The 56,634-nt window shown below is 62.1% G+C and carries 55 protein-coding genes and 1 tRNA gene (1 of these 56 only partly in view); 17 read left to right on the top strand and 39 right to left on the bottom strand.

The genetic code is table 11. The annotated features are described in order from the left end of the window. Window positions 1-260: hypothetical protein (locus tag ACFX4T_RS21960; RefSeq protein ID WP_377654119.1), on the top strand; the 260-nt coding region annotated here is incomplete at its 5' end. A gap of 236 nt (window positions 261-496) precedes the next feature. On the opposite strand, the gene ACFX4T_RS21965 is transcribed toward ACFX4T_RS21960, so the two are convergent. From ACFX4T_RS21965 to ACFX4T_RS21975, 3 genes are read right to left on the bottom strand one after another with little or no spacing between them, the layout of a single operon-like run. Beyond that, a complete protein-coding gene (locus ACFX4T_RS21965) occupies window positions 497-4,153 on the bottom strand; it encodes a 1,4-alpha-glucan branching enzyme (RefSeq protein ID WP_377654121.1) in 3,657 nt (1,218 codons plus the stop codon). A 1-nt stretch (window position 4,154) separates the two neighbouring features. Further along, a complete protein-coding gene (gene treS / locus ACFX4T_RS21970; RefSeq protein ID WP_377654124.1) occupies window positions 4,155-5,951 on the bottom strand; it encodes a maltose alpha-D-glucosyltransferase in 1,797 nt (598 codons plus the stop codon). Further along, entirely contained in the window at window positions 5,951-8,011 is a 2,061-nt protein-coding gene (locus tag ACFX4T_RS21975) for an alpha-1,4-glucan--maltose-1-phosphate maltosyltransferase (protein ID WP_377654126.1), read from the bottom strand. Before ACFX4T_RS21975 ends, treS begins: the two co-directional genes overlap by 1 nt. Before the next feature lie 152 nt (window positions 8,012-8,163). Between ACFX4T_RS21975 and glgP the strand changes: the two genes are divergently transcribed. Next, a complete protein-coding gene (gene glgP / locus ACFX4T_RS21980) occupies window positions 8,164-10,788 on the top strand; it encodes an alpha-glucan family phosphorylase (protein ID WP_223948004.1) in 2,625 nt (874 codons plus the stop codon). A gap of 131 nt (window positions 10,789-10,919) precedes the next feature. On the opposite strand, the gene ACFX4T_RS21985 is transcribed toward glgP, so the two are convergent. Genes ACFX4T_RS21985 through glgX form a run of 3 tightly spaced genes read right to left on the bottom strand, consistent with a single transcriptional unit; the run spans window position 10,920 to window position 13,872 of the window. After that, entirely contained in the window at window positions 10,920-11,279 is a 360-nt protein-coding gene (locus ACFX4T_RS21985) for a barstar family protein (protein WP_216921185.1), read from the bottom strand. A gap of 6 nt (window positions 11,280-11,285) precedes the next feature. Next, the gene (locus tag ACFX4T_RS21990; protein WP_377654129.1) at window positions 11,286-11,747 is read right to left on the bottom strand and encodes a ribonuclease domain-containing protein; all 462 of its coding nucleotides are present in this window, start codon (window positions 11,745-11,747) and stop codon (window positions 11,286-11,288) included. Window positions 11,748-11,757: 10 nt separating this feature from the next. Then, entirely contained in the window at window positions 11,758-13,872 is a 2,115-nt protein-coding gene (gene glgX, locus ACFX4T_RS21995; protein ID WP_377654131.1) for a glycogen debranching protein GlgX, read from the bottom strand. 239 nt (window positions 13,873-14,111) lie between these two features. On the opposite strand from glgX, the gene ACFX4T_RS22000 reads away from it, so the two are divergent. Continuing rightward, the gene (locus tag ACFX4T_RS22000) at window positions 14,112-14,921 is read left to right on the top strand and encodes a carbon-nitrogen hydrolase family protein (RefSeq protein ID WP_377654133.1); all 810 of its coding nucleotides are present in this window, start codon (window positions 14,112-14,114) and stop codon (window positions 14,919-14,921) included. A 333-nt stretch (window positions 14,922-15,254) separates the two neighbouring features. Here ACFX4T_RS22000 and rlmB read toward each other — a convergent pair whose 3' ends face one another. From rlmB to ACFX4T_RS22030, 6 genes are all read right to left on the bottom strand, one after another. Beyond that, window positions 15,255-16,244, bottom strand: a complete 990-nt coding sequence (gene rlmB, locus ACFX4T_RS22005) for a 23S rRNA (guanosine(2251)-2'-O)-methyltransferase RlmB (protein ID WP_216921202.1) — start codon at window positions 16,242-16,244, stop codon at window positions 15,255-15,257. A gap of 79 nt (window positions 16,245-16,323) precedes the next feature. Further along, complete coding sequence (gene cysS / locus ACFX4T_RS22010; protein WP_377654135.1) at window positions 16,324-17,793, bottom strand: cysteine--tRNA ligase; 1,470 nt, start codon at window positions 17,791-17,793, stop codon at window positions 16,324-16,326. A gap of 35 nt (window positions 17,794-17,828) precedes the next feature. Further along, on the bottom strand, window positions 17,829-18,185 hold the full coding sequence (locus ACFX4T_RS22015) for a hypothetical protein (protein WP_216921207.1): 357 nt from the start codon (window positions 18,183-18,185) through the stop codon (window positions 17,829-17,831). Then, window positions 18,178-18,741 carry a 2-C-methyl-D-erythritol 2,4-cyclodiphosphate synthase gene (gene ispF / locus ACFX4T_RS22020; RefSeq protein WP_377654137.1) on the bottom strand — a complete coding sequence of 188 codons (564 nt, stop codon included), beginning with the start codon at window positions 18,739-18,741 and terminating at the stop codon, window positions 18,178-18,180. Before ispF ends, ACFX4T_RS22015 begins: the two co-directional genes overlap by 8 nt. Next, complete coding sequence (gene ispD, locus ACFX4T_RS22025) at window positions 18,741-19,523, bottom strand: 2-C-methyl-D-erythritol 4-phosphate cytidylyltransferase (RefSeq protein WP_216921229.1); 783 nt, start codon at window positions 19,521-19,523, stop codon at window positions 18,741-18,743. Before ispD ends, ispF begins: the two co-directional genes overlap by 1 nt. 66 nt (window positions 19,524-19,589) lie before the next feature. Next, window positions 19,590-20,072 (bottom strand): CarD family transcriptional regulator, encoded by a 483-nt coding sequence (locus ACFX4T_RS22030; RefSeq protein WP_011690592.1) that lies wholly within the window; start codon window positions 20,070-20,072, stop codon window positions 19,590-19,592. 292 nt (window positions 20,073-20,364) lie between these two features. Here ACFX4T_RS22030 and ACFX4T_RS22035 point away from each other — a divergent pair, with 292 nt between their 5' ends. Beyond that, window positions 20,365-20,910, top strand: a complete 546-nt coding sequence (locus tag ACFX4T_RS22035; protein WP_223949232.1) for a hypothetical protein — start codon at window positions 20,365-20,367, stop codon at window positions 20,908-20,910. 81 nt (window positions 20,911-20,991) lie between these two features. Here ACFX4T_RS22035 and ACFX4T_RS22040 read toward each other — a convergent pair whose 3' ends face one another. Both ACFX4T_RS22040 and ACFX4T_RS22045 read right to left on the bottom strand, forming a co-directional pair. Beyond that, complete coding sequence (locus tag ACFX4T_RS22040) at window positions 20,992-21,672, bottom strand: response regulator transcription factor (RefSeq protein ID WP_216921232.1); 681 nt, start codon at window positions 21,670-21,672, stop codon at window positions 20,992-20,994. 59 nt (window positions 21,673-21,731) lie between these two features. Beyond that, the gene (locus ACFX4T_RS22045; RefSeq protein ID WP_377654204.1) at window positions 21,732-22,973 is read right to left on the bottom strand and encodes a sensor histidine kinase; all 1,242 of its coding nucleotides are present in this window, start codon (window positions 22,971-22,973) and stop codon (window positions 21,732-21,734) included. 198 nt (window positions 22,974-23,171) lie between these two features. On the opposite strand from ACFX4T_RS22045, the gene phoU reads away from it, so the two are divergent. Then, a complete protein-coding gene (gene phoU / locus ACFX4T_RS22050) occupies window positions 23,172-23,825 on the top strand; it encodes a phosphate signaling complex protein PhoU (RefSeq protein WP_223947998.1) in 654 nt (217 codons plus the stop codon). A 146-nt stretch (window positions 23,826-23,971) separates the two neighbouring features. Here the strand turns inward: phoU and ACFX4T_RS22055 are convergent, their stop codons facing one another. Continuing rightward, a complete protein-coding gene (locus ACFX4T_RS22055) occupies window positions 23,972-24,718 on the bottom strand; it encodes a phosphoglyceromutase (RefSeq protein ID WP_377654140.1) in 747 nt (248 codons plus the stop codon). Between the two features lie 132 nt (window positions 24,719-24,850). On the opposite strand from ACFX4T_RS22055, the gene ACFX4T_RS22060 reads away from it, so the two are divergent. After that, window positions 24,851-25,672 (top strand): class I SAM-dependent methyltransferase, encoded by an 822-nt coding sequence (locus ACFX4T_RS22060; protein ID WP_377654142.1) that lies wholly within the window; start codon window positions 24,851-24,853, stop codon window positions 25,670-25,672. 22 nt (window positions 25,673-25,694) lie between these two features. Here ACFX4T_RS22060 and ACFX4T_RS22065 read toward each other — a convergent pair whose 3' ends face one another. Both ACFX4T_RS22065 and ACFX4T_RS22070 read right to left on the bottom strand, forming a co-directional pair. Next, window positions 25,695-26,036, bottom strand: coding sequence for a DUF2516 family protein (locus ACFX4T_RS22065; RefSeq protein WP_216921243.1), 342 nt, complete (start codon window positions 26,034-26,036; stop codon window positions 25,695-25,697). 10 nt (window positions 26,037-26,046) lie between these two features. Beyond that, the gene (locus tag ACFX4T_RS22070) at window positions 26,047-27,231 is read right to left on the bottom strand and encodes a PLP-dependent aspartate aminotransferase family protein (RefSeq protein WP_216921246.1); all 1,185 of its coding nucleotides are present in this window, start codon (window positions 27,229-27,231) and stop codon (window positions 26,047-26,049) included. 74 nt (window positions 27,232-27,305) lie between these two features. On the opposite strand from ACFX4T_RS22070, the gene tmk reads away from it, so the two are divergent. Genes tmk through ACFX4T_RS22085 form a run of 3 tightly spaced genes read left to right on the top strand, consistent with a single transcriptional unit; the run spans window position 27,306 to window position 30,747 of the window. Beyond that, window positions 27,306-27,980 (top strand): dTMP kinase, encoded by a 675-nt coding sequence (tmk, locus tag ACFX4T_RS22075; RefSeq protein ID WP_223947994.1) that lies wholly within the window; start codon window positions 27,306-27,308, stop codon window positions 27,978-27,980. Further along, a complete protein-coding gene (locus tag ACFX4T_RS22080) occupies window positions 27,977-29,128 on the top strand; it encodes a DNA polymerase III subunit delta' (protein ID WP_216921252.1) in 1,152 nt (383 codons plus the stop codon). The genes tmk and ACFX4T_RS22080 overlap by 4 nt, the downstream gene beginning before the upstream one ends. Before the next feature lie 8 nt (window positions 29,129-29,136). Continuing rightward, window positions 29,137-30,747 (top strand): alpha/beta hydrolase, encoded by a 1,611-nt coding sequence (locus ACFX4T_RS22085; RefSeq protein WP_216921256.1) that lies wholly within the window; start codon window positions 29,137-29,139, stop codon window positions 30,745-30,747. Here ACFX4T_RS22085 and ACFX4T_RS22090 read toward each other — a convergent pair. Continuing rightward, window positions 30,744-31,490: an HAD family hydrolase gene (locus tag ACFX4T_RS22090; RefSeq protein ID WP_377654146.1), complete on the bottom strand. Its 747-nt coding sequence runs from the start codon at window positions 31,488-31,490 to the stop codon at window positions 30,744-30,746. The genes ACFX4T_RS22085 and ACFX4T_RS22090 overlap by 4 nt on opposite strands. 216 nt (window positions 31,491-31,706) lie before the next feature. Between ACFX4T_RS22090 and ACFX4T_RS22095 the strand changes: the two genes are divergently transcribed. Beyond that, a tRNA-Thr gene (locus ACFX4T_RS22095) sits at window positions 31,707-31,779 on the top strand. Between the two features lie 92 nt (window positions 31,780-31,871). Here the strand turns inward: ACFX4T_RS22095 and ACFX4T_RS22100 are convergent. Beyond that, window positions 31,872-32,477, bottom strand: coding sequence for a helix-turn-helix domain-containing protein (locus tag ACFX4T_RS22100; RefSeq protein ID WP_377654148.1), 606 nt, complete (start codon window positions 32,475-32,477; stop codon window positions 31,872-31,874). A 93-nt stretch (window positions 32,478-32,570) separates the two neighbouring features. Here ACFX4T_RS22100 and ACFX4T_RS22105 point away from each other — a divergent pair, with 93 nt between their 5' ends. The 3 genes from ACFX4T_RS22105 (at window position 32,571) to ACFX4T_RS22115 (ending at window position 34,400) form a co-directional block, all read left to right on the top strand. Further along, window positions 32,571-33,500, top strand: a complete 930-nt coding sequence (locus ACFX4T_RS22105; RefSeq protein WP_377654150.1) for an NAD(P)/FAD-dependent oxidoreductase — start codon at window positions 32,571-32,573, stop codon at window positions 33,498-33,500. A 46-nt stretch (window positions 33,501-33,546) separates the two neighbouring features. Beyond that, window positions 33,547-33,807 (top strand): hypothetical protein, encoded by a 261-nt coding sequence (locus ACFX4T_RS22110; protein WP_216921266.1) that lies wholly within the window; start codon window positions 33,547-33,549, stop codon window positions 33,805-33,807. Between the two features lie 221 nt (window positions 33,808-34,028). Then, window positions 34,029-34,400, top strand: coding sequence for a hypothetical protein (locus ACFX4T_RS22115; RefSeq protein WP_377654152.1), 372 nt, complete (start codon window positions 34,029-34,031; stop codon window positions 34,398-34,400). A gap of 382 nt (window positions 34,401-34,782) precedes the next feature. Here ACFX4T_RS22115 and ACFX4T_RS22120 read toward each other — a convergent pair whose 3' ends face one another. Genes ACFX4T_RS22120 through ACFX4T_RS22130 form a run of 3 tightly spaced genes read right to left on the bottom strand, consistent with a single transcriptional unit; the run spans window position 34,783 to window position 37,810 of the window. Next, window positions 34,783-36,207 (bottom strand): amidase, encoded by a 1,425-nt coding sequence (locus ACFX4T_RS22120; RefSeq protein WP_377654154.1) that lies wholly within the window; start codon window positions 36,205-36,207, stop codon window positions 34,783-34,785. After that, on the bottom strand, window positions 36,204-36,392 hold the full coding sequence (locus tag ACFX4T_RS22125) for a hypothetical protein (protein WP_377654156.1): 189 nt from the start codon (window positions 36,390-36,392) through the stop codon (window positions 36,204-36,206). The genes ACFX4T_RS22120 and ACFX4T_RS22125 overlap by 4 nt, the downstream gene beginning before the upstream one ends. A gap of 44 nt (window positions 36,393-36,436) precedes the next feature. After that, on the bottom strand, window positions 36,437-37,810 hold the full coding sequence (locus tag ACFX4T_RS22130; protein WP_377654158.1) for an amidohydrolase family protein: 1,374 nt from the start codon (window positions 37,808-37,810) through the stop codon (window positions 36,437-36,439). A gap of 89 nt (window positions 37,811-37,899) precedes the next feature. Here ACFX4T_RS22130 and ACFX4T_RS22135 point away from each other — a divergent pair, with 89 nt between their 5' ends. Beyond that, a complete protein-coding gene (locus ACFX4T_RS22135) occupies window positions 37,900-38,832 on the top strand; it encodes a polysaccharide deacetylase family protein (protein ID WP_377654160.1) in 933 nt (310 codons plus the stop codon). Between the two features lie 69 nt (window positions 38,833-38,901). On the opposite strand, the gene ACFX4T_RS22140 is transcribed toward ACFX4T_RS22135, so the two are convergent. The 16 genes from ACFX4T_RS22140 to ACFX4T_RS22215 all read right to left on the bottom strand — a co-directional run bounded on the left by ACFX4T_RS22140 (window position 38,902) and on the right by ACFX4T_RS22215 (window position 52,193). After that, a complete protein-coding gene (locus ACFX4T_RS22140; protein ID WP_377654163.1) occupies window positions 38,902-39,621 on the bottom strand; it encodes an aspartate/glutamate racemase family protein in 720 nt (239 codons plus the stop codon). Between the two features lie 2 nt (window positions 39,622-39,623). Continuing rightward, complete coding sequence (locus ACFX4T_RS22145; protein WP_216921277.1) at window positions 39,624-40,241, bottom strand: cupin domain-containing protein; 618 nt, start codon at window positions 40,239-40,241, stop codon at window positions 39,624-39,626. 113 nt (window positions 40,242-40,354) lie between these two features. Further along, entirely contained in the window at window positions 40,355-41,077 is a 723-nt protein-coding gene (locus tag ACFX4T_RS22150; RefSeq protein ID WP_377654165.1) for an aldolase/citrate lyase family protein, read from the bottom strand. 61 nt (window positions 41,078-41,138) lie between these two features. Then, window positions 41,139-41,516: a cupin domain-containing protein gene (locus tag ACFX4T_RS22155; RefSeq protein WP_377654167.1), complete on the bottom strand. Its 378-nt coding sequence runs from the start codon at window positions 41,514-41,516 to the stop codon at window positions 41,139-41,141. A 47-nt stretch (window positions 41,517-41,563) separates the two neighbouring features. After that, window positions 41,564-42,496, bottom strand: a complete 933-nt coding sequence (locus ACFX4T_RS22160; protein ID WP_216921282.1) for a polysaccharide deacetylase family protein — start codon at window positions 42,494-42,496, stop codon at window positions 41,564-41,566. 138 nt (window positions 42,497-42,634) lie between these two features. Further along, window positions 42,635-43,459 carry an MBL fold metallo-hydrolase gene (locus ACFX4T_RS22165; protein WP_377654170.1) on the bottom strand — a complete coding sequence of 275 codons (825 nt, stop codon included), beginning with the start codon at window positions 43,457-43,459 and terminating at the stop codon, window positions 42,635-42,637. After that, on the bottom strand, window positions 43,456-44,223 hold the full coding sequence (locus ACFX4T_RS22170) for an MBL fold metallo-hydrolase (RefSeq protein WP_377654172.1): 768 nt from the start codon (window positions 44,221-44,223) through the stop codon (window positions 43,456-43,458). The genes ACFX4T_RS22165 and ACFX4T_RS22170 overlap by 4 nt, the downstream gene beginning before the upstream one ends. Before the next feature lie 33 nt (window positions 44,224-44,256). Beyond that, window positions 44,257-44,931 carry a cysteine hydrolase family protein gene (locus ACFX4T_RS22175; protein WP_216921287.1) on the bottom strand — a complete coding sequence of 225 codons (675 nt, stop codon included), beginning with the start codon at window positions 44,929-44,931 and terminating at the stop codon, window positions 44,257-44,259. Between the two features lie 77 nt (window positions 44,932-45,008). After that, window positions 45,009-46,604 carry an ABC transporter substrate-binding protein gene (locus ACFX4T_RS22180; protein WP_377654174.1) on the bottom strand — a complete coding sequence of 532 codons (1,596 nt, stop codon included), beginning with the start codon at window positions 46,602-46,604 and terminating at the stop codon, window positions 45,009-45,011. A gap of 26 nt (window positions 46,605-46,630) precedes the next feature. Next, window positions 46,631-47,461, bottom strand: coding sequence for an MBL fold metallo-hydrolase (locus tag ACFX4T_RS22185; RefSeq protein ID WP_377654176.1), 831 nt, complete (start codon window positions 47,459-47,461; stop codon window positions 46,631-46,633). Between the two features lie 9 nt (window positions 47,462-47,470). Then, the gene (locus ACFX4T_RS22190) at window positions 47,471-48,298 is read right to left on the bottom strand and encodes a hypothetical protein (protein ID WP_216921290.1); all 828 of its coding nucleotides are present in this window, start codon (window positions 48,296-48,298) and stop codon (window positions 47,471-47,473) included. Window positions 48,299-48,354: 56 nt separating this feature from the next. Continuing rightward, entirely contained in the window at window positions 48,355-49,428 is a 1,074-nt protein-coding gene (locus ACFX4T_RS22195) for an ABC transporter permease (protein ID WP_377654178.1), read from the bottom strand. Beyond that, the gene (locus ACFX4T_RS22200) at window positions 49,425-50,228 is read right to left on the bottom strand and encodes an ATP-binding cassette domain-containing protein (protein ID WP_216921292.1); all 804 of its coding nucleotides are present in this window, start codon (window positions 50,226-50,228) and stop codon (window positions 49,425-49,427) included. Before ACFX4T_RS22200 ends, ACFX4T_RS22195 begins: the two co-directional genes overlap by 4 nt. Before the next feature lie 2 nt (window positions 50,229-50,230). Then, window positions 50,231-51,187 carry an ABC transporter ATP-binding protein gene (locus ACFX4T_RS22205; RefSeq protein ID WP_377654180.1) on the bottom strand — a complete coding sequence of 319 codons (957 nt, stop codon included), beginning with the start codon at window positions 51,185-51,187 and terminating at the stop codon, window positions 50,231-50,233. Beyond that, the gene (locus tag ACFX4T_RS22210) at window positions 51,184-52,071 is read right to left on the bottom strand and encodes an ABC transporter permease (RefSeq protein WP_377654182.1); all 888 of its coding nucleotides are present in this window, start codon (window positions 52,069-52,071) and stop codon (window positions 51,184-51,186) included. Before ACFX4T_RS22210 ends, ACFX4T_RS22205 begins: the two co-directional genes overlap by 4 nt. Further along, window positions 52,068-52,193: a hypothetical protein gene (locus ACFX4T_RS22215; RefSeq protein WP_256449671.1), complete on the bottom strand. Its 126-nt coding sequence runs from the start codon at window positions 52,191-52,193 to the stop codon at window positions 52,068-52,070. The genes ACFX4T_RS22210 and ACFX4T_RS22215 overlap by 4 nt, the downstream gene beginning before the upstream one ends. 325 nt (window positions 52,194-52,518) lie before the next feature. On the opposite strand from ACFX4T_RS22215, the gene ACFX4T_RS22220 reads away from it, so the two are divergent. The 3 genes from ACFX4T_RS22220 to ACFX4T_RS22230 are packed head-to-tail and all read left to right on the top strand — an operon-like array spanning window position 52,519 to window position 55,880. Beyond that, window positions 52,519-53,487, top strand: coding sequence for a branched-chain amino acid transaminase (locus tag ACFX4T_RS22220; protein ID WP_216921295.1), 969 nt, complete (start codon window positions 52,519-52,521; stop codon window positions 53,485-53,487). 13 nt (window positions 53,488-53,500) lie between these two features. Beyond that, window positions 53,501-54,463 (top strand): acetamidase/formamidase family protein, encoded by a 963-nt coding sequence (locus ACFX4T_RS22225; protein ID WP_377654185.1) that lies wholly within the window; start codon window positions 53,501-53,503, stop codon window positions 54,461-54,463. After that, entirely contained in the window at window positions 54,456-55,880 is a 1,425-nt protein-coding gene (locus ACFX4T_RS22230; RefSeq protein WP_377654187.1) for an amidohydrolase family protein, read from the top strand. The genes ACFX4T_RS22225 and ACFX4T_RS22230 overlap by 8 nt, the downstream gene beginning before the upstream one ends. 135 nt (window positions 55,881-56,015) lie before the next feature. On the opposite strand, the gene ACFX4T_RS22235 is transcribed toward ACFX4T_RS22230, so the two are convergent. Then, window positions 56,016-56,634, bottom strand: the 3' portion of a protein-coding gene (locus ACFX4T_RS22235) for an aldo/keto reductase (RefSeq protein WP_377654189.1). Its footprint extends 221 nt past the window's final position; the window shows 619 of its 840 coding nt (coding positions 222-840); its start codon lies off the right edge, out of view — the gene reads right to left on this strand; its stop codon occupies window positions 56,016-56,018.

Consider the following 56,634-nt stretch of genomic DNA (forward strand, 5'->3'; position numbering starts at 1 on the left):
GCAAGAACGCGGCTGCACAAAATTCGAAACCAGCTGAAAACCAGACCACCACACACGGGGGTGCGCAACGGCCCGGCAAAATTTCAACCAATCAAAAAACAATCGGCATCAACAAACTTGGCACACTATTGAGTTCTCAAACAACAGGTCACTATTCCAGAGCAGTACCAACCAAAACCCCTACAGGGCCTCAGAATCGCTCCGGAGCAACTTTTCAAACTTACCGGCTGGATCTCTCGGAGTCAAATCGGCAAGCTTGACTTGATTTTTCCTTGCGGTTTCTTGTCAGCTTGGCGATCTCCACTCGGGGACCAGCGCGGGTACTAACTATACCCCTACTCCGCCGAGATGGCAAAGCCACTCAGAGAGGGCTCCGTGGGTATCTCAACGACACACCCAGACGGAGTCAGGGAGGGCCCGGAGCACTCCGCTCCGGCCCCTCCCTGCTCTTGAAGAAGTACTCGGGTCTTCAGTCACAACCCGGCTCGTTGAAGAACTACTCGGCCAACGTGAACCAGGACGCGCCAAGCGGCGGCAGTGTCACCGTCAATGCCGCCGGCTGGCCATCAGTCCCCGGCGAGGCAGCCTTCAGTGTTCCAGCGTTGATGACGCCTGAGCCACCGTAGGTCTCGGCATCGGTGTTGAGGACCTCAACCCACTCCCCTGCTTCCGGTACGCCCAGAATGTAATCGTTGTGCGGGCCACCGGAGAAGTTGACTGCGCACACCAACGGCTTGCCATCGTGGTCCCAGCGAATAAAGGTCAGCACGTTGTGGTCGGCGTCTCCACCGTTGATCCACTGGAAGCCGCCGGGTTCGTTGTCGCGTACATGCAGTGCAGGCGTTGACGCGTAGAGGCCGTTAAGGTCCCGGACCAGGAGCTGGAGTCCACGGTGGGCCGGGATGTCCGCCAGGAACCAGTCGAGTCCGTACTGCTCCGACCATTCGGCTTCCTGACCGAATTCGGTACCCATGAAAATGAGCTGCTTACCGGGGTGTGCCCACTGGTAGGCGAAGAAGGCGCGGAGGTTGGCCAGTTGCTGCCAACGGTCACCGGGCATCTTGCGAAGCATTGATCCCTTGCCGTGCACTACTTCGTCATGGCTGATGGGCAGGAGGAAGTTCTCCGAGAAGGCGTAGACCATGGAGAACGTGATGGTGCCATGGTGCCAGCGGCGGTTGATGGGGTCTTCGGAGATGTATTTCAGGGAGTCGTGCATCCACCCCATGTTCCATTTGAGGCCAAAGCCGAGCCCGCCATGATTGGTGGGTGCCGTGACACCTGGGAACGCGGTGGATTCCTCAGCGATGGTGACGGCCCCGGGGTGCGTCTTGTAGACGGTCGCGTTGACCTCCTGCATGAAGGAAATTGCTTCGAGGTTCTCGCGGCCGCCGAACTTATTGGGTTGCCACTGTCCTTCCTCGCGGGAGTAGTCCAGGTAGATCATGGAGGCCACGGCGTCCACGCGGAGTCCGTCAATGTGGAATTCTTCGAGCCAATACAGTGCGTTGGCCACCAGGAAGTTCCGCACCTCGGTACGTCCGAAGTCGAAGATCAGGGTGCCCCAGTCCGGGTGCTCGCCCAGGTTGGGATCTGAGTGCTCGTACAGGGCTTCGCCGTCAAAACGGGCCAGTGCCCAGGAGTCCTTGGGGAAGTGCGCCGGGACCCAGTCCAGCAGGACACCGATGCCTGCCTGGTGCAGGGAGTCCACGAGGAAACGGAACTCGTCCGGGTGCCCGAACCTGGACGTCGGCGCAAAGTAGGACGTGACCTGGTAGCCCCAGGAACCACCGAAGGGGTGTTCTGCCACGGGCATGAATTCCACGTGGGTGAAACCAAGCCATTTGACGTAGTCAACAAGTTCCTTGGCCAGTTCCTTATATCCCAGGCCAAGGCGCCAGGACCCAAGGTGGACTTCATAGACGCTCATGGGCGAGTTGTGCGGGTCCTTCTGGGCACGCGCGGCCATCCAGTCGGCATCCTTGAACCGGTAGCTGGAGTCGACCACACGCGAGGCCGTGAGCGGCGGAACTTCCGTACCAAAGGCCAACGGGTCCGCCTTCTCAACCCAGTGGCCGCCGCGGGTGAGGATCTCAAATTTGTAGCACGCCCCTGCTACAACCCCAGGAATGAAGACTTCCCAGACACCGGACGAGCCGAGGGAACGCATCGCGTGGCTACGGCCGTCCCAGCCGTTGAAATCCCCCTTGACCCGCACCGCTTGGGCATTCGGGGCCCAGACAGCAAAGGAAACACCGTCTACTTCACTCAGCGAAGAGCGGTAATGCTGGACGTGGGCGCCAAGGACGTCCCAGAGACGCTCGTGCCGGCCTTCGCCGATCAGGTGCAGATCCACCTCACCCACGGTAGGCAGGTAGTGGTAGGGGTCATCAATGGTGACGGGTTCGGCGTCGTACACCACTTCCAAACGGTAGTCCGGCACGTGGCCGTGTTGCAGCGGATCCAGGACAGCGGCCCAAATGCCGTTGGCCTCGTGTTCCATGGCAGTGCGTCCGGCCTCCGTCACCACCGTTACCGATTTGGCGAGGTGCTTCACGGTCCGGATAGTGACGTGGCCGTGATCGTCCAGGTGGGCGCCGAGCACGGAGTGTGGTGCGTGGTGGGCTCCAGCTGCCACGCGGGCCAAGGTCTCGGAGTCCACATGCAGGGGAACTCGGGGCCGTTCGGTGCGTGCAGAGCCTGTCATTTCATTACCTTCCGCTGTAGCTGCGGCGTGCTTGCCGCGGCTCGTGTTGTCGAGGATTTGCCGTGATGCGTTGACCGGAATGGACAGCCAGTCCGGCCGGTTCCGCAACTCATAGACCACCTCATATAAGGCCTTGTCCAGCCACAATGCCACAAACAGCGGCGAGCGGCGGTCAATGGTTCCCGGCATGACTTCGCTGTACCCCGCCAGGAACGCGGTGGAGCAGTCATCCGCCCATGTCGCGGGGACCTTGGCTTCCGCGTTCTCACGGACTGCGGCTCCGGCCGCGTAGTCGAAGGAGCGGAGCATTCCCACAACGTCCCGCAAGGGGAGATCGGGAGTGTTGCGCTCACTAATGGTCCGGAGGGGCTCGCCTTCGAAGTCCAGGATGGCCCACCGGCCCGGCGCCCCATTCTTTCCGGGAACCTTGAGGATCTGGCCAAGATGGAGGTCGCCGTGGACGCGCTGCAGCTGGCCCACATCGCGGGGATGGAGCGTGGCTAGCAGTTCTTCGAGGTTGCCCTCATAGGGCCCGACGGCGGAAGCCGCTTCTGCCCATGACTGGCGGACACGCCGGGCCAGGGTCCCAATGATGTCGGCGCCCTGCGTCTGGCCATCCAGCGTGCCGAAAGTTTCCGCGAGCCTTGCGTGGACCGTCGCGGTTGCAGCACCGAGTTCGTAGGCCTCTTGGGTGAAATCGGCACCGGCTGCAGCGGCCTCGACAGCCAGCCTCCATGCATCCAGTCCCCCCAGGAGGAATTCATGGGCCACCGTGAGCTCGCCAGTGGCCGAGCCGCCTGGGCCCTGACCATCCCAGGAGCCGGTGATCCAACCCAACGTTGCGGGGACCTCGGTTGTCCCTGCTGCCGTCAGCGCAGCGCCCAACTCCACCTCGGGGTTCCTGCCGGCTGCCAACACACGGAAGATCTTCACGATTGCCGTTGAACCGCCGTCGTCAATGATGACGGACGTGTTGGACTGCTCGCCGGACAGTACGCGGACTGAGGTGGGTCCTTCCGGAAGGGCCACACGGCCCCTGGTGAGGTGTCCCGCGGCGAGGCCGTCATCCACGGTGTCCTCCCGGCGCATGAGATCCAGCCACGCCGTGATGAACTCGGTGTCGTACACGGCGTCGTAAACCAGTCGCAGTCCCAGTTCCGGATCCGTGATCTCCCCGAGCAAGGCTGCGGGAGCGTCCGGCAACGGCTGGCTTCTGAAGCTCAACGGCACCTGGACGACGTCGGTCCGCGGACCGCCGTCGGCCGTCCGGTACGTCACGGCGAGCAGTTCAACCTGCAATCCGGCGATACCTTCCGGGTATGGGAGTTTAAAACCGCCGACACGCTCCAGCGTAAAGTCGGGGCTCTTCACCGGGAACCAGCGTTTGGTGGGAAGCCAGCTCCGGAGAAGACTTTCGATCGAGGGGTTAAGTGTTCCCTTTTTCATCTCATCCTTTGGTCGACACCACGGGAATCGCCTGGGTAAATGGCGATGAGGGGTTGGAAAACGCCGAGCGCAGCCGCAGCCAGTAGAAGTTGTGGCTACCCAGCATGACTGTCAGTTGGCCGTTGTCCCCAACGGCCGGAAATGTTTGGCCACCGAAAATGTCCCGGAAGCCCCTGCCGGCATATTCCGGCAGATCCAGGATTGCGGCCACCGGGTGCTGCGAAAGGTTGAAGACGCACAGTATGGTTTCCGCGTCCTCGCCTTCAGGGTTGCCCGCCGGCAGTTCCCGGACATAGGCCAGAACTACCTCGTTGTCCGCTTCGATGTGGCGGAAACTTCCCAGGCCGAACACGGGGTGGTTCTTGCGCACGCTGAGGATCTGCCGGGTCCATCGCAGCAGGGAGCCTGAGTGCGCGGCCTCTGCTTCAACGTTGGCCATGCTGTAGTTGTAGACCAGAGACTGGATCACCGGCAGGTACAGCTTGCCGGGGTCCGCGCCTGAGAAACCCGCGTTCCTGTCCGGGTTCCATTGCATGGGGGTGCGGACGGCATCGCGGTCATCAAGCCAAATGTTGTCCCCCATGCCGATTTCGTCCCCGTAATAGAGGAAAGGGCTACCTGGCAGGGAGAGCAACAGCGCATTAATGAGCTCAATCTCGGCGCGGGAATTGTCCAGCAGCGGAGCCAGCCTCCGCCGGATACCAATGTTGGCGCGCATCCTGGGGTCCGGTGCGTACCAGCCAAGCATGGCGGCGCGGTCGTCCGCGCTGACCATCTCCAGCGTGAGTTCGTCGTGATTCCTCAGGAAGGTCCCCCACTGGGCACCCTTGGGAATCGCCGGAGTCTCCCGCAGGGTCTGGATGATCGGAGCTGCCTTCTGGTCCCGCAGGGCATAGTAGAGCCGGGGCATGATCGGGAAGTGGAAGGCCATGTGGCATTCCGGGGCTTCCTCGGTGCCGAAGTACTCCACCACCTCATGAGGTGGCTGGTTCGCCTCGGCGATGATCACGCGTCCGGGGTAGTTGGCATCCACCATCCGGCGCAGGTCTTGCAGGAAGGCGTGGGTCGCGGGCAGGTTCTCGCAGTTGGTGCCTTCCTCCTCGAAGAGGTACGGAACGGCGTCGGCGCGGAAGCCATCGATTCCCTGGTCGAGCCAGAACCGGATGACGTCATAGAGTGCCTCAATGACTTTGGGATTCTCGAAGTTCAGGTCCGGTTGGTGGCTGAAGAAGCGATGCCAGAAGAATTGGCGCCGGATGGGATCGAAGGTCCAGTTGGATTCCTCCGTGTCCACAAAGATGATGCGCGCATCCTGGTATTTCTCGTCCGTATCGCTCCAGACATAAAAATCGCCGTAGGGGCCCGTGGGGTCCTTCCGTGATTCCTGGAACCATGGGTGCTGGTCCGAGGTGTGGTTTAGCGGGAGGTCGATGATCACCCGGACGCCGCGGGCGTGCGCCTCCGCCACGAGGCGCTTGAAGTCGCTGATGGTGCCAAACTCGTCCAGCACCGAGGTGTAGTCGGCGATGTCATAGCCGCCATCACGCAACGGGGAATGGAAGAACGGCGGCAACCAGAGGCAGTCAACGCCCAGCCATTGAAGGTAGTCCAGTTTCTCGATCAAGCCGTGGAAGTCACCGGAGCCATCCCCGTTGGCATCCGCAAAGGCCCGCACCAGTACTTCGTAGAAGACTGCCTTGCGGTACCAGTGCGGATCATGCTGGAGACCGGGGGCATTCAGCTCGAAGGTGTTCTTCGGAGTGAAGTACTGGCTCGGGTTTTGCGGAGAAAAACTCACTAAGGCTGCCTCCGGATGCTCAGGATGTGTGCTGGCTCCACGTGTGCGTCGAGCCTGACGTAGTTGTGTTCACCCCACCACCAGCTTTGCCCGCTGATCAGGTCATCCACCAGGAACCGGCCGTCCTCGTTGAAGTCCGCAGGGTCCAGCTGCAGTGCCGCCAGGTCCAGGGAAACCGTGCTTTCGCGGGCGCTGTGCGGATCCACGTTAACAACGATGATCAACGTGTCCTTGGTGCCGTCCGGCAACGTCTTGTGCTTGGAGTAGACGATCGTTGCGTCATCGGTGCTGCTGTGCAGCGTAAGGTTCTGCAGGTCGCCCAGGGCAAGGTGGTCCTTGCGGATGGTGTTCAACCGAGTGATGTACGGAGCCAACGTACGGCCGGACGCGGCAGCGCCTTCCCAGTCCCTGGCCTTGTACTCGTACTTTTCGTTGTCGATGTACTCTTCTGCCCCCGGCCGTGCCACGTGTTCGTACAGCTCGTAACCGGCGTACATGCCCCAGACCGGGCTTGCCGTAGCGGCAAGGACAGCCCGGATGCGGAAGGCCGCGGGACCGCCGTACTGGAGGTACTCCGTGAGGATGTCAGGGGTATTCACAAAGAAGTTGGGCCGGAAGAAAGCCGCGCTCTCGTGGCTGACCTCATGGAAATACTGCTCCAGTTCGGACTTGGTGTTCCGCCACGTGAAGTACGTGTACGACTGCTGGAACCCTGCCCTGCCCAATGCATGCATCATGGGTGGACGAGTGAAAGCCTCCGCCAGGAAAACTACCTCGGGATTCTTTTTGTTGATCTTTCCAATCAACCATTCCCAGAACCACACGGGCTTTGTATGCGGATTGTCCACGCGGAATATCTTCACGCCATGGCTGATCCACAACTGCACCACCCTGAGGATTTCCTTGGAAAGGCCCGCAGGATCGTTATCGAAGTTCAGGGGATATATATCCTGGTATTTCTTTGGCGGATTTTCGGCATAGGCGATGGACCCGTCCACACGGGTGGTAAACCATTCCGGGTTGGACGTTACCCACGGGTGGTCAGGGGCTGCCTGCAACGCCAGGTCCAGTGCAACTTCGAGCCCCAACTCCCGGGCGTGGGCAACAAAAGCGTCAAAATCTTCAAAAGTGCCCAAATCCGGGTGGATGGCATCGTGGCCACCGTCCTTGGAACCAATAGCCCACGGCGAGCCCGGATCCTGCGGGCCTGGTGTCAGCGTGTTGTTGCGGCCTTTGCGGTGCTGGAAACCAATCGGGTGGATCGGCGGCAGGTAAATGACATCGAAGCCCATCTCCGCAACCGCCTCCAGGCGCTTGGCTGCGGTGCGGAAGTTGCCCGAAGTCCAGATACCCGTGGCGTGATCCAAAACCGCGCCCTCGGAGCGGGGGAAAAACTCGTACCAGGAACCGCGGCCGGCGAGGTCCCGTTCCACCTGGAGCGGGAACGGCTCGGAAACGGTCACCAGCTCACGGATCGGGACGCGTCCGACGGCGGCCAGCACCTCCGGGCTGAAACCGGCACCAAGGCGCTCCTCGGCAGATTTGGTGGTGTCGGCAAGGACAACAGACGCAGCACGCAGGGTGCGCTTCTCCGCAGCGGTGCGACCGGCGTCGTCCTCGGCTGCCTCAGAAAGCAGGGCGGCGCCTTCGGCGAGCATCAACTCGACGTCAATGCCGGCGCCCACTTTCACTTCAGCGTTGTGGTGCCATGTTCCGTAGCGGTCATGCCAAGCCTCAATGACGAACGACCACGCGCCTGTGCCGGAGGGAGACAGCAAACCCTCCCAGCGGTCCAAGCCTTTCCAGCGCTCATCCTTGGCCGGTGCCATGCGGACCCGCTGGCGCTCCTTGCCCTTGGGATCGAGCAGGACGGCAGAGACGCCGAGCTGATCATGTCCTTCACGAAAGACGGTCGCGCCGATGGCGAGATCCTCACCCGGAAGGGCCTTCGCGGGGAACCGGCCACCCTCAACCACCGGCTGGACAGCCGTGATGGGGAACCGGCCGAAGCGAAGTCCGGCGGTGATGTCCGTTTTCGTCTTGGATTTCAAAGCGGTCATGGTTCGCGAGGTATTCGTCACAACCACGACGTTAGCGACAAAAATCCAAGAATGCTAAGCACACGAGCCATCTTCGCGACTCAAGATGACTTTTACCTAAAAGAAACCCAAACCAGTTCCGACTGCCATGTGAGTCCGTTAGTGTGGCGCTCGTGAAGGCAATTCGAAGATTTACAGTCCGTACCGTCCTCCCTGAGCCCATCCGGCCGTTGGCCCGTTTGGCGACCAACTTGCGCTGGTCCTGGCACCGGCCCACCAGGGAACTTTTTGCGAGCCTTAACCCGGCTCTTTGGGAGGCCGCGCAGCATGACCCCATCGCCCTCCTGGGGTCCATCAGCAGGGAGCAGCTGCAGGACCTGGCCAACAACGGCGAAGTCGTTAACCGGGTACAGGAAGCAGCAGCCGATCTGGACCGCTACCTCAGTGAGCCGCGCTGGTACCAGGGCCTGGGTGAAGAAGCCCCGGCTTGCATCGCCTACTTCTCGCCGGAATTCGGCATTACCGAGGTTCTTCCCCAGTACTCCGGTGGCCTGGGCATCCTTGCCGGTGACCACCTCAAAGCCGCATCGGACCTCGGTGTCCCGTTGATCGGCGTCGGGCTCCTTTACCAGGCCGGCTACTTCAAGCAGTCCCTGTCCCGTGACGCCTGGCAGCAGGAAACGTATCCGGTGCTGGACCCGGACGGGCTGCCGTTGACGCTTCTGCGCCAGCCCTCCAAGGACGGCGTTCCCGGCAAACCGGTGCACATTTCGCTTCCGCTTCCCAACGGCCGCGAGCTTCACGCGCATGTGTGGCGTGCCGACGTCGGACGCGTTCCGCTGCTGCTGCTGGACTCCAACGTCCCCTCCAACGACGAAGCCGCGCGCGGCATCACCGACCGCCTGTACGGCGGTGGCGGCGATCACCGCCTCCAGCAGGAACTGCTGCTGGGCATGGGCGGCGTCAAAGCCCTGCGCGTCTACCAGGAACTGACGGGTACGCCCGCGCCGGAGGTCTTCCACACGAACGAAGGCCATGCAGGATTCCTGGGAATCGAACGCATCCAGGAAGCGATGTCTGACCCCAATGATCCACTCACCTGGGACGAAGCCCTCGCAGCTGGACGTGCATCCACCGTCTTCACCACCCACACCCCCGTACCGGCAGGCATCGACCGTTTCGAGGCCCTCCAGATCAAGCACTTCTTCGAAGCCGGGCTCGCCCCTGCGGTGCCCGTGGACCGCATCCTGGAACTCGGCCGGGAAAACTACGACGGCGGTAACCCCTCCGTCTTCAACATGGCAGTCATGGGCCTGCGCCTCGCGCAGCGTGCCAACGGGGTAGCCAAGCTGCACGGCGTGGTTTCGCGGGAAATGTTCTCCGGTCTCTGGCCAGGATTCGACCACTCCGAAATCCCCATCACGTCCGTGACCAACGGCGTGCACGTTCCAACCTGGGTGGACCCAAAGATATCCTCCTTGGCACGGCAGCAGTTCGGTGCAGAAGCCGAAGCCCTGGGCCGTTGGGACCTCGCCTACAACGTCAGTGACGAGGACGTCTGGGGGCTCCGCAGGGAACTGCGCACCCAGCTCGTGGACGACGTCCGCCGCCGCTTGCGCGCCTCCTGGAAAACACGAGGTGCCGCCGACGCTGAGCTTGGCTGGACGGACAGCGTACTGGATCCGGACGTGCTGACCATCGGCTTCGCCCGAAGGGTGCCCACGTACAAGCGGCTCACGCTCATGCTGCGCGACCCCGCGCGTCTGAAGGCCCTCCTGCTGAACCCCAAACACCCTATCCAGCTGGTCATCGCAGGCAAATCGCACCCGGCAGATGACGCGGGCAAGAAAATGATCCAGGACCTGGTCCGGTTCACCGACGACCCCGAGGTACGCCACCGGATCGTGTTCCTCCCGAACTACGACATCGCCATGGCCCGCACCCTTTTCCCCGGCTGCGACGTCTGGCTCAACAACCCCCTGCGGCCACTGGAAGCCTGCGGCACATCCGGGATGAAGGCAGCCATCAACGGCTCGCTCAACCTCTCCGTCCTGGACGGCTGGTGGGACGAAATGTACGACGGCGAAAACGGGTGGGCGATCCCCACAGCCAACAACGGCGCATCCGCCGATGAACGCGACGACATTGAAGCTTCCGCGCTCTACGAGCTGCTGGAAACCCAGGTGGCACCGCGCTTCTACGGGACCACCGTGGCCCAAGGTGCCGGCGCAGCAGGACCCTCCGAATCCAGCCGCGAGACCGTGCCCACCCACTGGGTGTCCATGATCAAGCACACCTTGGCAAACCTGGGCCCGGCAGTCTCAGCCGAACGCATGCTCCACGACTACGTCAACAACCTGTACTGCCCCGCAGCAGTAGCCGGGCGCCGGGCCACCGCTGAATCGTTCAAGGAAGCCAAGGAACTCGCGGCCTGGACCTCCAAGGTCCGCAGCGCCTGGCCTGAGGTCGTAGTGGAACACGTCGACTCGGTTGGCGTGTCCGAAGAACCCCAGGTCGGCGACACCCTGCAGGTCAACGCGTACGTGGCCCTTCACAACCTGACCCCCGACGACGTCTCCGTGGAGGTCGCGTTCGGTCGTGCCGAGGAATCCGATGAGCTTGAGGACATCGTCGTAGCGGAGCTGGACTCCCTGGAGAACCTCGGCGGCGGGCGCCACCTCTTCCACGGCGACCTCGTCATCAACCGCTCAGGATCCTTCGGCTACACCGTCCGCGTGTTCCCGAAGCACTCGGCGCTGGCTTCCAAAGCTGAACTGGGATTGATCGCGAACGCGTAAACCCAACCACACGACATCCGCCGGATGTCAGTCATCCTCCGCGTGCTGCTCCTTCGTCGCTTTGACGCACGCTTCCGGATAACTGACATCCGGCGTTTTGTTTGGACTCCTTAGCGGATGGCTTATGCAGTTCAGTTTTCGAAAACCGCGATCACTGCGAGGTCGCGGCCTGCGTAGCGCTCGGCGTCTTGGAGGATTTCGCAGACCACGCCGAAGGAGCGGTCGGTTCGGTAGGCCGCTGGGACTTGCCAGATCATCGTGACAGGAGTGCCGTCGTCGTCGGACAGGGCATCAGCGAAGTCATGCAGGGAGTCATTGAGGGCGTCCAGATTCACGCCGTAGTACTCAGGGAAGTCCAGGACCTGGCCAAAGACCTCCAGGACGCCCGATTTCGTTGTTGCCGGCGGGACGAGGACGGTCCTGCGCCCGGCGTCTGCCACCTGGTCCTGAAGTTCTTCGATGGTCCAGGTGTCTGCGGAATAGATCTTCATGGGCTCCTACTTGCCTTCGACGATGAACTTGAACGAATCGTAATGGTCAGCGGTGTAGTACTTGGCCGTGTCCTTGCCAACAATGATCCGGCGGGCGCCGCGGTCCGACTCGCCAGGCGTAGGGACCGTGTATTCCTTGTAGAATCCGCTGGACTTCTTGGGCAGGAGTCCCTCGAAGTTACCGAAGTTCACGCCGTCCCTGTCATAGGGATAGGGCCCGCCCTTCGCAATCAGGGCAAGCGTCTGTTGCGCTTCCCTGGGAAGCTGCGAGGCGTTGATCGTGGGCAGCGCAGAGGGGTTTGCCACGGACGGCGGGGTTAACGCGGAGCCAGGCTCCGCCGTCGTGGTTTGGGTGCTTGACGTTTCCTGGGTGGCGGTCAGCGGGCCGCCCACCATTGCGACCACAAGCGCGACGACGGCAATCACCAGGGCTGCGAAGGCCAGCAGCCTGCTGCTGCTCCGTTTCATGCGGGAACTCCTAGGTGCGGTAAATGTTGATGGTGTTGGCCTGCAGGATATCCCGCTCGCCCGACGCCACCAGCGCACCTTTCCGGCGTTCATGCAGCACCGAGGTTGTGAACCGGAGTTCGAACATACGCTTGCCGATGCCCGTTTCACTGAGGATCTCGGGGAGCACCATCTTCACGTCCTGGTTGCTGCCGTTAACCACGATCAAGCCACGGATTTCGCTGTCCTCATGACCCATCAGGAGCTGAATGGAGCGCGCGTTGGGATCATTCCAACGCGCGGGCGTCATGCGCTTTCCCTTGTCGTCGAACCATTGCAGGCTGGAATCATTCGCGTGGGCGGGGAAGCTCTCGGGCTGATGGCGCAGGAACCACCGGCGAAGCCTGACAAGCTCCCTGGTGGTTTGGAACATTGCGTTGGCTTCCTGGGTCCTGCTCCAGTCCAGCCACGCCGTCGGGTTGTCCTGGCAATAGGCGTTGTTGTTGCCCTGCTGGGTCCGGCCCAGCTCATCGCCGGCGGTGATCATGGGGACGCCGAAGGACAACAATAGAGTGGCCATGAGGTTCCGAATGGACAGCGCGCGGGCCGCCACGATTTCCTCGTTCTCGCTGCGGCCTTCAAAACCATGGTTGTAGCTACGGTTATCTCCATGGCCATCGCGGTTCTGCTCACCGTTGGCCTCGTTGTGCTTTCGGTCGTAGCTCACCAGGTCCTTGAGCGTGAAGCCGTCGTGCGCCGTGATGAAATTGACCGAGGCCAAGCGCGTGCGGCCGGACGGCGCGAACAGGCTCGCCGAACCCGCCATCAGCTCAGCCAGCGACGCGACTGAGCCGCCTTGGCCGCCGGCCTCAATCGCGGCACGGTCTGACAGCCAGAAGCGCCGGACGCCGTCGCGGAAATGATCGTTCCAATCAGACCATCCCTGCGGGAACCGCCCTGTCTGCCAACCGCCGTAACCCACGTCCCAAGGCTCGGCTATGAGCTTGACCTCTGACAGGACCGGATCCTCGGCAATGGCCCGCAGGAAGGGATGGTTGGGATCAAATTGGTTGCCGGCGTCCCGGCATAATGTCACGGCGAGGTCGAAGCGGAAGCCGTCCACGTGGAAGTCATTCACCCAACACCTCAGGGAATCCAAGGCAAGGTCCACCACCACGGGATCACTGAAATCCAGGGTGTTTCCGCACCCGGTGGTATCCAGATACCTTCCATGCGCATCGTGCCGGTAGTAGCGCTTCTCCGCGAGGCCGCGGAAACTCAGCGCAGGCCCGTCCGGTCCCGCTTCCGCGGTGTGGTTGTAGACCACGTCCAGGATGACCTCGATGCCAGCGGCGTGGAGCAGCTTGATCATGCCCTTGAGCTCGTCCTGCACAGCGTGGGGACCGGCGTTCCGCGCAGCCTCAGTGGCGTAGTCGGAGTGCGGGGCAAAGAAGGCCGCGGTGTTGTATCCCCAGTAGTTCGTCATGCCCAGATCCTGGAGGTGTGACTCGTCCAGGTGGAAGTGGATGGGCAGGAGTTCCACCGCAGTGATTCCAAGCTCAGTTAGATGCTGGATCATCACTGGGTGTGCCATCCCGGCATAGGTGCCGCGGAGGTGTTCCGGAATGTCCGGGTGAAGCATCGTCTGACCACGCACGTGGGCTTCGTAGATTACGGACGTACGCATCGGAGTCCGCGGCGGCGCGTCATCGCCCCAGTCGAAATCCGTTGCCATGTGGACGCTCGTTAGGAATTCGCCCCGCTGATCCACTGCGCGAGCATAGGGATCCAGCAACAGAGACTGTTCGCCGTCGTCCTCAATATCCACTGCCGGTACTGACATCGGTAGCCCGCCCTCAGGTGGAGCAGCGCGGAAACCGTACCGTGTGCCTGGCGGCATGCCGCTGACGATGCCAAAGTGCACACCATCCTCCAGATTTGGAAGGGTGTGAACCCGCCAACCATCCCCCGGTGCCTGGTAGGCGATTTCAACGCGTTCCAAGTCCGGAGCAAACACTGCAACGTTGACGTTGTCTGTCTGCTGGGTGACGTCATCACACAAGTCGGGCTGGGGCTTGCTCAGTCCGATGGGCTTGGGGCGCGAAGCATCCAGGGCGGCTGCTGGGTCCAAAATAGGCATAACCATTGCTTGCAAGTTTAGTTCCATACCTGATCAGTGCTGAGTCGACCGCCCGTGTGACGGCGCGCACCACGTCAAATTTCTGGCAAGCACCGGCCGCGGCCGTCGTTCCGGGCCGCTCACGTGCTGGAACGCTTCAGCCCGGGCAGCAGCACACTTGTATCGGCTCCCCCGAATGTGTCGCTGCGGCTGTGTGTTGGCGACAGCCTTGCCATACTGGGACTGACAGAACTGGAGGTTCAATCGTGCGCGTTGCACTCGCTCAAGTCATCACTGGCCGGGACCTGGCTGACAATCTGCGGCTTCTGGAAGAGTACGCCCGCCGTGCCAAGGAGGGCGGCGCGGAGCTTGTCGTTTTTCCCGAAGCAATGATGCGCGCGTTCGGTAACTCCCTCCTGGACATCGCTGAACCCCTCGATGGCCCTTGGGCGGGCCGGGTGCGCGAGCTCGCCGAGGAACTTCAGTTGGTGATCGTGGCCGGCATGTTCACGCCTGGCGCTGCTTCGGATTCCGGCGGGGGCCGCGTGCGCAACACTCTACTTGCCACCGGACCCGGCGTGGAGACCAGCTACGACAAAATACATCTCTTTGACGCGTTCGGCTTCGCGGAGTCGGACACGGTTGAGGCGGGAACAGACCCAGTGACGTTCGACGTCGGCGGCGTCACCTTTGGCTTGGCCACCTGCTACGACATCCGTTTCCCCGCATTGTTCACAGCCAACGCGTTGCGCGGAGCCGTGGTAAATATCGTGGCTGCATCGTGGGGAGCCGGACCGGGCAAGGCCGATCAATGGCAGCTCCTTTCCCGCGCCCGCGCGGTGGATACCACCACGTTCGTGCTTGCCTGCGGCCAAGGAGATCCTGCTACCCAGGGCATCGAAGCGAAAGGCACCGCGCCCACGGGCGTCGGGTACTCCGCCGTCGTGTCCCCCTTCGGGCAGGTCCTGGAAGCCCTCGACGGCGAACCCGGCCTCCTCTTTGCCGACCTCGACCTCGCCGTGGTGGAAGAAGCCCGCCAAAAGCTCCCGGTCCTGGCCAACCGCCGCGACTTCTGATCTTCTCTCACATCCTGCGGGTTTCGGGCCGATCTTCTCTCACATCCTGCGGGTCTAGGGCGGATCTTCTCTCACATCCCCTCCCAAAGCGCACCGGACCGCTCGAGCCGGAGCCGCCGTCGTCGTCATTCCAGAGAACAGCAAACGCTCCCTCACCAGCATGAAGTGAGAGAGCGTTTGCCGAAAACAGTCAGGATATGAGAAAGCATCGGCCAAAAACCGCCGGGAAGTGAGAGAGCATCCAAGGGCGCCGCTGGGGCCAACCGGAAGCGTGCGTCAAAGCGACGGAGGAGCAGCACGCGGAGGATGGCGCTCGCGGCGCCTTACTGAGGATTACGCGGAACGCTGCCTCGACACTTCGTACAGCGAGATACCCACGGCCATGGATGCGTTGAGCGATTCCATGGCGGAGTCGATGGGAATCGAGACGATCTGGTCGCAGTTTTCGCGCACGAGCCGGCTAAGGCCCTTGCCTTCGGACCCGACCACGATGCAGACCGGCTCGGTCGCTACGGTGAGGTCGGGCAGCGAGACGTCGCCGTCGCCATCAAGTCCGAGGACGTAGATGCCCATGTTCTTGAACTGCTTGAGCGCGTTGTTCAGGTTGGACGCGCGGGCCACGGGTACGCGGACCGCTGCGCCGGCACTGGTCTTCCATGCCGATGCCGTGACGCCGACGGACCGGCGCTCGGGGACGATGACACCGTGGCCGCTGAACGCGGAGACGGAACGGATGATCGCACCGAGGTTGCGGGGATCGGTGATGCCGTCGAGTGCAACGAAGATCGGGGCGTTGGAGATATGCCCCTTCTTCCACTTGGCGATAGTGGTCTCTGCGAGGTCGTATGCGTCCTCGTACTCGTACGGCGGGATCTGCAGCACCAGGCCCTGGTGAACTGCGTCCTCGGTCATGCGGTCCAGTTCGGGCTTGCCGGTTTCCAGAAGCGGGATGCCGCGTTCAGCTGCAAGTTTGAGGGACTCCTTGACGCGGTCGTCCATTTCGATGCGGATGGCAACGTGGAGGGCCTTGGCAGGGATGCCGGCGCGCAGCGCTTCCACAACCGAGTTGCGGCCGGTGACCAGCTCTTCAGTTGCGCGACCCTTGGGGCCGGAGCGAGCACCGGTACCCGGGCGTGCTGGACCGCGCTTGGCGGCCGAACGCTCCGAGAGCTGCTTGTTCTTGTATGCCTTGTGGTAGGTCCGGTCCTCGGCCTTAGGGGTGGGCCCCTTGCCTTCGAGGGCCTTGCGACCGTGGCCTCCGGTACCCGTGGAGGGGCCCTTCTTGCTCTTGCGGATTGCACCCGGGCGACCGTGGTTGGCCATTCTGTCCACCTTGCTTGAAATTAATGAGTCTGCATTCCAGTCTACTGACCCAATGCAATTCGGCGGCGGCGGCGGTTTGTCAATCGCGTTTCAGGCTCCAGGTAGCGCCGTCCGCACCATCTTCGACGACGACTCCGGCGGCCGAGAGTGTGTCGCGGATGGCGTCGGACGCGGCCCAGTCCTTGTTGGCCCTGGCCGCGGCACGAGCCTCAAGCTGCGCTTCCACGAGGACCTCGAGGGCCGCGTGTTCACGGCTTTGCACGGCCTCCGGGCGCTTCACGGAGTCCAGGCCAAGGACACTTGTCATGGCGTGGACGCTGGAGAGAGCGTCTTTTACGGCGTCCAGATCACCGGCAGCCAAGGCGGTGTTGCCGGCCCGAACGGTCTCATGGAGAACGCCGAGCGCTTGCGGGACGTTGAGGTCATCGTCCATAGCGGCCACGAAGGCGGCCGGCATCGCAGCCTGCGCACCCTCGGTATAGCTGTTCGGCTCAGTGGCTTGCTGCCCCACCTTCGCGGCGGCCTTGGCTATGAAGCCATCAATGCGTTCGACGGCGGCGGCTGCTTCCTGCAGCGACGTAGGCCGATAGTCCAACACAGAACGGTAGTGGGCCTGCCCAAGGTAATAACGGACAACCCGGGGCGAGGCCAAATCAAGCATTTCGGCGGGACTCACCGTGTTACCGATCGACTTGGACATTTTTTCGCCCTCGTACGTGACCATGCCGTTGTGCATCCAGAAATTGGCGAATTCGTCCCCCGCAGCCTGGGACTGGGCCATCTCATTTTCGTGGTGCGGGAACCGAAGGTCCAATCCCCCACCATGGATGTCGAAGCGCGTGCCCAGGTATTTGGTGACCATGGCGGAGCATTCGAGGTGCCATCCGGGCCGGCCGGCTCCCCACGGGGATTCCCATTTGGCGGTGACGGGTTCGCCGTCTTTGTAACCCTTCCACAGCGCGAAGTCGCGCGGATCCCGCTTGCCGCGGGGGTCGGCGTCGGGAGCGCCCTGCATGTCATCGATGTTCTGGCGCGTCAGCGAACCGTACTTGCTCCAGGAGCGGACATCGAAGTAGACATCTCCGGAGTCATCCAGCGCGGGGTAGGCATGCCCGCGGTCGATCAGCCGCTGGATCAGGGCGTGCATTTCCGGGATGTGCCCGGTGGCGCGGGGCTCGTACGTCGGCCGCTGGACGCCGAGGGATTCGTAGGCGTTCTCGAATTCCTGCTCGTAGCGGTAAGCCAAAGCCCACCACTCCTCGTCTTTCCGCGCCGTCGGCTCGTCAGCCCAGTCCGGGCCAAAGGATTGCTCGGACTTGGCGAGGATTTTGTCGTCGATGTCCGTGACGTTGCGCACCACCGTGACGCGGAGGCCACGGAACTCTAGCCAGCGCGTCAGTTGGTCAAACGCGATTGCGGACCTGACGTGCCCCACATGCGGCATCCCCTGAACAGTAGCCCCGCAGTAGTACACGCTGGCCTTGCCCTGTTCGAGGGGAACGAAGTCGCGGACTTCGGCGGAGGCGGTGTCATAGAAGCGCAGGGTCACCGCTCCAGATTAGCCGATGACGCGGCATGAGTTGCCTACTTGCAGTATTCGCCGATTTTGTTGAAGTGCACGGTCAACTGCTGTTGCTGTTCCTGGGTGGTTGCCCCGAGCGAGGAAGCGGCGGCTTTGTCCATGATGGCGGCCATCTCCTTGATGGGATCGCCAATTTCCGGAGCCAGCTTGTCCGCGATCTCGTGATAGTGGGCAGCGATCTGCTTGGACTGCTGCTGTTGATTGCCATCGGGCTTGAAGGTGTCGTTGTTGAGGAACTCGCAACTGGCCTTCACATCCATCTTCGGCGTCGCTGCACAGCCACCGAGCAGGAGGGCTGCAGCCACACTCGCGGACAGCAGCACGGCGGAACGCACGACGCCGGAATGCACCTTAGTCATTCAGCCCGCCTTCAGTGGAACCCGGCTCGGTTGCGCCGGGCGCAGGGTAAACGAGGGCGGTGGCAACCGCAGAAATTCCTTCGCCTCGGCCAGTGAATCCCAAGCCATCGCTGGTGGTGGCCGTGACGCTGACGGGTGCGTTCGCGGCTTCACTCAGCACCCTTTGGGATTCTTCGCGGCGGGGTCCGAACTTGGGCCGGTTGGCTACGAACTGGACGGCGACATTGCCGATCTCGAACCCTGCGGCCCTGACAATCCGTGCGGCCTCACCGAGGAGCTTTACCCCGGAGGCGCCGGCGAATTCGGGACGGTCTGTGCCGAAGTGGGTACCAAGGTCACCGATACCACAGGCGGAAAACAGGGCATCGGCAGCTGCATGGGCGACGCAATCGCCGTCGGAATGTCCGGACAGCCCTCGTTCGCCTTCCCAAAAGAGGCCACCCAACCAAAGCGGCTGGGGATCGTCCTCCGGCGCGAACGCGTGCACGTCGACGCCGATCCCTGTACGGGGCAGGACCAGGCGGGTGGGACGGCTTGCAGCTTGCTGAGACGCCATCAGCCTTCCACCCAGCGCATTCCGAGCGGGCCCTCGAGGAGGCCTTCGGCGATGATGAGATCCAGCGGAGTGGTGATCTTCAGCGACTGGCTGGCCCCGCGGACGGCGTGGACCGGAACGCCCAGAAGCTCAACCAGCATGGCATCATCGGTGACTGCGGCGGCCTGTTTGTCATCAAAGAGCTCGGCGGCGTCGTGCGCGCGGCGCAACGTGGCGAGCTCGAAACCCTGTGGAGTCTGGACTGCCCTGAGCTGTTCCCGGGGCGCTGTCCCCGTGACAATTTCCGGGGCGATGGCAGAATCCGAAGCGCCAGTCTGGGCCACAGTCTTGATGGTGTCCACCACGGGCATGGCTGGAATGACGGCCTTGGCGCCGGAAGCCAAAGCGTCGGCGACGCGCTGGAACACGCGCTCGGGGGTGAGGGCACGGGCGGCATCATGTACGAGCACGGCTTCGGTGCCGTCCTCCAAAGCAGCCAGAGCGGCGCGGACGGAATCCGCACGGGTGGACCCGCCGTCGACGACTGTCACTTCCGGGCCACCGTCCACCAGTTCAACAGTGAAGTCAGCAATCAGTTGGCGGAGTTCCGCATCCCCCTTGGGTAGGGCAACGCAGATCTGGCGCGCGACGTCGGCAGCGACGACGCCACGCAGTGCGTGCATCAGGATGGTTTCGCCACCCAGCGGAACTTTGGCCTTTGGCATGCCGTAACCGAGGCGTTCGCCCGAACCGGCAGCAACCACGATCACCGCCGTAACAGCGCGCTTGGAAGGAATACTCATGGTGACAAGAGTACTTTGTGGCAAAAAGAAACCCGGCGGCGCTTTCGCACCACCGGGGATCAATTCTTAGGAAGCCAAGACCTCGTCAAGAACGCTTGCTGCCTTCTCTTCGTCTGTCTTCTCAGCCAGGGCCAGTTCTGAAATCAGAATCTGCCGCGCCTTGGCCAGCATGCGCTTCTCACCTGCGGAAAGGCCGCGATCGTGATCACGACGCCAAAGATCGCGAACGACCTCCGCCACCTTGATGACATCGCCCGAAGCAAGCTTCTCCAGGTTTGCCTTGTAACGACGCGACCAGTTGGTAGGCTCTTCCGTGAACTCGGCGCGGAGAACGTCAAATACGTGCTCCAAGCCTTCTTTGCCCACTACGTCCCGGACCCCAACAAGGTCAACGTTCTCTGCTGGAACTTCAATGGTCAGATCACCCTGAGCCACCTTGAGCTTGAGATACATCTTCTCTTCGCCCTTGATGGTGCGCATCTTGATTTCCTCAATTTTTGCTGCACCGTGGTGAGGGTAAACTACTGTCTCGCCGACCTCAAAAACCATGTGGACTTTCCCCTTTCCCGCAGACTAGTCTATCACGATTAAGGCATACGACTGGCACCCGACGGCCCGTCCTACCGCGCCAATAAAGGGAAATGGGCCCCAAACGAGCTCGCGATACCCCTTGACGTGGGCCCGGAAAGATGCTTTAGCGAGGCAAGTTGCGCGTCGGACCTTCCCCGTCGCGTACGCCATAAAGCCTTCTCGAATCCTTGTTTCGGCTGGTTTGCCGATAGGCTATGGCTGAAAAGTTTCCAATGACTCTTGAGGAGTAGGTGTCGTGCGCAATTCTGCGATGAACACTGTCCAGCGCGGCAAGCTGGCAATTGCGGCGGCTGCAATCGGCGTCGGTCTTCTGTCTGTTACCGGCTGCGGCTTCGTCAACGCCCAGCAGACTTCCCACCAGTATTCAGCATCGGACGGGGTCAGAGCAGATCTCGGCCAGCTGGAGCTGCGCAACATGCTGATAGTCGCTTCCGGCGAGAACCAGCCCGGCCGCGTGATCGGCGCGGTGTTCAACAAGTCCAACTCGGATGCAACCCTGACCATCAGTGGTGCAAACGGATCCCAGACTGAGATTCCCGTTAAGGCAAACTCAGAGACGTACCTGAACAAAGAGGCTGACGCTGCGGTCCTTAGCACCGCTGGCACCAAGCCCGGCGGACTGAGCCCGGTAACCATTCGGAGTGGTTCTGACTCCGCTACCCTCAACGTTCCCGTAGTTGACGGCACGCTCCCGGAGTACAAGGAGTACCTGCCCTCTTCGAGCGCCACGCCGACGTCCACGGCAACCTCGACTGCCACGCCGACGGCCACCGAATCCGCAGCAGCCGGCCACTAGCGGGCGCGCTTCAAGTAAGACAACAAAGGAAGGGTTCCGCTGCGGCGGAACCCTTCCTTCGTCGTTGTGCTGATTGAAGCTTTACGGCTCGAACTTGTACCCCAGCCCACGCACAGTGACCAGGTACCTCGGAACGGACGGATCCGGCTCAATCTTGCTACGCAGGCGCTTTACGTGGACATCAAGCGTCTTGGTATCACCCACATAGTCCGAACCCCACACGCGGTCAATCAGCTGGCCCCGGGTGAGCACACGTCCGGAATTGCGCAGCAGCATTTCAAGGAGTTCAAATTCCTTCAACGGCAGTGATACCTGCTCGCCGTTCACGCTCACCACGTGGCGTTCGATATCCATCCGGACGGGTCCGGCCTGCACGGTGGAGGTGATCAGCTCCTCAGGCTCACCCTGCCTGCGGAGCACTGCGCGCACGCGCGCCACGAGTTCGCGGGAGGAGTACGGCTTGGTGACGTAATCGTCGGCACCCAGCTCCAAGCCAACCACTTTGTCGATCTCCGAGTCCTTGGCGGTCAACATGATGACCGGCACGCTGGAACGCTGGCGCAGTTGACGGCACACTTCCGTCCCCGGTGTTCCGGGCAGCTGGAGGTCCAGCAGGACGAGGTCGGCACCGTTCCGGTCGAATTCCACCAAGGCGTCAGTGCCGTTATCCACTACCTCGACGTCGAAACCCTCTTTGCCCAAAAGGTAGGACAGCGGGTCGCTGAAGGACTCCTCGTCCTCCACTATCAAAATCCTGCTCAAGCGCTGGCTCCTTGCTCCTGGGCGCCGCCGGCGCCCACTTGTTTATTCGCGTGTTGCGGTTAATTCGCGTGATGCGGTTGCTGGGTGGTGTGCGGGCTTTCGACGGCGGCAACACCCGTCGCTGGTAGCTCCGCGGACCCGGCAGTGGATGCAGCATGACTCGGGAGGCCGGCGTCGTCGTCCTGGCCTTCCATCTCGGGCAACCGGATGGTGAACGTTGAGCCTTGACCAGGCTGGGACCACACAGTGACCTCGCCACCATGGTTGGACACAACGTGCTTGACGATGCTGAGGCCCAGGCCAGTGCCACCGGTATGCCGGGAGCGTGCAGCGTCCACCCGGTAGAAACGTTCGAAGACCCGTTCCTGGTCCTCCGGGGTCAGGCCCTCGCCCTGGTCCGTGACTGAGATAGCGACCACGCCCTCCCGGGTCCGGACTCCGACGCCTACCCGGGTGTTCTCCGGCGAGTAGCGGATGGCGTTGTCGATCAGGTTGCGCAGGGCGGTGACCAGCAGGTCCCTGTCACCGAACACCAGGGAGTCTGAATGGCCTCCCACGACAATCTGGATGTTCTTGCTCTCAGCCGGGAGCTGCGAGCGGTCCACTGCCTCAGTAATCACAGTGTTGATGTCCACCGTGTGGCCTTGCTGGGCAACATTTGCACCCTGAAGCCGGGAAAGCTCAATGATGTCCTGGACCAGCGCTGCGAGGCGTCCGGATTCCTTATGCATGCGTTTGGCGAAGCGACGCACGGCTTCTTCGTCGTCAGGCGAGGCTTCCAATGCCTCGGCCAGGAGCGAAATAGCGCCCACCGGCGTCTTGAGTTCATGGGAAACGTTGGCCACGAAGTCGTTGCGGATCTCCTCGGTGCGGGTGATCTCGGTTCGGTCGTCGGCGAGCAGCAGGATGTACTCCCAGCCGAGCATTGCTGCCCGCACCTGGACCACGATGGTGCCCTTGCCGAGAGGCCCCCGGGGAAGTTCGTACTGTTCCTCCAGAATCACGCCATCGCGGCGGACCTTTGCGGTCATGTCCAGGAGTTGCTTGTGAACCACGGTGTGGCCGCGAACAAGGCCGTAGGCGTACGCTGCCGGACTCGCGCGGACCACGCCATCGATCGCATCGACCACCACAAACGCGCGCCCGACGACGGCAAGCACCTCCGCTGCACCTTCCGGAAGCAGGGGTTCGGTAACATCCAGGTCCACGATCCTGCGCTGCCGCTCGCTGATCCTGAAAGCGAGCATGCCAAAGACGCCCAGTGACAGGCCAACCAAGCCTGCAACGACACCTATAAGCAACGGATCCACGTGTCCAGCTTATGCTCTGGAATCACGCCAAAGTGTTGATCCAGTGCCAAACGGGAGCGGTTCAACTAACGTTCATCTAAAGGTGCGCAACCGTTCACTGGCTCCTGACACAGTTACTGGTTGGACTGCCAATAGTTTTTGAAATCCGCACCCATCATGGGACAGGATTTCCAAGGAAAGGACGCCTTAGTGCGCAAGGTTTTTCAGGAGGAGCTCACCCAGGTCGGTGACGACCTCGTCGAGATTTCCAAACTGGTTCACGAAGCAATCACGAACGCCACTACGGCCTTCGAAGGCGCCGACGTCGATCTTGCCCAAGACGTCATCGCGGCAGACGCACGCATCGACTTCCTGCAGAACAGCCTCGACGAACGGGCCATCGACATCTTGGCCTTGCAAGGCCCCGTTGCCAGCGATCTGCGCATGATTGTTGGTTCGCTCCGTATGAGCGCATCGCTGGAGCGCATGGGTGACCTCGCCCGCCATGTGGCGCAGCTGGCGCGCCTCCGCTACCCCGCAACCGTCATTCCGACGTCCCTGACGCAGACCTTCAAGGCGATGGCGCAGCACGACATCGACATCACGGCCAAGGTCACCGAACTCCTCGAGACCCGCAACCTTGAGGTGGCGCGCGACATCCTCAAGATCAACATCGCCGTGGACGACCTCCACCTCAGCGTCTTCAAGGCGATCGCCTCCCCCGCCTGGAACGAGACTGCTTCCACCACGGTGGATGTGGCCCTGGCCAGCCGCTACTTCGAGCGCTTCGCCGACCACGGCGTCTCCGTTGCCCGCAAGGTCACGTACCTCGTCACGGGCGAATGGCAGCCTGAGGGCTTCTAGCGGGTCCCCGCATAACCAACGACGGCGGCCGGTCACCTAAGGTGACCGGCCGCCGTCGTCGTTGACATGCTTCGTAGCTGGTGCCGCGGGCGGGCTGCGTCTAAGGGAGGAACGACCGAGCAGCCGCCGCGGCAGTAGCGGAGAACTTACTTCTTACCCTGGTTCGCTACAGCCAGAATCGCATCTGCTGCTGCCTCGGGGTCCAGGTACGTGCCGCCCGGGTTGATCGGCTGGAAGTCTTCATCCAGTTCGTAGACCAGCGGGATGCCCGTGGGGATGTTCAGTCCTGCAATGGCGTCATCGCTGATGCCGTCAAGGTGCTTGACCAGGGCGCGCAGGGAGTTGCCGTGCGCGGTCACCAGGACGGTCTTGCCAGCCTTGAGGTCTTCCTTGATGTCCGATTCCCAGTACGGGAGGAGACGGACAAGGACGTCCTTGAGGCACTCAGTGCGCGGGAGGGCGTCGCCGAGGTCCTTGTAGCGGACGTCGTGTGCCTGCGAGAATTCGCTGTCATCGGACAGGGGCGGCGGCGGGGTGTCGTAGCTGCGGCGCCATTCCATGAACTGCTCTTCGCCGAATTCGGCGAGGGTCTGGGCTTTGTCCTTGCCCTGCAGCGCACCGTAGTGGCGCTCGTTGAGGCGCCAGTCGCGCTTGACCGGGATCCAGCCGCGGTCGGCCTTGTCCAAGGCCATGTTGGCGGTGTTGATGGCGCGCTTCAGGAGCGAGGTGTACAGGATGTCCGGGAGGATGTTTTTCTCAACCAGGAGTTCCCCACCGCGCACTGCTTCCGCGCGGCCTTGGTCGTTCAGGTCTACGTCCACCCAACCGGTGAACAGGTTCTTGGCGTTCCAGTCGCTGTGGCCGTGGCGCAGCAGAATCAGCTTGTAAGTCATGGTTTTCATCCTAGCCGAGGGGTCCTGTGCCTTGCCGGGCGTTACGTTTCTCAACGCGGGGTCATTTACGGCCCATAAAGCGGCTCCGCATGGGCCGTAAGTGACCCCGGGTTGCAGGATAAAGTGGGGGCCGTGGTGCAAAAAGCGGAACGGGTCAGTACTTCCCGAAGTCGAAGTGGGAAGCCTGTTGGCAACGTCACCCGCGGCACCACCAATCCGAACCGTATGCGTCGCTTGGATCGGTGGCTCGCCGGGCCGCAGGCGTGGCGGCTGCGCGCCGCCGTCGACCCTTTGGTTGTAGACCTGGGCTATGGCGCCTCGCCGGCCACCGCCGTCGAACTTTTTGAGCGGCTTCAGGCCGTCCGTTCGGATGTGCGCGTCTGCGGGATCGAAATTGAGCCTGATCGGGTGCGTACGGCCAAGGCGCTGGAACGCCCCGGGCTCAGCTTCCACGTAGGTGGTTTCGAAGTGCCCATTCCCGGGGACCCCATACTTGTGCGGGCCTTCAATGTCCTCCGTCAGTATGAGGAGGCGGACGTGGCCGGGATCTGGGGGCTGGTTCAGTCCCGCTTGGCTCGGGGCGGCCTGTTCATTGATGGCACCTGCGATGAGATCGGCCGGTGCGTCACGTGGGTGGCCTTGGACCGGGACCGTCCCCTGAGCCTTAGTTTCTCGGTGCGGTTCGGCAGTTTTGAGCTGCCCTCGGAAGTGGCCGAGCGGCTGCCCAAGGCCCTTATCCACCGGAACGTGCAGGGCGAACCCATCCATACATTCCTGCGGGCCATGGACAAGGCATGGCTGGAGGTCGCGCCACTGGCATCGTTCGGCAACCGGCAGCGCTGGACGGGAATGTGCCGCTTACTGCGCGACGCCGGGTGGCCGCTTCAGGATGGTCCGTCGCGGTGGCGCCTGGGTGAAGTTACGGTGGCGTGGGACGCGGTTGCGCCGAAGTAGCGTTCTTTACCCACGCATTTTTCTACCAGGGTCCGTAGGGACCGACGTTGCGGTTGCCGCCGCTGCCTGCTTCGCGGACTGCTGGACGGACGTCCGCAAGGTATACGCAGGACGCGGTCACTGCAGCAATGCCGAACAGGCCCAGACCGCTACCACCGCTCAAGAGGGTCAATGCGCCGATGGCAAAAGCGACGCCGGTGAGGGCCAACCAGAACGTCTTGGTGCGCTTGGAGGCGGCAACAAATAGCGTCGGCCGGTGGCGCAGGCAATCCACAAAAGCCCACAGTTCAAGAACAACGGCCACCAAGCCAAGGATGAAGTAGACCGCGTTGGTGACAATCGCGATCAAGAATTTTCCGTCCACGCCCCTTAGCCTAACCGTCCAGCGACTTCAGTGCTTGCTCGAGATCGGACCAGAGGTCTTCCACGTTCTCGATACCCACGCTCAAACGAACCAGGTTCTCCGGGACACTAACCGGTTCAGCCGTGTGCCGGCGTCGACGTTCGATCAGGGACTCAACGCCGCCCAAAGATGTTGCCGGGAGCCAGAGCTGAAGCGCACGGACCACTTCGTCGGCGGCCTGGGCGCCAGTGCGGGCTTCGTCTCCGGCGATTTGGATGCAAAGGATGGAACCAAACCCCTTCATCTGGTCCTTGGCGCGCTCATGCCCCGGATCCGAGGGGAGGCCCGGATATCGGATGGACTCTACCCTCGGATGGGTGCTGAGGCGCTCGGCGAGCACTGCCGCGGACGCCTGCGAACGCTCGATCCGCAAGGCGAGGGTGCGCAGTCCGCGCAGCGCAAGCCATGCCTCGAACGGGCCGGCGATGCCGCCGTGGATGATGCGATGGTGGAGGAGCGTGGCCCGCAGTTCCGCGTTGGAGGTCACCAAGGCGCCCAGGACGACGTCGGAATGGCCCGCCAGGTATTTGGTCACGGAGTGAAGCACGACGTCGGAGCCCAGGCTAAGCGGCTGCTGCACCAACGGCGTGGAGAAAGTATTGTCTGTGACCACGATCGCGCCCACAGCGTGGGCGGCGTCGGTAAGCGCCCGAACATCGGCAATGCCAAGCATGGGGTTGGTGGGGCTTTCCAGCCAGAGCATGTCCGCGGCTTTGCCATCTTCCGGACTGATCACGGCCTTCACGGCCTCCGTGTCCGTAATGTCCACGATTCGTAGGTCCAGGAAGCCCTTCTCAGCAAGTTCCGTCGCCATGACCAACGAGCCCGAGTAGCTATGAGACGGCATGACAACAACGCCACCGGCAGGTACCAGAGAGAGGGCCGAGCTGGCGGCAGCGAGCCCGGATGCGTACAGCAAGCCGGGCAGCGTAGCGCCTTCCAGCTTGCCCAGGGCGTCCTCGAATGGGTCCCACGTGGGGTTGGCGTAGCGACCATAGCCGCGATCGCCGTCGCCAAGAGAACCAGTTCCAAAATATGTGGAGGACAGGACGATGGGCGGATTCACCGGCTCATCATGTTTACGCTCGGGGCGGCCCGCAGCCACCACAACGGTTTCCGGGGACAAATCGGCAGCACGCTGGTCGGAAAGGCTCATGGTTTCAGGGTAGTCGTGGGCGAGCCTGTGGATGAAAGCCGTTACGGTTTGCGCCTGATCGGTAGGCTAGACAGGTGAGTATTCAGAGCCCCGGTCTTTTCATCGCGTTCGAAGGTGGCGATGGAGCCGGCAAGTCCACCCAGGCTGCCCGGCTCTGCGACGCCCTCGAATCGCGGGGCCTGTCCGTGGTGCGCACCCGCGAACCCGGCGGGACGCCCATTGGAGAAAAGCTGCGCTCCCTTGTCCTGGACCATGGCCACGGCACCATCGATGCCCGCACAGAGGCGCTGATGTTCGCGGCGGCCCGGGCAGCGCACGCCAGCCAAGTGATCCGCCCGGCGCTTGCAGCCGGTCGTGTGGTCATCACGGACCGCTACATTGACTCGTCCGTTGCCTATCAAGGTGCTGGCCGCGGGCTTGGGGCAGAGGGGGTTTTGTCCCTCAACGAATGGGCCACGGAAGGCCTGCATCCGGACTTGACTGTACTGCTCGACGTCGAGCCCTCCGACGGCCGCGAACGTCGCACTGCCGGCGCGGCTGCTGAAGACCGTTTGGAATCGGAACCGGACGCGTTCCACTCCACAATCCGCCATGCCTTCCTTGACCTCGCTGCAGCGGCTCCCACAAGTTATTTGGTGCTCCCAGCCAAAGCCGAAATTGGGACGCTGGCCGCGCAGATCCTCGAACGGGTGGAATCCCTGCTGGTTGAGCGTGGGCTGGGCGAGCGTGTTTCCGGGAACCACCTATGAGTGTTTGGGACGACCTCCAAGGCCAGTCGCCGGTCGTTGCCCAGCTCAAGCAGGCAGCGCAGGGCGAAACCGGCCTCACTCATGCCTGGCTCTTCACCGGCCCTCCGGGATCGGGCCGTTCCAACGCTGCCAAGGCTTTCGCTGCCGCGCTGAACTGCGAGCAGGACGACGTCACTTTGCGTGGCTGCGGGGAGTGCGCCGCGTGCCACACGATCCTCGGCGAGACCCATTCGGATGTGACATTCGTACGGACCGAAAAAGTCACCATCACCATCGACGAAGCCCGCGAACTCGTCTCAAAGGCTGGCGACCGTCCCGCCACTGGCCGTTGGCGGATCATCATCGTTGAGGACGCGGACCGCATGGCGGAACGAACCACCAACGTCCTGTTGAAGGCGATCGAGGAACCGACTCCGCGTACTATCTGGATGCTGTGCGCCCCATCGCCGGCAGACGTACTGGTTACCATCCGATCGCGCTGCCGTCCCGTAAGCCTTCGGCTTCCCCCAGCCTCCGACGTCGCCGCACTGCTGGTAAGGCGTGACGGCATTGATCCTGAACTCGCGGACCGGGCTGCCCGTGCTGCGCAAAGCCACATCGGGATTGCCCGCCGGCTCGCCCGGGACGCGGACGCCCGCGAACGCCGTCTCGAAACGGTTCGCATCCCCTTGGGACTCCGTGGGGTTACGGCAGCGGTGATGATGGCCGAGAAGCTCGTCAAGATTGCCACCGATGAAGCCAACAGCTCCAATGATGAACGCGACGCGGCCGAGAAAATTGCGCTCCTGGCAAGCCTTGGCGCACCAGAGTCGGGCACGCTGCCACCGTCCATGCGGAGCCAGGTGAGGCAGCTTGAGGACGACCAAAAACGCCGTGCCAAGCGCTCCATCACGGACTCGCTGGACCGCACGCTGACCGATCTGTTGTCCTTCTACCGGGATGTCCTGATCATCCAATTGGGGAACGCCGTGGAGCTGGTCAACGTTGAGCTCAAGAGCGATCTTGAAGAATACGCCGCCCGCTCCACCCCGGAAGCGACCCTCGCCCGGATGGACGCGATCAACAAGGCCCGTGTCCGTATTACCACCACCAACGTGGCGCCGCTGTTGGCGGTCGAGTCCATGGCGACCAGCCTCATCCAGCAATAGGAGAATCCATGAAGTCCGCACCTCGCCGGCCCGCCGGTACCCCTATAAGGGACCGGTCTGTCCAGCCTGCTGCGGGCAGGAGTGCCAGGCGGCGCGGGTTCGCGGCCCTGTGCTTGGCCCTTGCCTCCCTGCTGGTGCTCAGTGCCTGCTCGTTGCCCTTCCTGCCGACACCTACGGCGAAGCCCAGCACCAGCACTGTTGACCCGTCCATTGCGGCCTCGGCGCCTAAAGGCCTCGAAAAATACTACTCACAGGCCGTGAAATGGAGCTCGTGCGAGGACGGGTTCCAGTGCGCTGAGGTCAAGGTTCCCCTGGACTACGGCAAACCGGACTCCGCCGACATCACGCTGTCCGCCATCAAATTGCCCAGCACGGGCACCAAGAAGGGTTCCATCCTGGTCAATCCGGGAGGTCCGGGCGGCTCCGGCGTCGATTTCGTCAAGGATGCGGGAAACACGCACTTCACCGAGAAGCTCCGCGCCAACTACGACATGGTGGGCTTCGACCCCCGCGGCGTCAAGCGGTCCGCTCCGGTCACCTGCCTGTCTGATGCAGAACGCGACGCCGCTCGCGAGAAAGTATTCCGGAAGGACACGGACCAAGGCCTGGCTGCCGCCTTGGCCTTCAACAAGTCCCTGGCTGAGAAGTGCGTCGAGAAGACCGGACCCGTGCTGGAGCACATCGATACCGTCAGTGCTGCCAAAGACCTGGACGTCCTGCGCGCCGTCGTCAATGATGCCAAGCTCAATTACCTGGGCTATTCCTACGGTACTTTCCTGGGTTCCACCTACGCCTCGCTGTTCCCTGAGAACGTCGGGCACCTAGTCCTGGACGGTGCCGTGGACCCGTCCATCAGCAACGAGGAACTGACTGCGGGGCAGGCAAAAGCGTTTGAAAAGGCCCTCCGCACGTACGTCGACGACTGCCTTCGTCAAAAGGGGTGCCCCCTGAGTGGTTCCGTTGACAACGGAGTCCAGGAAATCAGGGATCTCATCAACGCAGTGGACCAGAACCCCCAAACAGCCAAGGACGGGAGGCTGGTGACCGGGACCGAGTTTGTCAACGGGCTCTTCCTCCCGCTCTATGACAACCAAAGCTGGCCCGCATTGACCCAGGCCCTGGACAGTGCCTTCTCCGGCGACGTGTCCCAGATGATGCGCATCGCCGATCTCGGGGCGGACCGCGAAGCCAACGGTACGTACAGTTCAAACTCGGCATTCGCGTTCCAGGCCATCAACTGCCTCGACTACCCAATGGTCAGCGATACCGCCGGAATGAGGGCTGAGGAAGTTCGCCTCAAGCAGGAATCTCCAACATTCGGCGCATTCTTCGCCTACGGCGGGGTGACCTGCAAGGACTGGCCGTACAAGAACACCCGCACGCCGGCCCCTGTGGACTACACCGGCTCCGCCCCCATCGTCGTCATCGGTACCACCGGCGACCCGGCCACCCCCCTGGAGTGGGCACAGTCGCTGCGCAAACAGCTGGAAAATGCTGCCCTGGTCACCTGGGAAGGTGAGGGGCACACAGCCTATGGCCGCTCGAACTCATGCGTCAGCACCGCCGTCGACGATTACTTTGTGGACGGCAAGCTGCCGCAGGACGGACTCCAGTGCTAAGTCTCCCGTGACGTGACGGGCCTGGATTCGTGTTTCTCCAGCAGGAGCGGGAGTTGCTTGATGGAATCCACGACGACGGTAGCACCCGCTGCGCGCAGCGTCGCCTCGGAGTGGGAGCCTGTGAGGACGCCGGCAATCAGGGATGCACCCGAGCGGACGCCTGAGAGCATGTCTGAGCTGGTATCTCCAATCACACCCACCTCCCGCACGTCATCGAGGTCCAAGGCGAGCAACGCCGTCAGGATCATGTCCGGGTAGGGCCGGCCGCGGCCCGCGTCTGCCGGACATAAACTAAGGTCCGCCAGCCCCATCCACCCCAGTGACTCGAGCACCATGTTCTGCGTATGGCGGCCGAAGCCCGTGGCAAGGCACACCTGGATGCCGGACTCCCGCATCCAGATAATGGCATCCTCCGCGCCAGGGATAGCCCGGATACCAGAGTCCTCGATCAACTCGTCATAAGCCCTCTCGAAGACCTTGTTTGCGCTCTCTGCCACCGCGGCGTCGCCGAAGAGGTCCCCAAAGACCGCCATTTTCGAGAAGCCCATGGTGTCACGCGCATAACCGAGCATGCTCTCGAAGCGCCTGCTGCCCGGTTTCACGCCGTGCTCCACCAACGCGCGGGACAGAGCCCGCTCCGTGCGGCCATCGTCGGTAATCGTGGTACCCACCATGTCCACCACGGCCAGCCGTAGCCGGTGGGGAGTGTTGTTCGTATCCGTGGTTATTGCGTCCTCGGTCATTGCGCGGCTCCTTCGGCTGGTTTTCGTGGCTCGATGTAACCGCCACCGTTGATTTCCCAGCTTCCGGCCGCCCGGAAAAGGCCGCCTGAACCCGGCCCGACATGCAGGTGAACATCCCCGCAACGGCCACCACCGCCCTCGTTTTGACCCGGGCGCGGTGCCTCTATTACAGTTATGTCTTGCGTGATCGCCCGGGAAACCGGCGATGAACGCGGTGCTTCCTTAGCTCAGTCGGTAGAGCGTTTCACTCGTAATGAAAAGGTCATCAGTTCGATTCTGATAGGAAGCTCGGTAGAGAACCCCTGGAAATCAAGGATTTCCAGGGGTTCTCCTTTTTCTGACTGAAGCGATTACGTGTGCCTGCGTCCGAATTCCGGGCCTCTACTGTTTGCTGCTTTTCGCACGGTTGTTTGACTTGGCGCGGACGTGCATCCGTTCGCCCTGTCCGCCGAAGACGCTGAGGACTTCTGCGGGCTGGTCTCCGGTGCTGCCGAACCAATGAGGGACGTGCGTGTCGAACTCCGCCACTTCCCCGGGTTCGAGGATCAGGTCATGGTCGCCGAGAACCAGGCGCATGCGTCCTGAGAGGACGTAAAGCCATTCGTATCCTTCATGCGTCTTGGGTTCGGGGTGGATCTTCGTGGTGGGGATGACGATTTTCGCGGCCTGCATGCCACCGGGCTGGCGCGTAAGCGGAATGACGGTCCGCCCGTTCGAGCCTGCGGCTTTGAGGCGGACACGGGGGTCTCCGACGTCGGGGGCGCCGACAAGGTCATCCAGTGGCACGCGGTACGCCTGAGCGAGGGGCAGCAGCAGTTCCAGGCTGGGGCGCCGCTGCCCTGTCTCCAGCCGCGACAAAGTACTCTTCGAAATTCCGGTAGCGGCAGCAAGAGCTGTCAATGTAACGCCGCGCTGGGTGCGCAGTCGTTTCAGCCGTGGTCCAACCTGCTCAAGGGCGGCGGCGATCGCTGGTACTGAGTCAGTCACAGGGCTATCCAACGCTTAATTCCCAGAAACGCCTAATTCCCGGAAACAGCAACGTTTGTTGTCGCAGCGCAGGATGCCGGACAGCCTTGAGCCATGACTGAATTTGACGTAGTGATAGTGGGCGGCGGAGCGGCCGGACTCTCGGCGGCCCTGGTGTTGTCACGGGCCCGCCGGAAAGTCCTCGTAGTGGACTCCGGCGCCCCCCGGAACGCCCCGGCCCCGCACATGCACGGCTTCCTGTCCCGTGATGGTATGCCGCCGGCCGGGCTGCTCGAAGTGGGCAGGGACGAAGTGAAAGGTTACGGGGGCGAGATCCGTGCCGGTGACGTGACCGAGCTGGTGCCGTCGGGCGGATCGGGGTTCTGGGTTCTGCTCTCGGACGGCCAGCGGGTTTCGGCGCGCCGCCTGCTGATCGCCACCGGCCTGCGTGACGAACTGCCGGACATTCCCGGTCTTGCGGCCCGATGGGCCCGGGACGTCCTGCATTGCCCGTACTGCCACGGCTTCGAGGTCCGCGACCGACAGCTTGGCGTGCTCGGCGGTTCTGCTGAATCCGTTCGGTATGTGCAGACTGTGCGGCAGTGGACGACGGACGTCGTGTTCTTCACCCCGCCCGGATCCCTAACACCGCTGCAGCGCTCCGAGCTCGTGGCCCGCGCGATCGGGATCGTCGAAGGCACCGTGAAGCAAGTCCTCGTCGAGAACGACCAGCTCAGCGGAGTGGAAATGGACGACGGACGGATTATCCGCCGGCAGGCCCTGTTCCTCCCTCCCCGCTTCGTCCCTCACAACGACCTCCTAGCCAGGATCGGCTGCGAAATGGATGATTCCGGGTGGGTGGTCCGCGACGGCACAGGGCTCACCACCATTCCCGGGGTATGGGTTGCAGGTAATGTAGCGAACCCCCGCGCCCAAGTCATAACCGCAGCAGGCGAAGGATCCACTTCAGCAATAGCCATCAACGCCGACCTGATAGAAGAGGACACCCGAAATGCTGTCCGCGCCTTCAGCCTGGGCTACTGATCCAAACCCCATCACCAGATGCCCAATGAATACCAAAGGAGCCTTCATGTCCGATCAAGCAACAACCCAGCGCCCCACCCAGACCCCGCCGCCAACCCAACATCAGCTCGCCCTCATGATCTGGCTGGCGGTGTTTCCCACGCTGACCGTCATCAACCTCGTAGTCGGCGACTGGCTAGTAACCCTGCATCCCGTGCTGCGCACCTTCCTTCTGGCTACCGTTGCCGTGCCGATCGTGATCTATGGGCTGATGCCGCACCTTCACCGGCTTCGCGCCATCCTGCTGGCCCGTCTGGTCCGCAACTGAACCCCGGGGCCATCACTGCGAACTGTCATGGGAGGGTCCGCCGTGCCTGAAACATCGGGCGAGCGCCCCCGGATTCTGGCGCGCGGGATGGATGCTGGTTCTCCGCGTCATCTTCTTTCGCGTCATCGTAGCGTTCTGCTTCCTCGGCGGCGGTACATTCGAAATCAAGGACCGGCTCATCCCGGTCGACGCCCTCGCGACCGGACTCTGACAGGATCGCCATGGAGAACAAGAAAATCTTCGCCCGGCCGGACGGATCGCCTTATGATCCGAACCCGGTCAACGTCCGCCAGTTCGAGGAGCAGTATGGGCCCGGAGGTGTCCCCGGAGGATACTCGATGGCGGCCGTCACGCCGCTCCAGGACCCGACAACCATCAGGGTGGCGGCCTGCTTCCTTACGCTCCTAAGCGGTGGGATGCTTGCCCTGGGCGTCTACTGCCTCACCCTTCCTGACGAAGTGGGGACGGGTATCTGGAGCATAATCCTTGGGCTCGCCTCCTCCGTCATGGTCTGGTGGGCTTTCGTTATCGCCAGCCGCCGACGGCGGTGGTTGCAGGCGCAGAAGGCCCGGCAGGCCTGGAGCGCCGAATAGTGAACGAGCTCATCGGGATTGGCGTGGGACTCGGATGCGTACTGGTGATCATGGCAGTGGTGTTCGGATTGAACACCGTCTGGCAACGCAGGCACCGCCGGACCAGGCCGCCGCGGCACCAAGGAGAGCCCCAGTCTCAGCGGGGCCGGGTTTACAAATACCCGCCGCCCACCAACCATAACAAGGATCAGTCGAGCGGCTGGCCCTGATTGCGTGCTCCGCGAGAAGTGCAAGGATCCAGCCCTGGGCCTTCACCGGCCGGGCCGGACGACGCGCGCCGCACTGATGAGACCTCCCTCGAGATGGCCCGCATCAGGGAACGAAGCCGTCCAGGCCGTGTGGCGTCTGCCGGGCGCCGTAGCCATTGCTGACTTATGTGTCGTCAGGACCGGGGCATTCCCTCGGCAACGGCGAGCGGCAACACATGAACCGGCACCTGTTGGTGCCACTGGGTTGCGCGCTCGTAGGCGTTGGCGATCGCCAGGACTGTGGCATCGGCGTGTTGCTGTCCCATGATGTGCAGACCGACAGGTTGGCCGTTGGCAAAGCCGCAGGGCACACTGACCGCCGGCATCCCAGTGAGGTTGGCCGCCGAGAGCATCCGCAACGCAGCCGCAAGGGAATCCTCGCCCGGGGATGCTGTGAGTTCAGAAGACATGGAGCTGGCAAAAGGGGCGATCGCCGGCAGGGTGGGCGAAACCAGTGCCTGGACCCGGGCCTGCGCCATGACCCTTGGTATAAACGACCGGAGGTAGTGCCTTACCTGCCAAGCCAGCTCAATATCTCCCTCCGAGGCCAACGCTCCCGTTTCAATCATGATTCGGGTGGCGGGCAAGTATCGCTCAGCGGAGGTTCCTAGCCGCGCGCGGTGATGGACTACCGCTTCGGAGAGTGAAATCGCAACACTGGCATGCAGTGCGAGATCAAGTTCGGGAAGCGGGAGCTCCACGATCTCGAACCCAAGGTCCGCGAGTACGCGCAGCGCCTTTTCCACAGCCTCCACGACGCCGTCCGCGACTCCCCATTGTGTCCAAATGGCGCGATCAACCCCAAGTCTTGCAGGCCCGGAGAGTTTCCGGATTTGCGCCGACACGGGTCCTCCGAGCAAGGAAATCCCCTTCGGCTCCGCCATCCCATCAAGAAGCGCCGCGCAGTCTTCAACGCTCCGGGCAATGGGTCCCACGTGGTCCATGGTGTGGGACACGTGAAGGACCCCTGAAGAAGACACGACGCCGTAGCTTGGCTTCAGCCCTACCAAACCGTTGATGGCAGCCGGGTTCCGTACCGAGCCGCCTGTATCGGTGCCCAAAGCGCCGGGAATCGATCCAACGGCCACCGCTACGCCCGATCCAACGCTGGAGCCTCCCGCGTATCGGTCAGGGCTCCATGGGTTTCGTGACGGCGGTGTCCCCTGCCCGAATGCGAACTCGTGTGTTTGAAGCTTTCCAAGGATCACGGCACCATTGGCCCGGAGCTGGCGTACGGCTCCGGCGTCTTCTTCCGCGATAATCCCGCGAAGACTCTCTGAGCCCCCTTCGGTTGGCATGCCTCGGACATTGATGACGTCTTTCACTCCCAGAGGGATGCCGTGGAGGGCGCCCGCGAACTGACCCTTCGCTGCCAGCTCGTCGGCGGTGCGGGCCGCTTCCCGCGCCGCGCTCTCATCCACATGCGCCCAGGCGTGAGCGTACCCCTCTGTGGCCTGGAGGCGATCCAACACGGAGTCGAGCAGTTCAACTGCCGAAAGCTCCCGTCGTCGAAGGAGGCCCGCCGCCTCGGCGATGCCCATTTTCCATTCTTGGTTCACTGCGGCACCTCCTGCCCTGCTGGGGTTTTCTGTTCATCGACGCGTAGTTGCTGTTCAAAGTCAGCCTTCAGTGAATCCATCCCTGCGCGAAAGTCGCGATACGCTTTTTCCAGCGCGGGCAGGTCCTGCTGCGCAATCGCATCGCCCACTAATCCACGGATTACAGTGAGTTGTTCCCTGTTCAAAGGTGGGACTCTATTCAATGGTGGGACTCCGTCCACGTTTTCGCTCATCGATGCGCCTCTGGCGTGAGTTTCCCATCGCGGACCACACAGACGCCGTCCACCAGGACCAGCCGCACATCGCGGAGTTCATCGGCACTGGCCACAACCACGTCCGCCATGCGACCGGCCTCAAGCCGCCCACGTCCGGGCGCGATGCCGGGAATGAGGTCGGCCGGGGCCGAGGTAGCCATGGCAACGGCGCCGGCCAACGAGCGGTGTCCATGCACGGCTATGTCTTCAATGGCCGAGATCAACTCATCATGGTCTCCGTCATGCCCATAATCCGTGCCGATGACTGAGATCAGTTCTGGTTCCCGAAGCAGGATGTCCCAGTGCTCGCGTGTCTTCACGGTGTGCCGGCGGTGGAGGAGATCGAACACGGATGCCTCGGCGGGCCACCCCATCTTCCTTCCCAGAACAGCCAGCTCGCGGGCCTCATCGGGAGTATGAGACGGATGGTTAGCGTGCGCGGCTATGACTGTGGCCCCGCTCCCGTCAAGCTCAAGCATCATCTGACGCAGAACGTTGGCGGTCGCGGACGCGCTGTGGACAATTGCCGGCACGCCGAACGTTGACGCTGCCCGAATGCCTTCCCGGATCCCTTCGATAGCCGGGACAAAGGACGGCATGACCGAGTCCGTCACGAGTTTCGCGAGCTGGGTTGCAGTGAAGGCCTCAGTAAGCCCGGCCTCCTTGGCAGCTTCCGCCAAGGCATTTACGTTGAATGCCGCGACATCGATGAACCGGCCCAACACCGCTTCTTTGATGCGCCGGGCCTGGTCGATGGTGATGCGGATCCCGGAGGCCTTGTGGATGGCAGCCGGTATGTAGACCAGATCCTGGCCTCCTCCACCGAGCGTTTGGCCGCCGCCCAGTTCTCCAATGGCGACAGCACCGTCGTCGAGCATCTGTTCGACGCTCAGTTCCCGGGAGACGGCAGTGAGACCGTGCCCGTCAGCCATGGCGGCCGCTTGCACGCAGTGCGGCAGATGGGTGGTGGCGCCCCGGACGTGCACCGAGTGCCGGCGGTCGGCTTCGCGCACTTCGTCCATGGAAGCGAAACCACACAGGTTAAGGACCGTCGTGGTGCCCGACAGGAGATGCCTATCCAAGTTGCCCATCCAACGCTCCGCGGGCAGCGCCGGTGCTGCGCTCGGGAACAACGGGCCGGGCGTCACTCCGTGGGTGTGCACGTTGATGAGGCCGGGCATGACGACGCACCCGGAAGCATCAATGACCTCTCCAGCGAAACTCAGGGTCATGTCCCAGTGGTCGAGCACATCTGCGATGCGGCCATCCCGAACCACGACTGCTCCGGCGGGCAGGACGGTTTCGCCGGAGCCCGTAACAACGGTGCCTCCGCGAATGAGCGTAGACATTCGCGCCCCTCTCGGCTAGTTTCATCATATCGAAGTTTGCTTCACTATAGCCGCAAGGATGCGGTGTCGGAACCCCCGGACGGAGAACGATGGTGGCAAGGGCAGGGACGGAGCGGGATTTCATCGGGTACGGCGAAACCCCGCCTGATTTCCGTTGGCCGGGCGGGGCGCGAGTGGCAGTTTCCTTGGTGATCAACGTCGAGGAAGGCGCGGAACGCAGCATTGCCCGAGGCGACGGTGCCAATGACCTCGGAGCCCATTGGATCCCAGCCAGTGCATCGGCCGCCCGGAACCTGACACTGGAATCCGCCTTCGAATACGGTTCGCGTGCAGGTATCTGGCGCTTGTTGCGGCTCCTCAGGAAACACGACGTCCAGGCCACAGCCTTCTGCTGCGCGGTGGCGCTGCAACTTAACCCTCCTATTGCCGCGGCCCTGGTCCGCGACGGGCACGAAATAGCCGATCATGGTCACCAGTGGGACACGCACACCGACCTCGACGACGACGCAGAGGCACGCCTCATCCGCACCTCCCGCGACGCCATCGAGGCCAGCACGGGACGCTCCCCCACGAGCTGGTATTCCCGGGATGGACTCAAACCGGGGACGCGCAAAGTGCTAGCTGGGAACGGATTCACGTACGAGTCGAACAGCTTCAATGACGACCTGCCGCATCGGGGATCCGGATCCTCCAACCCGGATCTCCCCGTGCTGCCCTACGCCGGCGACACCAATGATTCCGGCCTCTTCAAGCAATTTCCCACTGCCGCAGCATTCGGAAACCACCTGATCGCCGCCCTTGAGCTGCTCGCTGATGATCCCCGCGGCGGCCCTTCAGTTATGAGCGTCGGGCTGCACCCCAGGCTGATCGGAAGGCCTGCGTATATTGGCGCGCTCGACCACTTCATTGCCCATGCGCGCAAGAACGGGGCGTGGATTGCCACGCGCGAAGAGATTGTGAACGCCTGGATTCAGATCACGACGCCGGAGCAGCCGACGGCGGCCGGCTCAGCGGAGGCGTAGGCGTAGGCGTAGGGCCACCTTATGGGCGGACGGGAAGAGAATGCCCGGCCGACAATACGATGCCGGCTGCTAATTGGCGGCGAGCAGCGCTCCCCATCCTTGGATTGGACGAGCGACGCCGGCTATGCGGAGGATGTGCCACAGCGTGGCAATCGCACTGTCCACCACGGGAATGCCGAACTCCTGTTCCAAGCCAGCCACCAAGTAGCCGGAACGCAGGTTGGTGCCAACGCACACCACTGCGTCAACGGCGTTCCCGAATGCGGGGCGAATCATGGCCTCGATCTCGCGGGCTCCCAAAAGGGCTATCTGCGGATTCGTCATCGACGCCTCCGGAACCGACATGGTCTGCACATCGATTCCGTGGTTGGCATACTCCTGCCTAATCCGGTGGGCGATGTCATGGGGACCAGGAAAAACGAGCCCGATTCGAGTGGCTGACAAGACCTTCACGGCCTCTACGACAGCCACGGACGCGGTGGTCGCCGGCGCGCCGCAGACGGCCTCCAGCTCGGCGCAAAGACCCCTATCGCGAGTGATTCCCGTCCAGGACCCTGACGTGCCGTGGAACGCGATGGCCTGCAGATGAGCGTCGTTCAACAAAGCCGGCGCCTCACCGAGAACGCCTAGATCCACGGCGTCATCGAGGCTTGGCGGCAAGCGGAACCGGCTGTAGTGGACTCCCAGGTCCGGCTGACCCGCCAGTATCGCGGCGGTGAGGGTTTCCGCATTCGAGTTGCTCGACGGGACAAGAATCCCCAGCCGCGTCGCCGGTCCGGGAACGCCCACGCCTAGTGGGCCTTGCCTAGGGACGGCGGTGTTGAGATTGCAAGCATCACGGCGGCCGAGTTCGTTTTGTTGCTCCACCAGTGCGGCAAGGAAGCATCATAGGTGAGGCTGTCTCCGGCCTCCAGCACGAAGTCCTGACCCCCAATGGTTGCCACCAGGTTGCCTGCTTGGAGGATGACGCACTCTTCGCCTTCGTGCGAGTGCGGAACGTGTGCGCCCTCAAAGTTCGCCGGAATGGTCATGCTGATGACACCCAGCTTCCGCTCCGAATCGGGGACGATGAGTTCCATGATGATCCCCTGCGACGGGATTTCGATGCGGCGCCGGTCTGCGCGCCGAACCAACATATGGTCCTGGCCCTCGTTGGGGTCAGTGAACATGCTGGCCAACGGCAGGTCAAGGGAGTTCGCAAGGCGAAGGAGGGTGGCAAAGGACGGATTGCCGATGCCGCGCTCGATCTGGCTGATGAGACCGGCGCTAACACCTGCGCGTTCAGCAAGCTCTTCCACGGTAAACCGGCCGAGACGCTGCTGTTTGATCATGACCCCGAGATGTGAAATCCAGAAGTCGCGTTCTTGTGGCTCGGCTACTTCGGTGCTTGCCGTTTCGGTGCTTTCCACGCCGACTCCTTCACTAGCCCTCGGATTTCCGTCAGTATATCGAAGATGATTTCGAGTGGGCATCTTTTTTGGTGCTGCAAATTCGACGGGCGCGCCGCCCGGGTCATTGGCGCTCATGCGGCACGCGAACCGGCATAGTTTGTCAGAAGCGAGGCGACTTCCTTCTCCCAATAGACCGCACAGCGATCGGCACCGCGGTCGAATACGCTTGCCGCCTTGGTCAAACCGGGGGCCGGCAGTCCGATACTGCTGCCTGCGCCTGATACCACGTCAACTACACGCTGCGTGGCTTCCTGCAAGGCTTCGGACCGCTCATCTCCTTGCCGTAGGAGGTCTGCTGCCAGATCGGTGGGTCCCACCCAGCCGCCGCCAAAAGCATCACTGTCAACGAATTCCTTGACCCGTTCCACGGCTTCCGCCGTCTCGAACAACACTGTGAGCAGAGGAGATAACGAATAATCCATGCCAAAGGCCGAAGCGGGCGTGACCTGTCGCGGACGGGATCCCCCGGGGGCATATCGGGTGGCTTCAAATGCACGTTCAAGCTGGTCTACTGTCCGCACCTGAGGCAGCACAATCTCTTCAACGCCGGTATTGGCGAAGGCCAGGAGCGTGTTGGGGTCCAAGTCAGGCACCCGCACCGCAACCTTCACGCCGGAGCCTGCCAGTCGCTGGACTACATCGCCACAGTCCCGGATTGTGATCCCGGTTTGCTCTGCATCGAGGACCACGAAATCCACTCCGGTACGGGCGAGCAGGGCAAGCAACGTCGGGGTGGGATCTGCAGTGATGATGCCAACGCTGCGCCCAACGGCGGCAGCCGGTTCCTTGATCATGGGGATTCTTTCTGAGAAGGGAGGAAATGGAACAGCGCAGGGCGCCCGGGCGCAGGGGAAGTTATTCGTCCGGAACGAACTCCCAGTCGGCAGGTTTGCTGACTCCGACGATGAGCTCCACGTTCTCCTTGCCATCGTTGGTGATCCCGTGTGTGGTGCCACGCGGGATGTAGATAGCGTCGCCTGGTTTTGCCCGGTATGTGGTGTCTCCGAGGTGGACGATCGGCGTTCCACCCAGGACCACATAAAACTCGGACGCATCCGGATGGTGGTGGCACAAGTGGTGCTGACCAGGCAGAATCCTTCCCCAGCTGACGCAGAGGTCATCAGACCCGCTCAGGTCCCTGGAGATGAGCGTACTGACCAGCCCTTGGTCACGCTGCCCGTTGAGCCCCACCTTATCCAAGGCCGTGAAGCCTTGCTCATGGACGTTGTGCACCAGTCGGTCAAGTCTGACTGGGGCGGTCCCCGCCTCACCCGGACGCATCAGGCCGCACCTTCGAATGCTGCTTGGGCCTTGATGCCTTCGGACTGTACAGGCGGGTGCTCCTTCCACCACCGCGCGATTTCCTCGCGCGTAGCGAACCAGACGCCGGTTTGGGCAAGGGCGTATTCAAGGAACCGGCGCACTCCGTGGGCAACGCTGGGCCTCCCACCGATGCGCAAATGCAGCCCTACCGACATCATTTTCGGTACCGTCTCGCCTTCGATGAGAAGGCAATCGAGGGTGTCCTTCAAAACGTTGAAGAAGTCTTCGCCGGTACCCAGGCTGCCGTTACCCCAGAAGCGAGCATCGTTAGTGTCTCCGGAGTAAGGCACCACCAAGTGGGGGTGCGAGCCCGCCTGGACGTAATACGGAAGGTCGTCGGCGTAGGAATTCGAGTCGTAGAGCACGCCCTCCTCGGCCAGAATCGTCCGCGTGTTCTCAGTGATGCCTTCCCGCACATACCAGCCGACCGGCCTCACACCGGAAACGGCCTCGACGGCGGCCAAGGACTTGCGGATCTCCCTGCGTTCTTCATCCGGCTCCATTCCCACGGTTCCGCGCCACTTGTATCCGTGGGCGCAGATCTCGTGCCCGTCCCGCACAATCGCACGGGCCGCCTCAGGATTCCGCTCCAGTGCTGCTCCACAAGCCATGACCGTGGCCTGCAGGTTGTATTCCCGGAGCATCCCAAGGTAGCGCCAGATGCCTACACGGCTGCCGTACTCAAAGAAGGACTCCTTCATGAGACTCCGCCGCGACGGGTCGGCTGACCAGCCGCCAAAGATCGAGACATCCTCGTCGAGTTCGTCACCGGCCTCAATGGAGCTCTCGGCGCCTTCCTCATAGTTCAACACCAAGGAGACAGCCACTTTGGCGCCATGCGGCCAAGTGACAACAGGAGGGTTCTCCCCATATCCAATCAGGTCCCGCATTGTCTCTCTCCTTGCTGTTGGTTGGCATCCATCGCAGCATCCTTCTCGGATTCCTGCTGAGCCCGGATCACTGGAATGGCTAGTACGTTTCTCTGGCAATCGCGGCATGCATTTTCATTATATTGATGAGTCTTCACTTTACAATCGTGACCCTTCATAAACTTTCCGGTGCGCCGCCAGAGACGTCTTGAGCATGCTGTCGACGTCGTCAATGACGTTTCCATGCGCGGGGGCGATCAGCCGGGCCGGGTGGCTCGCCAAAGTGTCTTCGATTGCCTGGAAGGCTGAGCTGACGTCGACAAATTTGGTCCAGTACAGTGCACGGCCCGTCCCGTACGCCGCCTGTTCGACGGAAGGGGGTGCCGGCATTTCACTGGAGAGCAACCGGCACTGCCCTGGCAAATGCACGGGCTCATCGTCCTCATCCGGCGCCGGAATGTCATGGATGTAGGAGAAGCCGTCGGAAACGAACATGATCCTGGCACCGGAGTCATACCCCCAGAGCGTATTCTCCAGGTCCCGGATGTAGGCCGGAAGGAACCGGAATTCCCTGCCGCCCAAGTCCAAAGACTCTCCGGCAGCCTTGGCCATGAGGCGGTCCGCATACTCGGGAAAATGCAGTGCATAATCGCGGACGTCCCCCACTACCACTGCCGACGGGTAACGGGCCAGAAGGAACGGAAGGTTTCCTGCGTGCGGGATTTCCGGATGCGTCGGGAAGACGTAGTCGAGCGTCCGTCCTCCGAGAGCACGCTCCAGCTGTGCCAGGACAGTGTCCCGGTGGGCCGGATCCCCCGTGTCCACCAGAATGGAAGCTTTCGATCCGATCACAAGGTAGGAAGACACGTGGTAGTGGACTTCCTGGCCTTCGGCACTGGCTGACAGGCATCCGCCGAGCCAGTATGCACCTTCACCAATGACGCGGCCAGTAGCGGTCTCCCCGCCCGGAATATTGAAACTCATTGAATGCCCACCCTCCTGATCGCAGCGGCAAGGGCCTCGGCCGCAGCAAGGGATTCCGCCCGGCCAACAATGGGCTCGCCATAGCTGGGCCCGATGGCATTGACGTGTAGCCGGCCAACGGATTCTTCAACGTCCCGCGCAATGTCATGCGTATCAGCCATGGCAAACCACCGGAACTTATGGAGGCCTGCACTGGCATTCGACGCGCCATAAGAACCGTGGGTGAAGGAATCCGAGGTCAACAGTGCCCCACATTCGGGGTCGAAGATCCACAAGGTCGGCAGGAGCCGCATCAGGGGCGAGACAAACTGCAGTGTCAGGCCGTCCATGACCTCAACATCAAGTGATGTCCCCGGGGTGACCATGATGCGCCGCGGGACAGCTGTGGTCCTTGGCACCGTGATGCCGCCGGTGTACCAGACAGATTCGACGTCGAACCGGGCCTCGATCGCCGGAAGGTTCAGGCAGCATTCCATTTCCGTTCGCGTCAGTACGACGGCGAGCCGTTCGCCTGGTTCAAGAAGGGCGTCCAGTTGCCGAATGATTTCCGCCTCGTGAAGCCGGATGCCGGTGTCCACCAGCACTGAACCTTTGCTTCCCTTGATGAGGTAGCAATTGACGGGCTGGGTGACGCGCACGCCAGGCGGACACCAACTGACATGCTCGTCCAGGAGGATGTCAGCCCCCAGACGGTGAACGCGGCTACCGATGAGGCTATGGGCGTCGTTGGCGACGACTGCCGCTTGGGCTGTGTGTGACTTCAACGACTTCTCCTCTCTCAGTCCCCGGAGGATGGCCTAGGCGGCCTTGGCCGAGTCCCAAACCGCAATGGCCTCATCCAAGCTGCAGACATCGTGGCGGGCCTTCATCACCGTCAATGCGGCGTCATGGACCACGGTGTCGTACGCGCCCACTGCGTCCTCCAGCAAGACCGCATAGAAGTCGTTGTGGACGGCATCACGCAGCGTCGCCTCGACGCATCCACCGGTTGAAACTCCCACGAGTGCCACGGATTCGATGCCCTGGCTGCGCAGGAGGAGCGCCAATTCAGTGCCCACAAACGCGCTGGGCCGGCGCTTGGTAATAACTACCTCCCCCTCCTCAGGCCGGCACTCTGCGCAGAACTCCGTGGCCGGATCGCCCTTGAGGCTGAGCCTGCCCAGGTCAATGGGCCGGCCATTGGCAGCCGTGTACAAAGCCCGCAACCAGGCGGGAGGTGAGCTGGCGCCGTCGGGCAGGTTTTCCACGCGGATGTGGAAGATCGGCACGCCATTCTTCCGGGCTGATTCGATGGCCCGTCCGCAGCGCTTCGCGACCGCCGGCATCATGCTGAGGTCGTGGCCGGAGTCACCAATTGCGCCACCGGCATACACTGCGCCTTCCTGCATGTCGATCACCACAAGGGCCGTCGTGGCCGGATCGAGCAATTCCTGAAGGGTATCGCGGACCTGCTTGCCGCAGATTTCAATCATGGGGGACTTCCTTCTGTGAGGTGGTGCCGGCCGGGTTCGACGACGATCGGCCGGCACCATGTGAGGCTGCGTGGACGCTAGCGGCCGAGCGAGTTGAAGTAGATCTGGCCGTTGGTCAGGGGCACTGCCCCCGACAACCCGGTCTTGGTGACCAGCACGCCCTTCGTTTCAACGAGCGAGAGGATCGCGGCGCCGTCATCTACCAGCGCGGCCATCTTCTTGAGAAGGTCGGTGCGCTTGTCCGCCTGGTTGTCCGGCGTCGCGGCGAGTTCCGCGCGGGCCTTGTCGAATTCCGGGTTGGACCATCCCGTGCTGTTGCTCGGGGCCCCGGTTCCGTAGAACGCGTAGCTGTAGAAGGCAGGATCTGCGATCACAATCGGCTCGGAGTACAACACTGCCTGGTAACGGCCTTCGATCAGTGCCGTGGAGAAGTCGGTGGAGCTGGCGACGTTCTGCAACTGGACGTCAATGCCCACCTCCTTGAGCATGGACTGGATCAGGACAGCAGACTTTGCGGCCACGGGACCCGGACGGGTGGCGCTGTAGCTCAGGGTCAGCGGGAAGCCATTACCATAGCCGGCCTCCGTCAGCAGTTTCTTAGCCTGGTCCTTGTCGAACTTATAGATGGCCGAATCTTCCACCATGGGGAAGATGGATCCTGCCGGTTCGCCGAAGCCAGCGTAGGCACCTTTCACCAAAGCCTCACGGTCGATGGCCGTGGACAGGGCGTGGCGAACCTTGGGGTCGGCCAGCGGACCCGTCTTGGTGTTGATCATCATCGTGTCGCGGGTTTGGCTGGGGCAGTTCAGGACAGTCACGCCCGGAGCCTTTTCCAGGGACTTGTACTGGTCGTAGTCGAAGCCGTTGGCCACCTGCACTTCGCCGGCCTCCACGAGCTGGCTGCGCGTTGCGGTACTCTGGACAGCCTTGACGACCACACGCTTCACAGATCCACGCGTACCCTCCCATTTGGGATCCGCCGTCACTGTCAACGAGGCACCGGGCGTGAATTCTTCCAGCTTCCAGCCGCTGTAGTCGGCGAGGTTTTTCGAAAGCCAGGCATTCGCCGTCGGATCGTCAGCAGTGGCGTGCTTCTTCGCCTCGGTGCTGTCGTGGATGTAGAACAGGTTGTTCTGCAGCGATTCTTCGGTGTAGGACGTCAGGCCCGTGGTGTTCAACTGGATGGTCTGGTCATCAATCACCTTGACCAAATTGTCCACATTGAACCCGCTGCTCTTCAGCGTGCCCTTCATGACGGGTTGGCGCTTCATGCCGATATCCAAACTCCATCGGACGTCTTCGGCCGATAGAGTGTTGCCGAACTGGCTGGTGAGTTTGCGGAGTTTGACCACGACGCCGGTCCCGTCCGGGCTCGGCTGGGCACTTTCGGCCAGGCGGCCGGTAACCTCCGTGGACGGCTCGGGGCAGGTCTTGCCATCGCTGGCTGCGGATTTGTACTCGAGTAATTGCGAACCGAGGCCGCTAAGGACGACGTGCGAGGCACTGCCTCCCCAGGGCGCCGGCGTCAGGCTGTCCGGGAGGGCTCCAACAGCAACAACAACGTTGTCGATTGATTGGCTGGCTGCCGGCTGCGGGGTGGACCCGCCGCAGGCGACAAGGGACGTGGTGAGGGCGACAGCAGCGCCCCCGGTGAGCAAACGCAGACTTTTCATGGTGTGACTCCGTTTATTGGGGGAAGCTACGACTGTGCGGTCTCGTAGCGGTAGGCCCGCTTGTGGCCAGCCCTGATAATGGGCTCCACGTCGCGGATGTTGCTGATGAAATTGCCGTGGGTTGGGGCCACGGATTTAACGCCAATTTCATCAATAAGATGAAGAACGCGATCGTAGACTGCGTCCGCGTCGTTGGCGAAGCGGGCCCAATAGAGTGCGCTGCCGGTGAAGAACGCAGCATTCTCGACGGCGATGGGCACCGAAAGTTCGCTGGTGGTGAGTCCGCATTCGCCCGGGAGATGTACCGGGTCTTCATCGTCGAGCTCGGGGCGGTGCATGTAGCAGAAGCCATCGGCAGTGAAAAGCACGCCGGCTTCGGGAGCGAACCCCCATTGAGTGTTTGGCAGGTCCCGGATAAGGGCCTCCACCACAACAAACTCCTGACCACCCAGGTCAATCCGGTCTCCAGGCACCTTTGCGTGGAGGTTGGGAACGATCTGAGGGTAGAACAGATGGTAGTCCCGGATATCGCCCACTACCTGGATGTTTGGGTACTTCTCCACAAGCCGCGGAAGATTTCCTGTGTGTGGAAGCTCGGGGTGCGTGGGAAAAACGTAGGTCAGTTCGCCGCCACCCAGCAATTCGTCGAGCGTGCGGGAAATGATGGGCCAACTGGAGGGGTTACCGGTGTCCACCAGTATGGACGAGTGCCCGCCCTGGACAAGGTACGTGGAATTGTGGCCGTGGATCACACGGTCGGCCAGGTGGAAAGGCAGGCAGGAACTCATCCAGGTGACGCCCTTCGCAACGCTGCGAGGGAGGTCGCTGCTCATAGTTTCTACGAGTTGTTCTTCCATGATGGTCTCCTAAACCAACTGCGGGGTAAGGGCGTCGAGCATGAAATCCAGGTGACGCCGCACGACGTCGCGTCCCTTCAAGACGCAACCGCGGGAGGGTGCCACGATCTCGGGGTCCAGGGAGTCGAACTTGTCCTGGAGCCATTCCCTCAAGGGCCCACATGTGGAGCGCGGAATCCACTCGTACTTCGCGTAGAGGTGGCCGGCCACCTGTTCCACTGTTGTGGTGTCTTCGACTGTGGAGTCGATGACGCGCTGGCCGTCGGGACGCTCCATGACGCCATGGGTGAAAGTGTCCGAAGTAAACAATGTGCCTGTTTCCTCGTCCCATCCCCAGAAGGTGGGGAGGAGCCGCAGCAGGGGAGATTCGACACTGAGTACGCGTCCAGGACCTATCTCGATCTCGGCGGCCCGCGCCATCGAATCGCCTTCCTCCGTCCGCTGCGCGTCAATCTGGTGACGGCGGCCGCGGAGCGCCAGCCGGCTCACGTCATCGAAAGCGTCGAAGGGATTGATGACCCCTCCAGTGAACAGCCGCTCGATGTCGAACCTGCCCGCTATGGGCTCAAGGTTGGACACGCAGTCCATCTCGCTTCTGGTGAAGAAGATGGAGACTCCCCCGCCTTCGCCGATCAGCGTTGCCAGGTCCTCCAGGATCTCTTCCCGATGGACAGCCAATCCGGAATCGATGAGGAGTCTTGAGGAGCCCTCGCTCAAGAGGTAGGCGTTGGAGGGCTGGAATCCTGTTGCACCCTGCGGAACCCAACTTACGCGGCCGTCGAGCGGGATTGACCCCCCGAGGACCGTCAACTTGTCTGCATGCAATGAAGTGAACATATCTTCAATCTATTGAATATCGAGGGTTTGTCAAGGATTTTCTTCCAGAGAGGGCCTCAACCCTGTTGCACGACCGGCTCTGCAACAGGCCGCAGCTTGGAAGGACGCTTCACGCCACGGATCACGTTGTTGCGCGTTCGCGGATCCATCAGCGTGATGAGGGCATCCAGCAACACGTAGCCCAAGAGGCTAGTGGCACCCATAATGAGGACGAATCCCTGAATAACGGGCACATCGCCCTTGAGAACGCCATCCAGCGACCATCCGCCCACCCCTGGCCAGGAGAACACGCTTTCGATGATGGCCGCGCCGCTGAGTGCAGCGGCAAACAGCAGGACCATGTACGTCATCAAAGCCCCGCGAACGTCACTGAGCGCATACCGGAAAACTTGCAAGGGCCTCAGTCCGCATGCCCTGGCAAATTCAATCTGGGGTGAATTCAGCACTTGGAGCAGGCCTGTCCGAACCGTCTTTCCGAACGGGGCCGCGAAGAACAAGCCCATGGTGATAATGGGGAGCACAGCCCGGCTCAGGATGGATTGCATCGTTCCCCAATGTCCGGCTATCACCGCATCCAAGGCAAGGGATCCCGTGACCCTGGGCGGTGGAATATCCGAGCTGGACAGCATTCCCAGCGGAGCAGGGGCCAGATGGAGTTGCTGGTAGAAGATGAAGAGGAGAAGGAGAGCCAGGACAAACTCGGGCATTGCCATGAGGACCGAGACACCTGCCGTGAAGGCCCTGTCCGCGCCCCGCCCATATCGGTAGGCCGCCCATGTGCCCATGCCCATACCGATGAGCAGCGCCAGGACGAGCCCGGGAACCAAATAGACCAAGGTGTTGGGCAGCCGCGTCCAGATCTCGCTTGATACCGGACTTCCCGTAAAGAACGAGTTGCCGAGGTCACCGCTCAATGTGCGGCCGATGTAATCCAGGTAGCGTTCCCAGAACGGCTTATCCAGTCCTAACTGAGCATTGATCCGGGCGATATCGGTGGGCGTGGCGTACTCGCCCAAGAGAGCAATTGCAGGGTTTCCCGGAAGCAGGGACACCAAGCCAAAACTCAAGGTGATGAGTCCCAAAAGAAGCAGGAAGGCAATGACGATTCGGGACAGAATGTAGCGGATCATACCGTGGCCGCCCTTTCTCCTGGAGTGTACGGAATGGGTGGCATTGCCGCAGCCATCAGGGCCTGGGTGTAAGCCTGTTGCGGATTGGAAAGGACGTCATCCGTGGATCCCGTCTCAACGAATTTCCCACGGTGCATGACTGCAACGCTTGAACAGAAGTGCCTCACCGTCTCAATGTCGTGTGAGACGAACACATAGGTCAGACCCCTCGCAAGCTGCAGCTCTGCCAGCATGCGAAGGATGGACGCCCTGATGGTCAGGTCGAGAGACGAGGTGGGCTCGTCAAGGACCACCAGCGTGGGATCCGTGACGAGGCAGCGGGCAATTCCCACCCTTTGCTGTTGGCCCCCGCTGAGGTTTGCGGGCCTGCGGTTCAGGAACTCCCGGGAGAGGCCCACTTCTTCCAGCGTCGCCGTTACCTTGCTAAGCCGTTCCGCCCGGGAACCGTACGTCTTCGCGACAATGAGGGGTTCCTCAACGATCTGCCGGATAGTCAGGCGTGGATTCAGGGATGCGAAAGGCTCTTGGAAGACAATCTGCCAGCGCCGGCGCCGTTTCCGCAGCTGCGCTTTCGACAATTGCCGGATGTCCTCCCCTTCCAGCATGATTGTGCCGGAATCTGCCTCAATGAGCCTGAGGATCAGACGGCCAAGCGTGGACTTGCCCGAGCCGCTTTCACCAATAATCCCCAAGGTCTCACCGCGCTCCACAGAGAGCGAGACACCATCAACGGCCGTCACCGGCAGCCCCTGCGGGCTTCGGAACGTCTTCCTGACGTCCTTCAATTCAATGATGGGCATGATCAGATGCTCCTGGATTCGGAGAGTTCAGTAGGACGCGTAACACCGGCCACTTTTGGCTGGCTCGTGTCCGAAACGACTGTGCGTGATGCGGCAGCGCGCGGGACGGCTGCGTCCGAGACGGCCGTGTCCGAAACGGCTGCGTCCGGGCGTCCCTTCCCGGACGGACCGGCTTTCGGCTGTACTACGGAATTAAGCAGCGAAACAGTGTAGGGGTCCTGCGGCCGGACAAACACTTCGGATACTGGCCCGTGCTCAACGATGCTGCCCTGGTACATCACCAGTACGCGGTCACAGTAATTAGCCACGACACCAAGATCATGCGTGACAATGAGCATGGAACGGCCGCTCTCTTTCGTCAGCCTGGACAATGTGTCCATCACTTGGCGCTGCACCGTGAGGTCCAGCGCCGTCGTCGGTTCATCCGCGATTACCAAACGGGGGTTCAGGTACAAAGCCATGGCGATGACTACACGCTGGGCCATTCCGCCGCTGAGCTCGTGGGCATAGCCGCGCATCACGCGTTCTGGATCGTTGACGCCGGAGGAAGCCAACAGGTCCAGCGCCCGGCCACGCGAGCCGGCGTCGACTTGGACTCCGTGCGCCTTGGCTATATTCGCGAACTGCTTTTCTATGCGCAGTACAGGGTTCAAGGCGCTAAAGGGATTCTGCGCCACGAAGCCGATCTCCTTGCCGCGGACGCGACGGATCTGCCGCTCCGGCAAGCGAATGAGATCCTCACCGTGGAATTCGGCAGTGCCCTCCATGACACGTCCAGGCGGCATGAGGAGTTTAATGACCGAGCGCACCACAGTGGACTTACCCGATCCTGATTCGCCCACCACACCGACGATCTCGTTGGCGCCGACGTCGAAGGAGATACCGTGCAGGGCACGCGTCACGCCACTGCGGGAGTGGAACTCGGTCACCAAGTCCCGTACGTGAAGTCCTGTCATCATCGCGCCCGTTCCACTCGCTCGATTTTGGTTTCGATTGCCCCTGCGATCACGTTGAGTGAACCGATGGCCAGGAGCATTGCCAGCGTGGGGAATGCTGCAGCCCACCATTCACCACGGATAAGCATGCTCACCCCGTCATTGATCATGGCTCCCCACGTGGGGGTGGGCGGCTTGACGCCCACTCCAAGGAAGTTCAGTGCCGCAATAGTTCCAAGGGCGTTGGCCGCGGTAAGCGTTGCCTGCACCAGGACCACGCCATACGCGTTCCGGAAGATGTGGTTGAAGGCGATCCGGATGGGTGAGCAACCAATCGCCGCCGCAGCCTCCACGTAGCGGGCCGAACGAAGGGCCATGGCGGACGCCCGCGAGAGTCGAACAAAACGCGGTGCTGCCACGATCGCTATGGCGAGAACGACGTCGGCGGCCCCGCCGCCCATGAGCTTAATGGCGACGACGGCGATCACTATGATGGGCAAGGCCGCGAAGGCGTCAATGATGCGCATAATAACGTCGCCCAACCTGCCGCTCGTGGCAAACAATCCCAGCGGAACGCCCACCACAAGCGACAACGCTGTCGCTGCGAGGGCAACGGGAAGGTCCAGCTTGGCGGCCTCAATGGTACGGGAGAAAATGTCCATCCCGTTGCCATCTGTGCCGAACCAGTGCGTTCCATTGGGTGCGATGGCGATCGCGTCAGTGTCCGGACGCAGTGGATCATGCGGGAGCGGGGCGAACATTGCCATGAGGGGCAGGCCAACGATGATGGCCACCGCAATGGCGACCAGGACCGCACTGGATTGGTTGATCAGAAGGGTCTGGCCCCGGCGCGCCCACCCCGTAACGCGGAGGCCTGGCGATGTGCGCGGGAGTCCTTGAATACTCATGGGACCTCCTTCGCGGAGTTGTCCGTGTTGTTGGGAGCGAAGTAGGAGGTGGTCATGGTGGCATCAAACCCACTCGCAATGTATTGAAGATCGTCCTGATGCAGGACCGGTGGCTGTTGCATGTTCAGCTCCTGTTCGGACCTTGTCGGGCTGGTGCCTCATATCAAAGTCTCATCACTTTATTGAATTTGACTGTAGCTGCAAGTGTGACGAATTGCACTCTTTTCCTGAAAATCGTGGATTCTGCAGGGATCGCGATGGGGTGCGCGCGCATTTTATGGTCCGACGGCGAGCCCTCCCGCCTGACGGCACGGACGTCATAGGGGCCCGCATCCCATTGACACCATGATGAAGTGACTTCAATATAGTGAGCAAGAGCCGATTGTGTTGAAGTTGGCGTGCTGTCGAGTCCAGCAGCCACAGACCAGATGAGGAACGAAACCCACTATGTCGAACTTTCAAGAATCAGCAGTAGCCATCAAACAGTCTGCCCACGGTCAGCCCGTGAAGTACTTGCTCCACGACGGCGAACTCGTCGACTACGCTGACGCCCGCCTCCATGTGCTGAGCACCTCGCTGAAATATGGCGTCGGAGTTTTTGAGGGTTTCCGTGCGTACTGGAGCGAAGACGAGCAACAGCTTTATGCCTTCAGGGTGGCGGACCACATGAAGCGGCTGATCGATTCCATGAGGGTAGTGGAGATCGATGGACCGCAGGACGTGCGTGAACTCGGCGATCAATTGTTGGGGCTGATCCGAGCCAACGATCTGCGCGGCAACCTCCACATGCGGGCCCAGGTGTTTGTTGACTCCAAGGATGGCAAACCGGAGGACACCGGCCCCTCCACCGTATTCATGGCAGCCATTCCCATGGGCAACTATTTCGGGGGCACTGGCTTGAATGTCCAGATCAGCAGCTGGGCCCGGCTGTCTGACCGGTCCATGCCACCGAGGATAAAGTCGATTGCCAACTACCAAAACGGTCGGCTGGCGTTGTTGGAGGCCAAACGTAACGGCTACGACGCTGCCCTGCTGCTTACGGAGAGCGGACACGTCGCCGAAGGCGCCGGTTACAACGTCTTCATGGTGCGCCAAGGAAAGCTGTGCACTCCCCCGGTGACAGACAGCATCCTGGAGGGAATCACACGGGACAGCGTGCTGCATCTCGCGCGCACCGAACTAGGACTCGACGTCGATATCCGCCCGATAGACCGCACCGAGCTCTACTCCGCCGAAGAAGTGTTCGTGTGCGGCAGCGCTGCAGAGGTCAACCACGTTGCATCAGTGGACCGCACCACCATCGGTCAGGGAACGGCCGGGGACATCACCCGCAGTCTTCAGGAACTCTATCGGCAGGCCGTCGTAGGACGCGTTGCCGAAGACCAGGGGTGGGCTACACCCGTCTACCCGTCCTGAGAGGAGGCCACGAATGGAGAATATTCAAACGTTGCCCACCGTCCCCCGCATAGGCTACGAGAACGCTTCCCCGTCCTTTGACGCGAACGCCCGTCCCCTCCTCACCGTCAATCAGGGCGAGCACTTCTGGCTGGACGCACGAAGCCTGCTCACCGGAGGACTCTTCGAAGAGACAGGTGAGTACGAGAAATTGTCTATTCCCGTCACTGGCCCCGTTGCCGTCCGCGGCGTGAGTCCGGGTGATGCCATTCGGGTCGACGTCCACGAAATCCGAATCGCCAACCGTGGAGCGATGGTCACCCTTCCCGGCCGAGGCGGCTTCACACGCGGCCTCGGCCGGGCCGGCCACGTGGTGGAGATCGTTGACGATCAGGTGGTGTTCAGCGACGGGATCACTATTCCCATCCGGCCCATGGTGGGGAAGATTGGTGTGGCACCTGTCGGTGCCGGCCCGAATTCCAGCACCGTGGGAATTCATGGAGGCAACATGGACTGCAAGGACGTGACGGCTGGTGCCGCCGTCGTCATATCTGCCCAAGTGGCCGAAGCGATGCTGTACGCCGGTGACCTGCACGCAGCCCAAGGCGACGGCGAATGCTCGCTGACCGCCGTCGAAGTGGAAGGCAGCGTCCGGCTGTCATGCACGGTTGTCCCCCGCGAAGCCAGTCCCGACTCTGGTATCAAGCGGCCAGTGGTCCTCAGCGGCGGTTCAGTCATCACCATGGGCGACGGCGAGACGCTCGACGAGGCTGCGAGGCTCGCGTTGGACGACATGCTGGAGATGCTCCAGGCGGACAGGAAATGGTCGCGGGAGAGGACTGCAATGCTCCTTAGCGCGGCCGCGGACGTTTCCGTCTCGCAGCTCGTCAATGCCCGTGTCTCAGCCAAAGTAACCCTGGCCTCGCGCTATTTCAGCGTCGAACCCTTCTCCCTTGATGCTTCCGACACTATGAATGTGCAGGTTTCAGATGTTTGATCTCCTTCTGACCAACGGATTGGTCGTGACGCCCTCCGGTGCCAGCAAGCTGGATATCGGTATTTCCGATGGCAAGATCGTCTCGCTCCGCGCACCGGGCGCGGGCGCACCCGACGAAGCCCGGGAGGTGGTGGACCTTAAGGGTCAGCTTGTGGTGCCCGGCGGCGTGGACCCCCACGTCCACACGAATTCCGTCCTTCCAACCGCTGCCGAGAGCGGCATCATGTGCTTCGGACCGGACCGCGTCAGCGAGGGCGCCATTTACGGCGGGACCACCACGCTTGTTGATTTCGCACACTGGAAGCCCGGTGACGAGCTGTCCGAGTCGTTCGAACGGAAGTCGGCCGAGTGGTCAGGATCCACGTACACGGACTACGCGCTCCACGGTACGTTCAAGGAACCTGAAATCCCCTTCGAAGTTTTGGAGCAGATTCCAGACGCCGTGGCAGGCGGGCATGGCAGCTACAAGGTGTGGATGACGAATACGACGCCCACCCGCCCGAAACAGAAAACTGACCTGGGCAACATGTGGGGGTTGATGGAGCAAACGGCTGCCGCCGGCGCGATGCTTGCCGTGCACGCCGAGGACGACGACATCGTCATGTACTCCTACAAGAAGTTGCAGCGCGAGGGCAAGACCGGCATCGAATACATGCATCACGCACACAACAACCTCTCAGAGAAACTCTCCTTTCAGCGCGCGATTACCCTTGCCCAGCACGTAGGTGCACCCATCTATCTGATGCACGTCAGTGCACGCGAAGGCGTCGACGCCATCCGCGAGGCCCGCGGACGTGGCCAGGCTGTATACGGCGAGATCCTTCCGCACTACGCCTATTTCACAGCCGACGACTACCGGCAGAAGAACGGCGCAATTTACCACACGTACCCGTCGCTGAAGTCCGAGGATGACCGTGACTCGATGTGGGAATCGCTGCTCAATGGCTCGCTCAGCACCTTGGCCACCGATGGAGTGTGCACCGATCTGGACGTGAAAACGCGTGGCAAGACCATATTCGACGCCACCGGTGGTCACGCCGGAGTGGAAATGCGAATGGCCGTGGCGTACACCGAAGGCGTGGCAAAGCGTGGCCTGGACCTGACGCGTTTCGTCGATATAACGTCTGCGAATGCGGCGAAGATCCTTGGCCTTTATCCACAGAAGGGCGTCATCTCGATCGGCAGCGACGCTGACCTGGCAGTACTGGATACCAGTGCGGAGCGGAAAATTACTGCCTCGGATCTTCACGAGGCAGACTACACACCCTGGGAGGGCTACAAAGTCGCTGCGTGGCCGAGCATGACCGTGCTTCGCGGAACAATCATGGTGAAGGACCGGAAGCTGCTCATGGGCCCCGGCGGTTCGCTGCTCAAACAACGAGTATCCAGCGACGTGCTCAACCGGCCGGCTTGCTGAGACTGAATTTGAGGTGCCCACGCGACCAGGCGAGTACCGCCGTCGGGCGTTAACGGCGAGTGCCCCACCCCAAGTAAAGGACATTTGGGTGTGGGGCACCTAAGTTAGGCTTCGGGACTAAGTCAGGCCACGCGACTAGGCGAAGTCGGAAACTGCCGGGTCCGGGCCGATGCGGCCTTCGGCACCGCGGTCCAAGCCACTGATGGCCTCGACGTCGGCGTCGTCCAGCTTCACGCCCAAGGCGGCGAAGTTCTCCTGGATACGGGATTCGGTAACCGACTTCGGGATGACCACGTTGCCGATGGCCAAGTGCCATGCGATGACAACCTGGGCCGTGGTGGCGCCATGCTTGGCTGCGATTTCGGCCACGGTGGCGTTCTCCAACAGTTCCCCACCTTGGCCCAGCGGCGACCAAGCCTGCGTCAGGATGCCCTTGGAGGCGTTGAACGCGCGCAGCTCGGACTGGTTGAAGAACGGGTGCAGTTCCACTTGGTTGATAACCGGAACAACTCCGGTTTCATCGATGATGCGCTGCAGTCCCTCAACCGTGAAGTTGGAAACACCGATGGACTTGACCCGGCCACGCCTCTTGAGTTCGATCAGGGCCTTCCAGGTGTCCACAAACTTGTCCTGCTTGGGCTGCTGCCAGTGGATGAGGTAAAGATCCAGGGTCTCAAGGCCCAGGCGGTCCATGGATTCTTCGAACGCGGCAAGGGTGGACTCATAGCCTTGGTCGGCGTTCCAGAGCTTGGTG

The organism is Paenarthrobacter sp. YIM B13468 (assembly GCF_042788025.1).
Taxonomy (GTDB): domain Bacteria; phylum Actinomycetota; class Actinomycetes; order Actinomycetales; family Micrococcaceae; genus Arthrobacter; species Arthrobacter aromaticivorans.

Coding starts and splice junctions, on each gene's coding strand:
- ACFX4T_RS21965 (WP_377654121.1), bottom strand. CDS start 4,153: ATGAAAAAGGGAACACTTAACCCCTCGATCGAAAGTCTTCTCCGGAGC.
- ACFX4T_RS21975 (WP_377654126.1), bottom strand. CDS start 8,011: ATGACCGCTTTGAAATCCAAGACGAAAACGGACATCACCGCCGGACTT.
- ACFX4T_RS21985 (WP_216921185.1), bottom strand. CDS start 11,279: ATGAAGATCTATTCCGCAGACACCTGGACCATCGAAGAACTTCAGGAC.
- ACFX4T_RS21990 (WP_377654129.1), bottom strand. CDS start 11,747: ATGAAACGGAGCAGCAGCAGGCTGCTGGCCTTCGCAGCCCTGGTGATT.
- glgX (WP_377654131.1), bottom strand. CDS start 13,872: ATGGTTATGCCTATTTTGGACCCAGCAGCCGCCCTGGATGCTTCGCGC.
- rlmB (WP_216921202.1), bottom strand. CDS start 16,244: ATGGCCAACCACGGTCGCCCGGGTGCAATCCGCAAGAGCAAGAAGGGC.
- ACFX4T_RS22015 (WP_216921207.1), bottom strand. CDS start 18,185: ATGACTAAGGTGCATTCCGGCGTCGTGCGTTCCGCCGTGCTGCTGTCC.
- ispF (WP_377654137.1), bottom strand. CDS start 18,741: ATGGCGTCTCAGCAAGCTGCAAGCCGTCCCACCCGCCTGGTCCTGCCC.
- ispD (WP_216921229.1), bottom strand. CDS start 19,523: ATGAGTATTCCTTCCAAGCGCGCTGTTACGGCGGTGATCGTGGTTGCT.
- ACFX4T_RS22030 (WP_011690592.1), bottom strand. CDS start 20,072: ATGGTTTTTGAGGTCGGCGAGACAGTAGTTTACCCTCACCACGGTGCA.
- ACFX4T_RS22035 (WP_223949232.1), top strand. CDS start 20,365: ATGAACACTGTCCAGCGCGGCAAGCTGGCAATTGCGGCGGCTGCAATC.
- ACFX4T_RS22055 (WP_377654140.1), bottom strand. CDS start 24,718: ATGACTTACAAGCTGATTCTGCTGCGCCACGGCCACAGCGACTGGAAC.
- ACFX4T_RS22070 (WP_216921246.1), bottom strand. CDS start 27,231: ATGAGCCTTTCCGACCAGCGTGCTGCCGATTTGTCCCCGGAAACCGTT.
- ACFX4T_RS22080 (WP_216921252.1), top strand. CDS start 27,977: ATGAGTGTTTGGGACGACCTCCAAGGCCAGTCGCCGGTCGTTGCCCAG.
- ACFX4T_RS22085 (WP_216921256.1), top strand. CDS start 29,137: ATGAAGTCCGCACCTCGCCGGCCCGCCGGTACCCCTATAAGGGACCGG.
- ACFX4T_RS22090 (WP_377654146.1), bottom strand. CDS start 31,490: ATGACCGAGGACGCAATAACCACGGATACGAACAACACTCCCCACCGG.
- ACFX4T_RS22105 (WP_377654150.1), top strand. CDS start 32,571: ATGACTGAATTTGACGTAGTGATAGTGGGCGGCGGAGCGGCCGGACTC.
- ACFX4T_RS22110 (WP_216921266.1), top strand. CDS start 33,547: ATGTCCGATCAAGCAACAACCCAGCGCCCCACCCAGACCCCGCCGCCA.
- ACFX4T_RS22115 (WP_377654152.1), top strand. CDS start 34,029: ATGGAGAACAAGAAAATCTTCGCCCGGCCGGACGGATCGCCTTATGAT.
- ACFX4T_RS22130 (WP_377654158.1), bottom strand. CDS start 37,810: ATGTCTACGCTCATTCGCGGAGGCACCGTTGTTACGGGCTCCGGCGAA.
- ACFX4T_RS22135 (WP_377654160.1), top strand. CDS start 37,900: ATGGTGGCAAGGGCAGGGACGGAGCGGGATTTCATCGGGTACGGCGAA.
- ACFX4T_RS22150 (WP_377654165.1), bottom strand. CDS start 41,077: ATGATCAAGGAACCGGCTGCCGCCGTTGGGCGCAGCGTTGGCATCATC.
- ACFX4T_RS22160 (WP_216921282.1), bottom strand. CDS start 42,496: ATGCGGGACCTGATTGGATATGGGGAGAACCCTCCTGTTGTCACTTGG.
- ACFX4T_RS22165 (WP_377654170.1), bottom strand. CDS start 43,459: ATGAGTTTCAATATTCCGGGCGGGGAGACCGCTACTGGCCGCGTCATT.
- ACFX4T_RS22175 (WP_216921287.1), bottom strand. CDS start 44,931: ATGATTGAAATCTGCGGCAAGCAGGTCCGCGATACCCTTCAGGAATTG.
- ACFX4T_RS22180 (WP_377654174.1), bottom strand. CDS start 46,604: ATGAAAAGTCTGCGTTTGCTCACCGGGGGCGCTGCTGTCGCCCTCACC.
- ACFX4T_RS22185 (WP_377654176.1), bottom strand. CDS start 47,461: ATGGAAGAACAACTCGTAGAAACTATGAGCAGCGACCTCCCTCGCAGC.
- ACFX4T_RS22190 (WP_216921290.1), bottom strand. CDS start 48,298: ATGTTCACTTCATTGCATGCAGACAAGTTGACGGTCCTCGGGGGGTCA.
- ACFX4T_RS22195 (WP_377654178.1), bottom strand. CDS start 49,428: ATGATCCGCTACATTCTGTCCCGAATCGTCATTGCCTTCCTGCTTCTT.
- ACFX4T_RS22200 (WP_216921292.1), bottom strand. CDS start 50,228: ATGCCCATCATTGAATTGAAGGACGTCAGGAAGACGTTCCGAAGCCCG.
- ACFX4T_RS22205 (WP_377654180.1), bottom strand. CDS start 51,187: ATGATGACAGGACTTCACGTACGGGACTTGGTGACCGAGTTCCACTCC.
- ACFX4T_RS22210 (WP_377654182.1), bottom strand. CDS start 52,071: ATGAGTATTCAAGGACTCCCGCGCACATCGCCAGGCCTCCGCGTTACG.
- ACFX4T_RS22215 (WP_256449671.1), bottom strand. CDS start 52,193: ATGCAACAGCCACCGGTCCTGCATCAGGACGATCTTCAATACATTGCG.
- ACFX4T_RS22220 (WP_216921295.1), top strand. CDS start 52,519: ATGTCGAACTTTCAAGAATCAGCAGTAGCCATCAAACAGTCTGCCCAC.
- ACFX4T_RS22225 (WP_377654185.1), top strand. CDS start 53,501: ATGGAGAATATTCAAACGTTGCCCACCGTCCCCCGCATAGGCTACGAG.
- ACFX4T_RS22230 (WP_377654187.1), top strand. CDS start 54,456: ATGTTTGATCTCCTTCTGACCAACGGATTGGTCGTGACGCCCTCCGGT.